The sequence below is a fragment of the Variovorax multivorans genome, from assembly GCF_051216835.1.
In the GTDB taxonomy this organism is placed as follows: Bacteria; Pseudomonadota; Gammaproteobacteria; order Burkholderiales; family Burkholderiaceae_C; genus Variovorax.
The window spans coordinates 389292-443560 of the sequence record NZ_JBPJZL010000005.1 but is presented as its reverse complement, the minus strand read 5'-3'; the positions used below and the strand labels follow the sequence as shown (position 1 = coordinate 443560).

57 protein-coding genes, 7 tRNA genes and 1 pseudogene (2 of these 65 cut by a window edge) are annotated in these 54269 nt (G+C 65.4%); 42 read left to right on the top strand and 23 right to left on the bottom strand.

The genetic code is table 11. The features are described from left to right. The 6 genes from ACSFCA_RS15455 to ACSFCA_RS15430 form a co-directional block, all read left to right on the top strand. Positions 1–370: the final stretch of a 4Fe-4S dicluster domain-containing protein gene (locus ACSFCA_RS15455; RefSeq protein WP_435460072.1), read on the top strand. 470 nt of this gene lie to the left of the window's left edge; only the last 370 of its 840 coding nucleotides appear in the window; the start codon falls outside the window, past its left edge; it ends in the stop codon at positions 368–370. 4 nt (positions 371–374) lie between these two features. Next, a complete protein-coding gene (locus ACSFCA_RS15450; protein WP_435460071.1) occupies positions 375–1307 on the top strand; it encodes a dimethyl sulfoxide reductase anchor subunit family protein in 933 nt (310 codons plus the stop codon). Between the two features lie 70 nt (positions 1308–1377). Continuing rightward, the gene (locus ACSFCA_RS15445; protein WP_435460070.1) at positions 1378–2283 is read left to right on the top strand and encodes a LysR family transcriptional regulator; all 906 of its coding nucleotides are present in this window, start codon (positions 1378–1380) and stop codon (positions 2281–2283) included. A gap of 67 nt (positions 2284–2350) precedes the next feature. Next, on the top strand, positions 2351–2998 hold the full coding sequence (locus ACSFCA_RS15440) for a 4-carboxy-4-hydroxy-2-oxoadipate aldolase/oxaloacetate decarboxylase (RefSeq protein WP_258353741.1): 648 nt from the start codon (positions 2351–2353) through the stop codon (positions 2996–2998). Between the two features lie 52 nt (positions 2999–3050). Next, positions 3051–4034 (top strand): Bug family tripartite tricarboxylate transporter substrate binding protein, encoded by a 984-nt coding sequence (locus ACSFCA_RS15435; protein WP_435460069.1) that lies wholly within the window; start codon positions 3051–3053, stop codon positions 4032–4034. Then, entirely contained in the window at positions 4034–4432 is a 399-nt protein-coding gene (locus ACSFCA_RS15430) for a hypothetical protein (RefSeq protein WP_435460068.1), read from the top strand. The genes ACSFCA_RS15435 and ACSFCA_RS15430 overlap by 1 nt, the downstream gene beginning before the upstream one ends. A gap of 66 nt (positions 4433–4498) precedes the next feature. Here the strand turns inward: ACSFCA_RS15430 and ACSFCA_RS15425 are convergent, their stop codons facing one another. Together ACSFCA_RS15425 and ACSFCA_RS15420 are read right to left on the bottom strand one after the other, a co-directional pair. Continuing rightward, on the bottom strand, positions 4499–5947 hold the full coding sequence (locus ACSFCA_RS15425) for a DUF2314 domain-containing protein (protein WP_435460067.1): 1449 nt from the start codon (positions 5945–5947) through the stop codon (positions 4499–4501). Positions 5948–6000: 53 nt separating this feature from the next. Continuing rightward, complete coding sequence (locus ACSFCA_RS15420; RefSeq protein WP_093059524.1) at positions 6001–6531, bottom strand: Lrp/AsnC family transcriptional regulator; 531 nt, start codon at positions 6529–6531, stop codon at positions 6001–6003. Positions 6532–6623: 92 nt separating this feature from the next. Between ACSFCA_RS15420 and ACSFCA_RS15415 the strand changes: the two genes are divergently transcribed. Then, positions 6624–10232 (top strand): indolepyruvate ferredoxin oxidoreductase family protein, encoded by a 3609-nt coding sequence (locus ACSFCA_RS15415; protein ID WP_435460066.1) that lies wholly within the window; start codon positions 6624–6626, stop codon positions 10230–10232. 10 nt (positions 10233–10242) lie between these two features. Here the strand turns inward: ACSFCA_RS15415 and ACSFCA_RS15410 are convergent, their stop codons facing one another. Further along, positions 10243–11196: a phosphate acetyltransferase gene (locus tag ACSFCA_RS15410; RefSeq protein WP_435460065.1), complete on the bottom strand. Its 954-nt coding sequence runs from the start codon at positions 11194–11196 to the stop codon at positions 10243–10245. 135 nt (positions 11197–11331) lie between these two features. Between ACSFCA_RS15410 and ACSFCA_RS15405 the strand changes: the two genes are divergently transcribed. The 19 genes from ACSFCA_RS15405 to ACSFCA_RS15315 all read left to right on the top strand — a co-directional run bounded on the left by ACSFCA_RS15405 (position 11332) and on the right by ACSFCA_RS15315 (position 25278). Continuing rightward, the gene (locus ACSFCA_RS15405) at positions 11332–11541 is read left to right on the top strand and encodes a hypothetical protein (protein WP_258353747.1); all 210 of its coding nucleotides are present in this window, start codon (positions 11332–11334) and stop codon (positions 11539–11541) included. A 208-nt stretch (positions 11542–11749) separates the two neighbouring features. Then, positions 11750–11826, top strand: a tRNA-Leu gene (locus ACSFCA_RS15400). Positions 11827–11845: 19 nt separating this feature from the next. Then, positions 11846–11923: transfer RNA gene (locus ACSFCA_RS15395), tRNA-Pro, on the top strand. Between the two features lie 26 nt (positions 11924–11949). Continuing rightward, a tRNA-Trp gene (locus tag ACSFCA_RS15390) sits at positions 11950–12025 on the top strand. 96 nt (positions 12026–12121) lie between these two features. Continuing rightward, positions 12122–12197, top strand: a tRNA-Asp gene (locus tag ACSFCA_RS15385). An 8-nt stretch (positions 12198–12205) separates the two neighbouring features. Further along, positions 12206–12279: transfer RNA gene (locus ACSFCA_RS15380), tRNA-Cys, on the top strand. A 25-nt stretch (positions 12280–12304) separates the two neighbouring features. After that, a tRNA-Asn gene (locus tag ACSFCA_RS15375) sits at positions 12305–12381 on the top strand. Between the two features lie 73 nt (positions 12382–12454). Further along, entirely contained in the window at positions 12455–13171 is a 717-nt protein-coding gene (locus tag ACSFCA_RS15370; protein WP_435460064.1) for an SIR2 family NAD-dependent protein deacylase, read from the top strand. A 580-nt stretch (positions 13172–13751) separates the two neighbouring features. Further along, a complete protein-coding gene (locus tag ACSFCA_RS15365; RefSeq protein WP_258353749.1) occupies positions 13752–14234 on the top strand; it encodes an Hcp family type VI secretion system effector in 483 nt (160 codons plus the stop codon). A 74-nt stretch (positions 14235–14308) separates the two neighbouring features. Beyond that, positions 14309–17482, top strand: coding sequence for a type VI secretion system Vgr family protein (locus ACSFCA_RS15360; protein WP_435460063.1), 3174 nt, complete (start codon positions 14309–14311; stop codon positions 17480–17482). A 4-nt stretch (positions 17483–17486) separates the two neighbouring features. Then, positions 17487–17930 (top strand): hypothetical protein, encoded by a 444-nt coding sequence (locus tag ACSFCA_RS15355; RefSeq protein WP_435460062.1) that lies wholly within the window; start codon positions 17487–17489, stop codon positions 17928–17930. 25 nt (positions 17931–17955) lie between these two features. Beyond that, positions 17956–18399 (top strand): DcrB-related protein, encoded by a 444-nt coding sequence (locus ACSFCA_RS15350; RefSeq protein WP_435460061.1) that lies wholly within the window; start codon positions 17956–17958, stop codon positions 18397–18399. A gap of 23 nt (positions 18400–18422) precedes the next feature. Then, entirely contained in the window at positions 18423–22937 is a 4515-nt protein-coding gene (locus ACSFCA_RS15345) for an RHS repeat-associated core domain-containing protein (protein ID WP_435460060.1), read from the top strand. A gap of 8 nt (positions 22938–22945) precedes the next feature. Further along, a complete protein-coding gene (locus ACSFCA_RS15340) occupies positions 22946–23275 on the top strand; it encodes a hypothetical protein (RefSeq protein WP_435460059.1) in 330 nt (109 codons plus the stop codon). 48 nt (positions 23276–23323) lie between these two features. Then, positions 23324–23611 (top strand): hypothetical protein, encoded by a 288-nt coding sequence (locus ACSFCA_RS15335; protein WP_435460058.1) that lies wholly within the window; start codon positions 23324–23326, stop codon positions 23609–23611. Positions 23612–23628: 17 nt separating this feature from the next. Then, positions 23629–24093: a hypothetical protein gene (locus tag ACSFCA_RS15330; RefSeq protein WP_435460057.1), complete on the top strand. Its 465-nt coding sequence runs from the start codon at positions 23629–23631 to the stop codon at positions 24091–24093. Next, positions 24090–24581, top strand: a complete 492-nt coding sequence (locus tag ACSFCA_RS15325) for a hypothetical protein (RefSeq protein ID WP_435460056.1) — start codon at positions 24090–24092, stop codon at positions 24579–24581. Before ACSFCA_RS15330 ends, ACSFCA_RS15325 begins: the two co-directional genes overlap by 4 nt. An 18-nt stretch (positions 24582–24599) precedes the next feature. Further along, positions 24600–25046, top strand: coding sequence for a hypothetical protein (locus ACSFCA_RS15320; RefSeq protein WP_435460055.1), 447 nt, complete (start codon positions 24600–24602; stop codon positions 25044–25046). 4 nt (positions 25047–25050) lie between these two features. Then, positions 25051–25278, top strand: coding sequence for a hypothetical protein (locus tag ACSFCA_RS15315; RefSeq protein ID WP_435460054.1), 228 nt, complete (start codon positions 25051–25053; stop codon positions 25276–25278). Positions 25279–25308: 30 nt separating this feature from the next. On the opposite strand, the gene ACSFCA_RS15310 is transcribed toward ACSFCA_RS15315, so the two are convergent. Further along, complete coding sequence (locus ACSFCA_RS15310; protein ID WP_258353757.1) at positions 25309–25707, bottom strand: DUF4431 domain-containing protein; 399 nt, start codon at positions 25705–25707, stop codon at positions 25309–25311. Between the two features lie 96 nt (positions 25708–25803). On the opposite strand from ACSFCA_RS15310, the gene ACSFCA_RS15305 reads away from it, so the two are divergent. Together ACSFCA_RS15305 and ACSFCA_RS15300 are read left to right on the top strand one after the other, a co-directional pair. Next, positions 25804–26112, top strand: a complete 309-nt coding sequence (locus ACSFCA_RS15305; protein ID WP_435460053.1) for a type II toxin-antitoxin system RelE/ParE family toxin — start codon at positions 25804–25806, stop codon at positions 26110–26112. Beyond that, positions 26087–26452, top strand: a complete 366-nt coding sequence (locus ACSFCA_RS15300) for a helix-turn-helix domain-containing protein (RefSeq protein ID WP_309148866.1) — start codon at positions 26087–26089, stop codon at positions 26450–26452. The genes ACSFCA_RS15305 and ACSFCA_RS15300 overlap by 26 nt, the downstream gene beginning before the upstream one ends. Positions 26453–26655: 203 nt before the next feature. Here the strand turns inward: ACSFCA_RS15300 and ACSFCA_RS15295 are convergent. From ACSFCA_RS15295 to ACSFCA_RS15260, 8 genes and pseudogenes are all read right to left on the bottom strand, one after another. Next, positions 26656–26925: pseudogene (locus ACSFCA_RS15295) on the bottom strand (helix-turn-helix domain-containing protein); the annotation flags it as partial. 66 nt (positions 26926–26991) lie between these two features. Further along, a complete protein-coding gene (locus tag ACSFCA_RS15290) occupies positions 26992–27420 on the bottom strand; it encodes a hypothetical protein (protein WP_435460052.1) in 429 nt (142 codons plus the stop codon). A gap of 125 nt (positions 27421–27545) precedes the next feature. Next, a tRNA-Thr gene (locus ACSFCA_RS15285) sits at positions 27546–27621 on the bottom strand. Between the two features lie 25 nt (positions 27622–27646). Then, a complete protein-coding gene (locus ACSFCA_RS15280; RefSeq protein WP_093051765.1) occupies positions 27647–28660 on the bottom strand; it encodes a class 1 fructose-bisphosphatase in 1014 nt (337 codons plus the stop codon). A gap of 23 nt (positions 28661–28683) precedes the next feature. Then, positions 28684–31377 carry an aminopeptidase N gene (gene pepN, locus ACSFCA_RS15275; protein ID WP_435460051.1) on the bottom strand — a complete coding sequence of 898 codons (2694 nt, stop codon included), beginning with the start codon at positions 31375–31377 and terminating at the stop codon, positions 28684–28686. Continuing rightward, positions 31364–32062, bottom strand: coding sequence for an HAD family hydrolase (locus ACSFCA_RS15270; protein WP_258353764.1), 699 nt, complete (start codon positions 32060–32062; stop codon positions 31364–31366). Before ACSFCA_RS15270 ends, pepN begins: the two co-directional genes overlap by 14 nt. Before the next feature lie 5 nt (positions 32063–32067). Next, positions 32068–33172 (bottom strand): peptide chain release factor 2 gene (prfB, locus tag ACSFCA_RS15265; RefSeq protein ID WP_108137465.1). Its coding sequence is split into 2 segments (ribosomal slippage): positions 32068–33090 and positions 33092–33172, totalling 1104 coding nucleotides; the frame shifts between segments, so codons are not numbered across the junction. Between the two features lie 207 nt (positions 33173–33379). Continuing rightward, positions 33380–34192: a MetQ/NlpA family ABC transporter substrate-binding protein gene (locus ACSFCA_RS15260; RefSeq protein WP_258353765.1), complete on the bottom strand. Its 813-nt coding sequence runs from the start codon at positions 34190–34192 to the stop codon at positions 33380–33382. A gap of 237 nt (positions 34193–34429) precedes the next feature. On the opposite strand from ACSFCA_RS15260, the gene ACSFCA_RS15255 reads away from it, so the two are divergent. From ACSFCA_RS15255 to ACSFCA_RS15240, 4 genes are read left to right on the top strand one after another with little or no spacing between them, the layout of a single operon-like run. After that, positions 34430–35296, top strand: coding sequence for a methionine ABC transporter ATP-binding protein (locus ACSFCA_RS15255; protein ID WP_097200746.1), 867 nt, complete (start codon positions 34430–34432; stop codon positions 35294–35296). Beyond that, on the top strand, positions 35289–35951 hold the full coding sequence (locus tag ACSFCA_RS15250) for a methionine ABC transporter permease (protein WP_007835547.1): 663 nt from the start codon (positions 35289–35291) through the stop codon (positions 35949–35951). Before ACSFCA_RS15255 ends, ACSFCA_RS15250 begins: the two co-directional genes overlap by 8 nt. A 34-nt stretch (positions 35952–35985) precedes the next feature. Then, a complete protein-coding gene (locus ACSFCA_RS15245) occupies positions 35986–36813 on the top strand; it encodes a MetQ/NlpA family ABC transporter substrate-binding protein (protein ID WP_258353767.1) in 828 nt (275 codons plus the stop codon). A gap of 24 nt (positions 36814–36837) precedes the next feature. Beyond that, positions 36838–37188: a cupin domain-containing protein gene (locus tag ACSFCA_RS15240; protein ID WP_093176862.1), complete on the top strand. Its 351-nt coding sequence runs from the start codon at positions 36838–36840 to the stop codon at positions 37186–37188. A gap of 15 nt (positions 37189–37203) precedes the next feature. Here ACSFCA_RS15240 and ACSFCA_RS15235 read toward each other — a convergent pair whose 3' ends face one another. The 3 genes from ACSFCA_RS15235 to ACSFCA_RS15225 form a co-directional block, all read right to left on the bottom strand. Then, the gene (locus ACSFCA_RS15235; RefSeq protein WP_435460050.1) at positions 37204–38559 is read right to left on the bottom strand and encodes an LLM class flavin-dependent oxidoreductase; all 1356 of its coding nucleotides are present in this window, start codon (positions 38557–38559) and stop codon (positions 37204–37206) included. Next, positions 38556–39389, bottom strand: coding sequence for a MetQ/NlpA family ABC transporter substrate-binding protein (locus ACSFCA_RS15230; protein ID WP_435460049.1), 834 nt, complete (start codon positions 39387–39389; stop codon positions 38556–38558). Before ACSFCA_RS15230 ends, ACSFCA_RS15235 begins: the two co-directional genes overlap by 4 nt. A gap of 110 nt (positions 39390–39499) precedes the next feature. Continuing rightward, entirely contained in the window at positions 39500–40402 is a 903-nt protein-coding gene (locus tag ACSFCA_RS15225; RefSeq protein WP_258353770.1) for a LysR family transcriptional regulator, read from the bottom strand. A 136-nt stretch (positions 40403–40538) separates the two neighbouring features. Between ACSFCA_RS15225 and ACSFCA_RS15220 the strand changes: the two genes are divergently transcribed. Then, the gene (locus ACSFCA_RS15220; RefSeq protein ID WP_435460048.1) at positions 40539–41558 is read left to right on the top strand and encodes an aldo/keto reductase; all 1020 of its coding nucleotides are present in this window, start codon (positions 40539–40541) and stop codon (positions 41556–41558) included. A gap of 6 nt (positions 41559–41564) precedes the next feature. Here the strand turns inward: ACSFCA_RS15220 and ACSFCA_RS15215 are convergent, their stop codons facing one another. Next, positions 41565–42494 (bottom strand): alpha/beta fold hydrolase, encoded by a 930-nt coding sequence (locus ACSFCA_RS15215; RefSeq protein WP_435460047.1) that lies wholly within the window; start codon positions 42492–42494, stop codon positions 41565–41567. A 126-nt stretch (positions 42495–42620) separates the two neighbouring features. Here ACSFCA_RS15215 and ACSFCA_RS15210 point away from each other — a divergent pair, with 126 nt between their 5' ends. Beyond that, positions 42621–43682 (top strand): aldo/keto reductase, encoded by a 1062-nt coding sequence (locus ACSFCA_RS15210; RefSeq protein WP_435460046.1) that lies wholly within the window; start codon positions 42621–42623, stop codon positions 43680–43682. 1 nt (position 43683) lies between these two features. Here the strand turns inward: ACSFCA_RS15210 and ACSFCA_RS15205 are convergent, their stop codons facing one another. Next, the gene (locus ACSFCA_RS15205; RefSeq protein WP_435460045.1) at positions 43684–44403 is read right to left on the bottom strand and encodes a hypothetical protein; all 720 of its coding nucleotides are present in this window, start codon (positions 44401–44403) and stop codon (positions 43684–43686) included. On the opposite strand from ACSFCA_RS15205, the gene ACSFCA_RS15200 reads away from it, so the two are divergent. Genes ACSFCA_RS15200 through ACSFCA_RS15185 form a run of 4 tightly spaced genes read left to right on the top strand, consistent with a single transcriptional unit; the run spans position 44396 to position 46743 of the window. After that, positions 44396–44890: an aminoacyl-tRNA deacylase gene (locus ACSFCA_RS15200; protein WP_435460044.1), complete on the top strand. Its 495-nt coding sequence runs from the start codon at positions 44396–44398 to the stop codon at positions 44888–44890. The genes ACSFCA_RS15205 and ACSFCA_RS15200 overlap by 8 nt on opposite strands. A gap of 8 nt (positions 44891–44898) precedes the next feature. Next, the gene (locus tag ACSFCA_RS15195) at positions 44899–45708 is read left to right on the top strand and encodes a DUF6348 family protein (protein WP_435460043.1); all 810 of its coding nucleotides are present in this window, start codon (positions 44899–44901) and stop codon (positions 45706–45708) included. A 30-nt stretch (positions 45709–45738) separates the two neighbouring features. After that, positions 45739–46377, top strand: a complete 639-nt coding sequence (gene plsY, locus ACSFCA_RS15190; protein WP_435460042.1) for a glycerol-3-phosphate 1-O-acyltransferase PlsY — start codon at positions 45739–45741, stop codon at positions 46375–46377. Positions 46378–46389: 12 nt separating this feature from the next. Next, on the top strand, positions 46390–46743 hold the full coding sequence (locus tag ACSFCA_RS15185; protein ID WP_435460041.1) for a RidA family protein: 354 nt from the start codon (positions 46390–46392) through the stop codon (positions 46741–46743). Positions 46744–46756: 13 nt separating this feature from the next. On the opposite strand, the gene ACSFCA_RS15180 is transcribed toward ACSFCA_RS15185, so the two are convergent. After that, complete coding sequence (locus ACSFCA_RS15180; protein ID WP_435460040.1) at positions 46757–47401, bottom strand: retropepsin-like aspartic protease family protein; 645 nt, start codon at positions 47399–47401, stop codon at positions 46757–46759. A gap of 12 nt (positions 47402–47413) precedes the next feature. Continuing rightward, positions 47414–47899, bottom strand: coding sequence for a YajQ family cyclic di-GMP-binding protein (locus tag ACSFCA_RS15175; RefSeq protein WP_093051716.1), 486 nt, complete (start codon positions 47897–47899; stop codon positions 47414–47416). A 45-nt stretch (positions 47900–47944) separates the two neighbouring features. Here ACSFCA_RS15175 and murB point away from each other — a divergent pair, with 45 nt between their 5' ends. Together murB and ACSFCA_RS15165 are read left to right on the top strand one after the other, a co-directional pair. After that, positions 47945–48997, top strand: a complete 1053-nt coding sequence (gene murB / locus ACSFCA_RS15170) for a UDP-N-acetylmuramate dehydrogenase (protein ID WP_258353778.1) — start codon at positions 47945–47947, stop codon at positions 48995–48997. Between the two features lie 4 nt (positions 48998–49001). Continuing rightward, on the top strand, positions 49002–49844 hold the full coding sequence (locus ACSFCA_RS15165) for a glycine-rich domain-containing protein (RefSeq protein ID WP_435460039.1): 843 nt from the start codon (positions 49002–49004) through the stop codon (positions 49842–49844). An 82-nt stretch (positions 49845–49926) separates the two neighbouring features. Here the strand turns inward: ACSFCA_RS15165 and argG are convergent, their stop codons facing one another. The 4 genes from argG to ACSFCA_RS15145 all read right to left on the bottom strand — a co-directional run bounded on the left by argG (position 49927) and on the right by ACSFCA_RS15145 (position 52739). Next, the gene (gene argG, locus ACSFCA_RS15160) at positions 49927–51267 is read right to left on the bottom strand and encodes an argininosuccinate synthase (protein ID WP_435460038.1); all 1341 of its coding nucleotides are present in this window, start codon (positions 51265–51267) and stop codon (positions 49927–49929) included. A 23-nt stretch (positions 51268–51290) separates the two neighbouring features. Continuing rightward, positions 51291–51617 (bottom strand): pyrimidine/purine nucleoside phosphorylase, encoded by a 327-nt coding sequence (ppnP, locus tag ACSFCA_RS15155; protein WP_432726527.1) that lies wholly within the window; start codon positions 51615–51617, stop codon positions 51291–51293. 125 nt (positions 51618–51742) lie between these two features. After that, complete coding sequence (locus ACSFCA_RS15150; protein ID WP_435460037.1) at positions 51743–52327, bottom strand: hypothetical protein; 585 nt, start codon at positions 52325–52327, stop codon at positions 51743–51745. A gap of 58 nt (positions 52328–52385) precedes the next feature. Continuing rightward, positions 52386–52739 carry an ArsC family reductase gene (locus ACSFCA_RS15145; protein ID WP_097198633.1) on the bottom strand — a complete coding sequence of 118 codons (354 nt, stop codon included), beginning with the start codon at positions 52737–52739 and terminating at the stop codon, positions 52386–52388. A gap of 36 nt (positions 52740–52775) precedes the next feature. Here ACSFCA_RS15145 and folC point away from each other — a divergent pair, with 36 nt between their 5' ends. Both folC and ACSFCA_RS15135 read left to right on the top strand, forming a co-directional pair. Next, a complete protein-coding gene (gene folC, locus ACSFCA_RS15140) occupies positions 52776–54083 on the top strand; it encodes a bifunctional tetrahydrofolate synthase/dihydrofolate synthase (RefSeq protein WP_435460036.1) in 1308 nt (435 codons plus the stop codon). 61 nt (positions 54084–54144) lie between these two features. Next, positions 54145–54269, top strand: the start of a protein-coding gene (locus tag ACSFCA_RS15135) for an SPOR domain-containing protein (RefSeq protein WP_435460035.1). Its footprint extends 727 nt past the window's final position; the window shows 125 of its 852 coding nt (coding positions 1–125); the start codon lies at positions 54145–54147; the stop codon falls past the right edge of the window.

Sequence of the window (54269 nt, the reverse complement as noted above, 5' to 3'; positions counted from 1 at the left end):
CTACAAGCGCAAGGAAGACGGCATCGTGCTGGTCGACTACGACAAATGCATCGGCTGCAAGTACTGCGCATGGGCCTGCCCCTACGGCGCGCGCGAGCTCGACGAAGAGCGCCAGGTCATGACCAAGTGCACGCTGTGCGTGGACCGCATCTACGACGAGCAACTGCCGAAAGAAGACCGCAAGCCGGCCTGCGTGAAGGCTTGCCCCACGGGTGCGCGGATCTTCGGCGATGTGAAGGACCCGGACTCCGAAGTGTCGAAGGCCATTCGCGAGCGCGGTGGCTACCAGTTGATGCCTGAGTGGGAAACCAGCCCGGCTAATCAATACCTGCCGCGGCACATCACGCAGGCAACGGACGCGCGGGAGTAGCCGGATGCACCCCGCGTTCTCCATTCTTTTCTTCACCACGCTGGCCGGCGCGGCTCAGGGGCTGGTCTTCACGCTCGCACTTGCAGCGCTGTTCGGCCTTGCATTGGCACCCGGCTTCCTGACACTGGCGCTTGGCGGTGCCGAAGTGCTGCTCGCGGCCGGGCTTGCCGCATCGTTCATGCACCTGGGCCGCAAGACCCGAGCGTGGCGCGCGGTGCTGATGTGGCGCACCTCGTGGATGTCGCGCGAGGTGATCGTCCTGCCTGCGTTCATCGCGCTGGTGGGGCTGTGGTGGCTGTCGCTGTGGCTGGGTATCGGCGCGCCGTGGTCATGGCTGCTGCCCGTGTTGGTGCTGTGCGGTGCGGTCGCGCTCTGGTACTGCACCGCGATGATCTATGCCTGCCTGCGCTTCATCGAGGAATGGGCGCATCCACTGACTATCGTCAACTTCACGCTGATCGGGTTGTCGTCGGGGCTGGTGCTGGCCTGTGCGATGGCGGCGCTGGCTGGTGAGGCGCGCTTCGTGCAGGTCTTCGGGCCGTGTGCATTGGTTGCCACGCTGGCAGCGTGGGCCGCGCGCGTGCAGGCGCTACGGCGCAACGCGGGCATCCGCCACAAGTCGACGCTGCAGTCGGCCACCGGTATCCGCACGCAGAAGCTGGTTCAGAAGTCGATGGGCATGTCGGCCGGGTCGTTCAACACGCGCGAGTTCTTTCATGGTGCATCGCTGGCCGCGCTGAAGAACATGAAGCTTGGGTTTCTGCTGCTGGCCTTCGTGTTGCCGGCGTTGCTTTTGGTTTGGGGCCTTGCGAGTGCCGCGGTGTTGCCGTGGTTGCTCGCCGTACTGGTGCAGGCACCGGGCCTGCTGGCCGAGCGCTGGTTCTTCTTCGCGCAGGCGAAGCACCCGCAGAACCTGTACTACCAGGTGGTGTCTTAGCCTTTGAGGTCCGTCGGCAAGGGTTTGCGTCCATCCCCGGGGCCGCGCGCCCGTGGCACGATCCGCGGCCATGAACTTCCGTCAATTGCGCTACTTCTGCGAGGTGGCCGACAGCGGCACCCTCGCGCGTGCCGCCGAGCGCCTGTTCGTTGCGCCCACCGCCATCAGCATGCAGATCGCGCAGCTCGAGGAAGGGCTGGGAGGGATGCTGTTCGATCGAACCGCCAGGCCCATGAAGCTCACCCCGCTGGGGCTGTTCTTCCTGCCGCGGGCGCGCGAGTTGCTGGCAAACGGCCAGCGGTTGGAAGAAGAGACCCGCGACGTGGCCAGCGGAAAGAGCGGCTGGCTCGGCATCGGCTTCGTACGCTCGCTGCTCAACTCCGTTCTGACGGATGCGGTGCGCGCCTTCCGGCAGAGGCACCCCGATGTAAAGCTCGACTTGGTCGAACTGCTGTCCGAACATCAGCCGGCGCAGTTGCGCAGCGGGCGCATCCACATCGGGCTGTCGCGCTTCGCAGGTCCGCAGGAGCCGCCTGCGGACCTGCGGCATGAACTGCTCTTCGAAGACCCGTTCGTCATCGCGCTTCCTGCAGAGCATCGTGCGGCGAAGCGAGGCAAGGTCTCACTGGCCGAACTCTCGGGACTGCCGCTCATCAGCTATCCGAAGGATCCGCAGAGTTCCTTTGCACAGCACGTCATCGGGCAGCTTCGTGCGTTGGGCATGCAACCGCGCGTGGGGCACGAGGCCATCGAGATCCACACCGCGCTAGGGCTCGTTGCGGCGGGGCTGGGCTATGCGGTCGTCGGCGCCTCGGTGGCGCAGCGCGCGCAGAGCGACGTGGCCTTCGTCAGGCTGTCCGCGCTCAAGGCGCTCACCACGGTTGTGGCCGTGACACGCGTCGACGAAGAAGGCCCGCTGGTCGCCTCCATGCTCACGACGCTGGCGACCGTACGGCAGGCCGCGAAGAAGCTCTGAAAATCTGAAGTTATCTCCAGAAATCGGCACTGTCGTTCAGGAGTTCATCGGGTGATCATCCGCACCCATGAGACAACAACTGCAGAACGAAGCGCTTGAAAGCCTGCGCCAACTGGGCGCCGCCACCGTGTACGAAGCGCAGGGCGCTTGCGGCGCGCTCGACAGCGGCCTGAAGCCGCTCGACCCGGCCAGCCGCCTCGTGGGGCCGGCGCTCACCGTGGACATGCGGCCCGCGGACAACCTCATGCTGCACTACGCGCTGCTCAAGGCGAAGCCGGGCGACGTGCTGGTGGTCGATGCCAAGGGCTTCATGGAGGCCGGCCCCTGGGGCGACGTGCTGACCGAAGCAGCTATGGCACGGGGCGTGGCGGGGCTCGTGCTCCACGGCGCGGTGCGCGATGCCGAGGCCATCGTGCGGATGGGCTTTCCGGTGTTCTGTCGCGGACTGTCGATCAAGGGTACCGGCAAGCACCAGCCCGGGCGCCTCAACGTGCCCGTGTGCATCGGTGACGCGGTGGTCCGGCCGGGAGACATCGTGGTCGGCGACCGCGACGGCCTGGTGATGGTCGAGAGCGATGCCGTTGACCGCGTGCTGGCGAGCGCGCTGGCTCGCGAGGAAAAGGAAGCGGGCTTTCGCCGCGCGATTGCGAACGGAAGCTCCACCGTGGAACTGCTCGGCCTCGGCGAGACGCTGCATCGGCTCGGCCTGCATTGAGTGCGGCCGCGTCGCGGCCTGAACAACAAACATCCAAGAAGAGACAAGACCCATGAACAAGCACAAGCGAATCTTCCTCGGGCTCTGCGCATCCGCCGTCGCGCTGGCCACCACCTTGTCGGCGCCCGCAGCCTTTGCGCAGGCCTACCCGCAGAAGCCAATCCGCCTCATCGTGCCGTGGCCCGCGGGCGGTGCGAGCGACTCCGTGGGGCGCGCGGTGGCCGAGGCACTGCGCGTGCAACTGGGACAATCCGTCATCGTCGACAACATCGCGGGCGCGGGCGGCAACATCGGCACGCAGCAGTTCATTCGCCAGCCGCACGATGGCTACACGCTGCTGCTGGCCACGAGCTCGACCAACTCCGCCAATCCCTACCTCTACAAGCGCACCGGCTTCGACCCGATCAAGGACTTCACGCCGGTCGCGTCGCTGGCCGTCATTCCGAGCGTGATGGTGGTGGCGGCCGCTTCGCCCTACAAGACGCCCGCCGACATCGTGAGCGCTGCCAGGGCCAAGCCGGGCTCGCTTTCGTACGGTTCGGGCGGCGTGGGCAATTCGGCGCATCTGGCGGGCGAGCTCTTCAAGTCGGTGGCTCGCATCGACGCGATTCACGTGCCCTACAAGGGCAGTTCGCCGGCACTGACCGATGTGATGGCGGGGCAACTCGACTACATGCTCGACACCGGCGCGTACGGGCAGATCAAGGGCGGAAAGATCCGCGCCATCGCCGTGGCTTCTGACAAGCGCCATTCCATGCTGCCGGGCGTGCCGACCTTCGACGAACTCGGGATCAAGGGCATGCACATGAATGCCTGGTACGGCCTGGCCGCACCCGCAGGCACGCCGAGCGCGGTGGTCGACCGGCTGAACGCCGCAGTGCAGACGGCTTTCAGGACGGGTGACCTGGGCAAGCGGCTTGCCGACATCGGCGCCGAGGTGCGACCCGGCGATGCCGCAAGCTTTGCCGCGTTCTGGAAATCCGAACTCGACCGCTACGCTGGCCTCGTGAAGCTCACGGGTGCATCATTGGACTGATGACCACAACCATTGCATCGCTCGACGCCGAAGACATCAGGAGAATTGCCGCCGCCTACGAGGCTACGCCCATGTGCGCGCACTGCGCCATACTGGTCTGCCCGGGTTGGGAGGCGTTTCCGGGTATCGCGGACGAATCGATGCTCCAGCGGCTGGGCAAGGTCAAGCCGCTCGGCGACGGGAGCGACGCGACGCTGGACGAGCATCATCCGTCGGGTACAAGCTACTGGTCGCCGGATGCGCCCATTGCATTGGGTTTTCATCCGTACAACCGCTGCGAGATCTGGGCGTGCAAGGCGTGCGCCAGGCCCTTCCTGCGGTACACCGAATATGGCGGTTACTACGAGGAGCGGCGCATCCGGGAGCTCCGGCATGCGTTGTTGTCGGCCGCGGTCTGAGGAAGACTCCAGCTTGCGTCAGTTCGTACTCGCACGTCGTCGGTCAGGCGGCGTGTTTCATGCCGCTCACTTCTTCGGGCCCTGCATGCGCGCGATGATCTTGGAGGTCTCGTTGCCTTCCTCGCGGCCGTCCGCGTAGCGGCGCATGTAGTCGAACACCTTGGCTTGCGAAACCTTCACCATCTGGCCCGCGTGCAGGTTCGGCACCTCGACCGGTTCGTTCTTCAGCAGGCCTTCGATGGCGTCACCGTTCCAGCGCGCGACTTCGACCCACATCCATTCGTTGCTGCCGCTGCGCGTGGTGAAGGGCGCCTTCACGAGAATGTATTCACCGGGCTGCAGGCCCTTGGTGAAGGCGTCGCGCAGCTTGGGCAACTGCGCGTTGGCGGCCTTGCTGGCGGCGAGCAGTTCGTCGTTGTGCTTGAGCCGTGTGACGCTGTCTTCGTCGGCACCGAAGACCGAGACCAGCATGGCGGTCTGCTGTGCATAGCGGTCGGGGCCCTTGTAGCGATCGAAGCGGATCTCGTACAGCCGGTTCTGCGGATCGCCGCTTTCCCAGGTGCCGTTGACCAGCGAGAGTCTGGCCACCGCTGCGGCATTGGGCTTCAGGTGCGTGAGCTGTGGGTCGCGCGCGGCGGCGTGCTTGAGTGCGCGCAGGTCCAGGTCGTACTGGCCGGGCTGCGCCAGCGTGGCGCCTTCGACCATCGCCTGCGAGAACATGTTGACGAGGTTGCCCATCGGCCGGTTGCTCGACCACGAGAAATCGCTCACGACCACGTCGGGCAACCCGAACTTCGACATACCGAGCGTGATGGCCCGCACGAGGTCGCCGCTGCGGTAGGCATGAATGGTCGTGTGCTGCGACATGTCGGGCACGCCGCCGGCCCAGGTGTCGATGCGGCGCTTCTGCCATTCATCGGGCGAAAAGACCTCGCGCGTTTCTTCGTCCCACAGCAGGCCGTTGGTATCGCGCGCCACCTGCAGTGTGAGCTGCAAGGCTTTCTGCATCGCGGCCGAAGACTGCTGCGCCGGGTGCGCGAAATCGATGATGAGTGCCTTGTCCGCGGTCTGCAGGGCTTCGGCCTGCTCGCGCGAGATGCCGCGGCCGAAGCGCTGCAGCATCTCCATGCTCGGCGCGCGGTACTCCTTGAGCACCGTGGTGGTGTTCCAGTTCGCGAAGACCACGGGCTCGGTGGCCGTCGCTGGCGTGGGTGCCGCCTTCAACAGCTTGGGGCCGCCACTGAGCTTGGCGAGCCGGCTGCGCAACGCGGCCATCGGGTCGGTGGCCGGGGTCTTGGCGTAGTAGATGGCGAACTGGAAGTGGACCGGGCTGGTCTGCAGCGGCGAGCCTGCGGGCACCGGGGCGCCCGGTACGGCCTTGGCTGCGCTCTGCGCAGTCGCTGGCGCCGCGGTCGCGGTCGGCGTGGCCGCGAAAGCGACGGCACCGGCAGAAGAAAGAATCAGCGCGGCGAGCGCGAGGCGGGGGAAGAAGGCGGTCGTCTTTGGTGAGGGCATGGTCAGGACGTCTTCGTTGCTGCGGATGCCGGCATTCTCCACACGGCCCGGCCTTAGCTTCGCCGGCCCCCCGTCGCGCGAGGCTTGCCCGGCGTGCCGGGCAGCAGGTGGTCGAGCGGCAGCGCCGTTTCCGACTTGATCTCGCGCAGCACGATGCTCGAGCGCACGTGCGTCACGCCGGGCAGGCTGAACAGCACCTCATGAAGGAAGCGCTCGTAATGCTTCATGTCCGGCACGGTCACGTTGAGGATGTAGTCGGCGGGCCCGGTGGCCGACACGCAGCGAATGATCTGCGGGCTCGCGGCCACGGCCTCTTCGAAGCGCTGCACCATCGCCTCGCTGTGCCGGTCGAGGTTCACCTCGGCCACGGCAGACACGTGCAGGCCCACCAGTTCGGGGTCGACCAACGCCGTGTAGCCGCGGATGACGCCGGCTGTTTCCATGTCTTTGATGCGCTTCCAGCAGGGCGTGGGCGACAGGCCGATGGTGTCTGAAATCTGCTGCACCGTCTGGCGGCCATCATGCTGCAGTGCAGAAAGAATCTTGAGGCAATGCTCGTCAAGGGAAAGAGAATCGACGTTCATGGCAAATTCCGAGAAGATTATTCTTCAAACAAGGGTCTGCGCCAGTGTATTGAAGAAGCACTTCCCTGGTGTGTCGCAGAACAATTCCGGGCATGAACGCCCCACACGACACAGCCGCACTCAGACGGCCCGGCTACCAACTCTCCGACAACCTCTGGGCTCCTTCGGGCTCGGTCTTCATCACCGGCACGCAGGCGCTGATCCGCGTACTGGTGATGCAGGGCCGGCGCGACGCGCAACGCGGCCTGCACACGCAGGGCTTCGTCAGCGGCTATCGCGGCTCGCCGCTGGGCATGGTCGACCAGGCGATCTGGAAGGCCGGTGAGCGCTTCAAGGAAACGGGCATCCGCTTTGTGCCAGCCGTCAATGAAGAACTGGCGGCCACGCAGGTGCTGGGCACGCAGCGCGTCGAGTCGGACCCGGAGCGCACCGTCGAAGGCGTGTTCGCCATGTGGTACGGCAAGGGGCCGGGTGTAGACCGCGCGGGCGATGCGCTCAAGCACGGCAATGCGTATGGCTCGTCGCCGCACGGCGGCGTGCTGGTGGTGGCGGGCGACGACCACGGCTGCGTGTCGTCGTCGATGCCTCACCAGAGCGACCACGCCTTCATGGCCTGGCGCATGCCGGTGATGCAGCCTTCGTGCGTTGCCGAGTACCTGGAGTTCGGGCTGTATGGCTACGAGCTGTCGCGCTACTCGGGCGCCTGGGTCGGCATGGCGGCGCTGTCTGAAGTGGTCGAAAGCGCCGGCACGGTGGACTTGGACGTGATCAACGAGCGCGTCCAGGCCTGGGAAGACGCCGACACCGTGAGCGCCGTCACCGGCCACCGCGCGCCGCCGGACGGCTTGCACTACCGCTGGCCCGATCTGCCGTCGCTGCGCATCGAATCGCGGCTCGAAGACAAGCTCGCGGCCGTGGCTGCCTTCACCAAGCGCAACAGCATCGATCGCGACGTGATCGTGAGCCCGCACGCGAAGGTGGGCATCGTCACCTGCGGCAAGGCGCATCACGACTTGATGGAAGTGCTGCGCCGGCTCGAACTCTCTCCGGAGCAACTGGCCCGCGCCGGTGTGCGGCTCTACAAGATCGGCCTGAGCTTTCCTGTCGAGCAGACGCGCATCAAGGCCTTTGTACAGGGGCTCGAAGAGATTCTCATCGTCGAGGAGAAGGGCGCAGTAGTCGAGACGCAGCTGCGCGACATCTTCTACAACGCGCCAGCAGATGCACGGCCCGTGCTCGTGGGCAAGCACGACCGCGACGGCCAGCCGCTGGTGTCGGCGCTGGGCGAGCTGCGCCCTTCGCGGCTCATCGAGCTGGTCGCGCACTGGCTGGCCGTGCACTTTCCCGACAACCACGACCTGGGCGACCACCTGCAGCACGTGCGCGACTTCACGCCGCCCGAGCTGCTCGGCAACGCGAGCGATGCGGTCAAGCGCGTGCCGTATTTCTGCGCAGGCTGCCCGCACAACACCAGCACCAAGGTGCCCGAAGGCTCGACGGCGCGCGCCGGCATCGGCTGCCACTTCATGGCCAACTGGATGGACCGCAGCACGGCAGGGCTGATCCAGATGGGCGGGGAGGGCGTTGACTGGATCTCGCACGCGATGTTCACGAAGACGCCGCATGTGTTCCAGAACCTGGGCGACGGCACGTACTACCACTCGGGCTATCTCGCGATCCGGCAGGCCGTGGCGGCCAAGGCAACGCTCACCTACAAGATCCTGTTCAACGACGCGGTGGCGATGACGGGCGGGCAGCCGGTCGATGGCGTCATCAGCGTGGATGCCATCGCGCGGCAGGTCGAGTCCGAAGGAGTGCGGCAGGTCGTCGTCGTCAGTGACGAAATCGGCAAGTACGACGATATCAAGGACCGCTTTCCGAAAGGCACCGAGTTCCACGACCGCGCCGCGCTCGACGATGTGCAGCGCCGCCTGCGCGAGATGCCTGGCGTGACGGTGCTCATCTACGAACAGACCTGCGCGGCCGAGAAGCGCCGCCGCCGCAAGAAGGGCGAACTGGCCGACCCGCCCAAGCGCCTGTTCATCAACGAGGCGGTGTGCGAAGGCTGCGGCGACTGCACCGTGCAAAGCAACTGCGTGGCCGTGCTGCCGCACGAAACGTCGATGGGCCGCAAGCGCAAGATCGATCAGACCAGCTGCAACAAGGATTATTCCTGCGCCAAGGGCTTCTGCCCCAGCTTCGTGGGCGTGACGGGCGGCAAACTGCGCCGCAAGAGCGGCGCGCTGGCGGCCGGGCGCGATGCCTTCCTGCATCGGGTGGCCGCATTGCCGCATCCGGCGGAGCATGTGTGGACCGGCCCCTACGACCTGCTCGTGACCGGCGTGGGCGGCACCGGCGTGGTAACGGTCGGCGCGGTGATCGCGATGGCGGCGCACCTGGAAGCCAAGGCCGCGAGCGTGCTCGACTTCATGGGCTTCGCGCAGAAGGGCGGCTCGGTGCTGAGCTTCGTGCGGCTGGCCGATTCGCGCGAGCGGCTCCATCAGGTGCGCATCGACACGCAACAGGCCGATGCGATCCTGGCTTGCGATGTGGTTGTGGGTGCGTCGGCCGATGCGCTGCAGACCGTGCGGCACGGACGCACGCGCGTGCTGGCGAACATCCACGAGATTCCGGTGGCCGAGTCGTTGCGCAATCCGGATGCGGATCTGCATGTGGACTTGCTGCTGGAGAAGATGCGCTTCGTTGCCGGCGAAGAGCGGGTCGAGACTTTCGATGCGCAAAGCCTGGCGGAAGAATTCCTGGGCGACACGCTGGCGGCGAACATCGTCGCGACCGGCTACGCATGGCAGCGCGGGCTGGTGCCGCTGAGCCTGGAGGCGCTGATGCATGCGATCGAGCTGAACGGCGTGGCGGTGGCGGCCAATCAGTCGGCGTTCTCGCTGGGGCGGCTTGCTGCGGGTGACCCTGCGGCGCTGGATCAATTGCGCGCTGCGCCTGTCGATGCGCATGCATCAACTGCCGACGAGCGCCCGCTCGAGACGCTGCTCGCCGATGCACGCCGCCATCTGACCGGCTATCAGAACGCCGCATGGGCGGCACGCTTCGAGACACGCATCCGCAGCCTGCAGGCACACGAGGCGGCACTGCCTGGCGGCGATGCGAGCCTGCCATTCACGCGCAATGCTGCGCGCAGCCTGCTCAAGCTCATGAGCTACAAGGACGAGTATGAGGTGGCGCGCCTGTACACAGACGGCGCATTCATGCAGAAGCTGAAGGAGCAGTTCGAAGGCGATCTGAAGCTCGAATTCCACATGGCGCCGCCGCTGGTTTCTCGTGCGGCACACGGGCAGGCACCAGCCAAGATCCGTATCGGCGGCTGGATGCTGTCAGCGATGCGCTGGTTGGCGCTTGGCAAGCGGCTGCGCGGCACGGCTTTCGATCCGTTCGGGCGCACTGGCGAGCGGCGCGCAGAGCGTGAGCTGATCGCGCATTTCGATGGCCTGCTCGAAGCCATGGCTGGTGAGCTGTCGGTCGACAACCAGGCAACGGCTGCGCGCATTGCTGCGTTGCCGCTGTCGATTCGCGGCTTTGGCCACGTCAAGCTTGCGAACCTCGAAGCCGCGAAGCTGCGGGAGGCTGAGTTGCTGCACCGGTTTGCACCGGCGCACTATCCGAAGCCGGAGCGTGCAGTGGAGGCGGGGCAGATCCGGGGGATTGCGATCGTGGCCGGCGCGCGCTGACCCTGGTCGATCAGCCGACTGCCTTGATGAGCTTGTCGCGTCCTGCCTTCGCCAGCATGGACGCGACGGCGCACGAGGCGAGTCGTGCGGGCTCGGAATCGGCGCGGCTCGTGAGGATCACTGGCACCTTCGTGCCCAGAACGATGCCTGCTGCATAGGCGCCACCGAGAAAGGTGAGGCTCTTGGCGAGCATGTTGCCCGCGTCCAGGTCGGGCACGATGAGCACGTTGGCGCGGCCCGCAACCGGCGAGGTGATGCCCTTGATGCGCGCGGCTTCGGCGTCGATGGCGTTGTCCATCGCAAGCGGACCGTCGAGCACCGCGCCGGTGATCTGGCCGCGATCGGCCATCTTGCACAGCACTGCGGCATCGAGCGTTGACGGCACTTTCGGGTTGACGGTTTCCGTTGCCGAGAGCACGGCCACGCGCACCGCCGGCATCTGCAGCGCATGCGCGAGGTCGATGGCGTTCTGCACGATGTCGACCTTCTCTTCGAGCGTGGGCGCGATGTTGATGGCCGCATCCGAAATGATCAGCGGCTGTGCGTGGCCGGGTATGTCCATCACGAAGCAATGACTGATGCGGCGCGAGGTGCGCAGGCCGCCTTCGCGGCGCACGACTGCGCCCATCAGTTCGTCGGTGTGGAGGCTGCCCTTCATCAATGCATCGACCTCGCCGCGCAGTGCCATCGCGACGGCGGCATCGGCTGCGGCATGGCTGTGTGGTGCGTCGACGATGGTGACGTTCGAGATGTCGGCTCCTATCTCGCGCGCCGCGGCTTCGATCTTTGCGCGAGGGCCGACCAGCGTAGGCGCAATGAGGCCCAGTGCCGCTGAGGAGAGTGCTGCTTCGAGCGACACAGCGTTGGCGGGGTGGACCACTGCAACGCGCAACGGAGGCAGGTTGCGCGCGGCTGCGATCAGGCGGTCGTAGTGCGGATGGGCTGCGAGGGTCGAAGACGCCATGCGGGCTCCTGAAGGTGAAGGGGAGGGAGTGTGTTGCCGCAACGGTACTTGAAAAAAAAGTTGATCGAGGCAGTTGACGATTGTGTAAAGACTATTTACAGTCCAAACCCAGTCAATGCCAACAGGACACACATCGTGAAAGCCGCACAGATCCGCATCTACAGCACCTGCCCCGCATCGGGCAATGTGTTCGTGCGTATCGCATCGCATGCCGGCCTCAGCTTTGGTCTGCTGCCGTCGTCGCAACAGCTCGATCAGTCCCCGTATTCCATGCAGAAGCCGCAGACCAATCTGTGGTCGTGCGATTACGAGGATCAGGTGCAACCGGGTGGAGGAAGCGCATAGGCGCAGACCTCCCAAGCTCTCTCGAAAAGAGGCCCGGACACCGCAAGGTTCCGGGCCTCTTTGTTTTTCGCGTCACTCATCTTCTCAAGCAGCGATCGTGCTGCATGACACCGGGCTCCGGCCTCGTGAACGCTCTTTAAAAATTCGCAAGCACCGAGGCGAGACCGGCCACTGGAACGGATCGTCGCCTCACACCATCTTTCATTCAGCCCTGGTGACGCAATTGGTAGACGTGTCCGCCTTAGAAGCGGAATCCTGGGAGTTCGAGTCTCCCCTGGGGCACCAATTTTTCTTCTCTTTTTCTCTGGGTGTAGTGTCAATCTGGTAGACGGCCTGCCTTGGAAGCAGGAGGCTGCAGGTTCAAATCCTGCCACTCAGACCATCTTTTTTCTTCGTCTTTTTTTCCACGCGTGTGTAGCTCAACTGGCAGAGCACTGGACTCCAAACCCAACGGTTGAAGGTTCGACTCCTTCCGCGCGCGCCAATCTTTTCTGGCCCTTCGCCTAGTGGCCCAAGGCACCGGGTTTTGATCCCGGCATCCAAGGTTCGAATCCTTGAGGGTCTGCCAGTTTTCTCTTTCGTTCCGCTAACTCAGTGGCCAGAGTGCCTCCCTGTCCAGGAGGAAGCCAGGGGTTCGACTCCCCTGCGGAACGCCATATATTCCGGCGCGATAGCAAAGTGGCTATGCAACGGATTGCAAATCCGTCCACCCCGGTTCGACTCCGGGTCGCGCCTCCATTCATCCATCGATCCATCCACTTTTTCCCCGATAGCTCAGTTGGTAGTAGCAGCGCACTGTTAATGCGCGTGTCACACGTTCGATCCGTGTTCGGGGAGCCAAAAAATCTGTCCATCTTTCGCATGGGCGCCAGCACCATACTCGAACGCAAAAATCCCAAAGGAGCAACGAAGCATGAAACCCGAAGTCCAACCGAACAAGATCGTCGTGTTCTCTGGCTCCGGTGTGAGTGCCGAAAGCGGCCTGCCCACGTTCCGCGATGCCAAGGGCTTGTGGAACACCTACTCGTGGCAGGAACTCGCAAGCCCTGAAGGCTGGCGAAAGTATCCTGAAGCGGTGCTGTCCTTCTACAACGAGCGACGCGCGAAGGCGTGGCAGGCGCAGCCGAACGCCGCACACCTCGCCATTGCATCGCTCGAGTCGGCGTACGAAGTTGTGATCGTCACGCAGAACGTCGATGCGCTGCACGAGCGTGCGGGTTCGCGCAACGTGTTGCACGTGCACGGGCAACTCGCGTATGCGCGCGGCACGTCGGAGCCTGAACCCAGGCGCTACCGCATCGACGGCGAACCCATTGCCATGGGCCAGTTGTGCGAGGACGGCACGCAACTGCGGCCCGACATCGTGTGGTTCGGCGAAGCGGTGCAGCACTTCGACGAAGCTGAGTTGCATGTGGCCACCGCGGCACGCGTGCTGGTGGTGGGTACGTCGCTCACTGTCAACCCGGCGGCATCGCTGGTGCGATACGCGGATCGCTCTGCGCAGAAGGTGCTGGTTGCGCTCGACATGGAAGACGTGCCGCACGGATTCACCTTCCTGCAAGGCAAGGCCACTGACGTGGTGCCGGCCTTGGTGGCAAGGTGGCTTCACGAGGCGAGAGCCGGCACGTGATTGCCCTGCAGCGCTGCTTCAACCCAAGCCCGTCATCGTGTCGATGACGGGCTTTTTTATTGATCTTTCTTGTTCGAATCGATCAGCGCATCGTGCAGGCAGTGTCTGTAGTTCTTTCTCCGCATGCCGTTTGGCACTGGTCGTGCGCAGGTGCCTCGCTTAAGGTACGGGCCTTGCGAACCCGATGTGGCGCGGACCGCCAACACCTCGCAGACCCTTTGGCTCATTGTGTCTTCGCGAGATGAGGCGGCTTAAAACTTATTGTTTTGTTTCGGACGTCTTCTGAAGAAATAGACAAAAAAGATCCGTGCAACAGATCGATAAAGCAGGAAAAGTTTGTTAAAAATCGGGCCTTCCGTTGCGTACTTGTTTCGATTTGATCGAATGGAAAGTGGGCACGAATGGATTCGAAGGCGCGATGTAATGCGAAAGCGTTGCGCCTGAAAAATGGGGCGACCCCCGCTGTGTCACCAGCGCTGGCGCCATCCGGTTGCGATTCGCTGCCGTCCTCCTGCAAGGGGAGGGCGGCTGGTTCCACGGTGTCCTCAATGGGCACGCAATTTCTGAGGGAGTTGATCTCATGGCAGTAGACATGTTCATGCGCGTTGAAGGCGCAAACGGCGAATCGAAGGACTCGAACCACAAGGAGTGGACGGACATCAAGTCGTTTGCGTGGGGAGCAACGCAGCCTGGAAACATGGTCAGCGGCGGCGGCGGCGGGGTTGGCAAGGCCAGCTTCAACGACCTGCAGGTGCTGGCACGCATCGACAAGGCGGCGCCTTCGGTGCTCAAGAACTGCGCCAGCGGCAAGCACCTGGCGAAGATCGAAGTGTCAGTCTGCAAGGCCGGCGGTTCGCAGATCGAATACACCCGCGTCACGCTCGAAGAAGTACTGGTCACCTCGGTGCAGTACACGGCCGAGCAGGGTTCGGACGCCGTGTTCGTGCAGTACGCCTTCCAGGCTGCGAAGGTGAAGCAGCAGTACTGGGAGCAGACCGACAAGGGCGGCAAGGGCGCCGAGACGGTGCTGGGCTGGAACATCAAGGAAAACAAGGAAGCATGAGTTCCCTTTGCCGGGCGCGTTGCTCGCTTCTGCGGCACGCGCCGGGCTCGCATTGACCAGGGAGCCTTCCAGGAATGACCCGCAGCTTCATCGCCCACAGCGTGTTGGGCGAGCGCCTGAAGTTCCGCTCGATGACGGGACAGGAGCGCATCTCCGCACTGTTCGAGCATCGCGTTCGACTCATCAGCGACATGCCCAACATCCAGCCCAAGCGCATGCTGGGGGAGGACATGAGCATCGAGGTGAACCTCGCCACGGAACTCGGCGGCGCCGGCAAGCGCTTCCTGAGCGGACAGGTCACGCGCTTTGCTTACGTGGGCAAGGACGACGGCGATATGTGCGTGTACGAGGCCACGCTGCGCCCCTGGCTGTGGTACGCCACGCGGCGCTCCGACTTCAAGATCTTCCAGTTCAAGACGGCACCGCAGATCCTGCAGGAGGTGCTCGCGCCCTACGGCTATGCCATCGATGCGCGCCTGAGCGGCAACTACCGCACCTGGGACTACTGCGTGCAGTACTCGGAGAGTGACTTCAACTTCGTCAGCCGGCTCATGGAGCAGGAGGGCATCTACTACTTCTTCTCGCACGCGCAGGGCAGCCATCAGCTGGTGCTGTGCGACGGGGCGGATTCGCACACCCCCCTGCCCAGCGGTCCGGTGAAGGTGCCGTACCACGCGGGCGTGCTGGCGGCGCAGATCCTCGAGCAGGACTTCATCGACAGCTGGAGCCATTCGGAGGACATCGCTTCGGGCAACTTCGCGGCTGACGACTACGACTTCAAGAAGCCCAACGCCGAGATCGACACAGTGCGCCAGCAGCCGGCCGGCCACAGCCGCGATGACTTCGAGATATACGACTGGCCCGGCGGCTACACCGAGCTGGGTGACGGCGAGAACTATGCACGCCTGCGGCTGGAGCAACTCGCCGGGCGCCGCGAACTGGTGAGCGCCGAAGGCAACCTGCGCCACATGGCACCGGGCTACCTGTTCGAGCTGGCGCGCCATCCGAACGCCGAGGACAACCGCCGTTACCTGATCGAGGCCGTGACCTACGACTTCCAGGAGAACGCGCTGCGCGTGGTGGGCGCGGCGGACGCGGCCTACAGCGAATCGACCAGCAGCACCAGCTACCGCCAGACCTTCGAGGTGCTGCCCGACAGCGCACCCTATCGCCCCGCGCGCGTCACGCCCAGGCCTCGCACCACCGGACCGCAGACCGCGGTGGTGGTGGGCCCTGCGGGCGAAGAGATTCACACCGATGAGTACGGCCGCATCAAGGTGCAGTTTCATTGGGACCGCTATGGCCGGCGCGACGAGAACTCGTCGTGCTGGATTCGCGTGTCGCAGACCTGGGCTGGCAGCAACTACGGCGCCATGCATATCCCGCGTATCGGACAGGAGGTGATCGTCGACTTTCTCAACGGCGACCCTGACTATCCGATCGTCACCGGCTGTGTCTACAACGCCGCGCAGATGCCGCCGTGGGAGTTGCCGCGCCACAAGACGCAGACCGGCTTCCAGACGAACTGGAGCAAGGGCGGCGGTGGCAAGCACATGCTGCGCTTCGAGGACAGCCGCGGCACCGAGCACATCGAGCTGTCGACCGACCACGGCAACACCCACCTGCACATGGGCTACCTGATGAACCAGGGCTCGGGCGTGCAGCGCAGCTATGGCTTCGAGCTGCGCACCAACGAGTGGGGCTCCATCCGCGCGGACAAGGGCCTGCTGTTGACCACCTACACGCAAGACTACGCGCAACGCGTCTCGCGCGACAACCCCGACGGCCACGAACACATGGGCGCCACGCTGGCGCAGAGCAATGCGCTGATGCAGGCGTCGGGCCAGGCCATTGCGGCCACCAAGGCGCTGGTCGGGTCGATGGCGCAGGGCAAGAACCAGACGCTGATGGGGCTGGTGCAGGGCGTGCAGGCTGCGGGCGGTGTTTCGCAGGCCGTGGCAGCACTGGCCGTGGGCGGCACGCCGGAAGCGGGCGTTTCCGACAACCCCGACCCGGCCATGGCCGACGCGCAGCAGATGCTCGACCTCTCGCGCAAGATCGACAAGCCCGTGGTCTCCATCGTCAGCCCCGAGGGGCAGACCATGATCAGTCCCAAGCCTATCGTGGTGAGTTCGGGGCAGAGCATGTCGATGCGCGCCACTTCGGCCATGACGCTGACCACCGGCGCGCAGCTCACGCAGCTCGTTACCGGCGGCATGCTCACGCAGGTGAGCGAGGGCGGGCAGGTCAACGTGGTGTCGGGCGGCGACATCGTCTCGCACGCCAGCGCGGGCGCCGTCAACCTGGTGTCGAAGACCGATGCCTCCATGACCTCCACCGAGAGCAACGCCAACATCACCGGCCGCAAGTCGGTCGTGATCCAGGCGGCCGACCAGGACGTGTTCGTCACCGGCAAGACCAGCATCTCGCTGATCTGCGGCAAGTCGTCCATCGTGCTGCTGGCCGACGGCACGGTGAACATCAACGGCGTGAAGGGCCTCGTCAACTTCACGGGCGAGCTCGACCAGCGCGGCAGCAAGATCTTCTTGAACTGCGATGCGCCCATCGGCAGCCAGAGCGAGGAAGCCGTGGTGGAAGACGGCGTGCCCCTGACGCCTGCGGCCGCTGCCACGTCGGCAGAGGCATCGGAGCGTGCTGCGCCCGCAGCCGCGCCGCCGGGCTACGTCACCACCGGCCTCGGCAAAGGCGTCGACGCCATCGCGGCGAGGTCGCCCACGTTGCAGAGGCAGATCAAGTTTCTGCAGGGCGAGAAATGGAATGTCAGCTATGGCCCTGCGGGCGGGGGCTCGTATGCCAACACCAATCCGGGTGTCAGGAAGATCGTGATCGACGGCGACTACGCGAGCGACCCGTACAAGACCGCCGCCTCGCTGTCGCACGAGGTCGGGCACGCGGTCTATTCATACCGCTTCAAGCCCGACATTTCCTCGAAGACCGCGTTCGTCAACAGCATGCTCAGCACCGAGGGCGAGGCTGCGCTGAACCAGATCCAGGTGCAGCGTGAAGTCTGGCGTGCGGCCAAGGTCGACATCCTCCAGGGCGCGAACCCCGCGAACGTGGAGGCCTTCAACGAGGCCTACAACGGCATGGTGAAGGGTGGTACCCGGGAGGCCGCAAGGGCCGCGGCCGGCAAGTACTACGGCACGCTCACCACATCGACCACCGGCGAGCAGTACACGCAGTACTACGGCAACTCCTACGACAAGAAATATGCCGGCAAACACTGAACCCATGAACCTGCAAGCCACGACCATGACGCTCTGGCAGGCCATCGATGCGCTGGCGGCGCAGTTGCCGTTCTCCACGCAGAAGGTCGGCCGCACGCTGTCGACCACCTTGAGCGACACGCATGCAGCGGGCGGCAACGTGTTCCGGTTCTTCGAAGGTACGCCGGTGCGCCTAGCGGATGGCACCGAGCTTGCGCGCATCGACCTGCGCATCAAGCGCGAAGACGCGAGCCAGGGCTTTCTGGTGCTGGAGCTGAAGGGGCGCTGCGTGCCGATGGCCGAAGTGCGCCAGCACTACGCCGCACTGGAACTCATCGACGTGCCGCGCGGCCGTTCGCTCGACGAAGCGAGCACCTTCACGGCCACGCTCGGCTGGGGCCGGCTGTCGTTCGGCTTCACCGAGCGCAACCCCGACTGCCTGGCCTTCGCGGCTTTCGACCCCGCATAGAACAAAACCGGAAGAAAGCAGCCTGATGAAGTACCACATCCAGGAAGGCCAGTTCGACGTGCCGGACGATGGGCGCATCGATCGCTCGATGAACGTGCTGGCCATGCCCGATGGCTCCGGCACCACGCTCATCGTGAGCCGCGACGCGCTGCGCGCGCAGGAGAGCCTGGCGCAGTTCGTCACGCGGCAGATGAACGACCTGACGCGCCAGGTGAGCCAGCTGAAGGAGGTGTCGCGCACCGACATCGCCGTGGGGCCCGCCATTGCGAGCCTGCGCGCCATCGAGCTCGCCACGCAGTTCAAGCAGAACGGACAGGCGCTGCACCAGCGCCAGGCCGTGTTTCTCTTGCCGCAGGACGCCACCGGCAAGGCCGTGCTCATTCTCACGGCCAGTAGCCCCGTGCCGTTCGACACAGAGGCGCTCGCGCTGTGGCAGCGCACGCTCGAGAGCTTTCAGCCCGGGGCCTGACACCTTGAAGGCCACGACGACCCATGGCCGGTAAACCCGCTGCCCGGCTGCACGACCCCATTGCCCACACCAACGCGCACGCGCGCTTCTGGGCCAAGTTCGCGGGCGGGCTGATCGGCGGCATCGCCGTCGGCTTCGCGGTGGGCGTGGCCGCTGCCGCCGTGGTCGGCACCGGGGGGCTTGCGGGGCCGCTGGTGGCGGGCGCTGTGGTGGTGGGCGCGCGCATGGTCGGCGGGTATGTCGGCGCGAGCCTGGGCGAGTCGATTGCCGATGCGCTGGTGCCCGAGACCCTCACCGTGACCGGCATGATCACCAGCGGCTCGTCGGACGTGTTCATCGACAGCAAGGCCATAGGCGCGGCGCGCGCCTCGCCCGAGATGCCAATGGACACTGTGAGCTGCAAGAAAGACTCGCCGCAGATCCTTCTTGCCGAAGGCGCGGAGACCGTGTTCGTCAACATGGGCGTGGCCTCGCGCAAGGACGACCACACCGAGTGCGGCGCCAAGGTGAGCGAAGGCTCGCCTACCGTCTTCATCGGTGGGCCGACCGCACGCGTGCGCGAGGTGGCCGACGAGGTGCCGCTCATCTCGAAGGTGCTGGTGACCATCTTCAACGTGGTCATGATCTACCGCGGCCTGCGCTGCCTGCCCAAGCTCGCGCGCCAGGGCAAGAACGCGCTGCCTTGCCTGATCGAAGGCGCGGTGGGGCTGGGCATGGGCATCCACGGCCTGGTCAGCTCCTTCGGCAACCCGGTGCATGCGGCCACGGGCGGAAAGTTTCTGGGTGGCGAGAGCGAGCTCGACTTCAGCTTGCCCGGCCCGCTGCCCATTGCGTGGCAGCGCTTCTACAGCAGCCATGACCTGCGCCGCGACGGCGCGCTGGGGCAGGGCTGGAGCCTGCCCTATGCGATGGAGCTGCGGCTGGGCAACGACGCCGCCGGACAGCCCACCGTGACGCTCATCGATGAGCAGGGCCGGCCGATGGTGCTGCCAGACATCGAGCCCGGTACTCGGCAATACAGCCTGCGCGACGGACTGGACCTGTGCCGCTCCGAAGGCGGCCACTACTTCATTCACGTGCCGGGCGGGCTGTTCTTCATGTTCGAGCCACCGGCCGAAGGCGAGCCGCCCGCGCAGACGCTGAAGCTCGCGCGGCTCGAGGACCGCAACGGCAACTTCATCGACCTGCGCCACGATGCGTTGGGCCGGCTGAGCGAGGTGACCGACAGCACCGGGCGCCTGCTGGCACTCGACTACGCGGGCGAGAGCCGCCGGCTGGGGGCAGTGCGCCTGGCCGCCGGTGCATCCGGCGAGCTGCCGGGCCTGCTGGTGGCGTACAGGCACGACGCCGAAGGCCGCCTGCTCGACGTGACCGACCGCAACGGCGTAGTGGTGCGCCGCTTCGGCTACGACGCCGAGGGCCTCATGAGCTTCCACGCCGACGCGGCGGGGCTGGAGTGCCACTACGAGTGGCGCGGCCCGGCCGGCGACGCGCACGTGGCCCGCCACTGGACAAACGACGGCGAGAGCTACACCGTGCGCCGCATGACGCCCCCCGCGGACGATGCGCTGGCGCTGGGCGAGACCCTGGTCATCGACCAACTCGGCCGCGAATTCGCCTGGCACTGGAACGCCGACCACCAGGTCACCGACTACATCGACGCGGCGGGCCGCCAATGGCATGCGCAGTACAACGAGCTGCGTCAGCTCGTCGCCATCACCGAGCCGGGCGGCGCCACCACGCGCTGCGCCTACGACCCCATGGGGCTCATGAGCAGCCGCACCGATGCGCTCGGCCGCACGCAGAGCACCGGCTGGACCGAGTTCGGCGAGCGCTGGCGCGAGACCCTGGCAGACGGCAGCACCTGGACCTACGCCTACAGCGACCAGGGCAACCTGGTGCGCGAGACCGACCCGCTGGGCCACACCACCGAGTACGCCTACGACAGGCGGGGCCTGCCCATCGTCGTTACCGACGGCAAGGGCGGCACCAACCGCATGGCCTGGAACGAGTGCGCGCAACTGGTCTCCCTGACCGACTGCTCCGGCAAGACCACGCGCTACGCCTACGACGGCTGGGGCCACCTGCAGGCCGTGACCGACGCCGCGGGCCAACGCACGAGATTGACACACGACGCCATGGGGCGGCTGCTGTCGGTGTCGCAGCCTGACCAGAGCCACCAGTCGTTCCGCCGCGACGCGGCCGGCCGCATCGTGGCCGCCACCGATGCGCTGAGCCGCAGCACGCAATTCGCACTCGGCCTGCGCGGCCAACCGCTGACGCGGCAGGACGCCGAGGGGCGCCGCATCGCATGGCACTACGACAGCGCCCAGCGCCTGCAGTCGCTCGTCAACGAGAACGGGCTGCACTTCGAGTTCGTGCGCGACGCTGCCGATCGCGTGGTGGAAGAGCGCCGCGTGGGCGGCACACGCGTGCAGGTGGAATACGACGCCAACGGCTGGCCGGTGTGCGTCACCCATGTGCCGGGCATCGGCGACGAAGACCTCGCGCTGCACGACGGCACCGCGCCACGGCCCGCCGCGAGCCGCCCCTTGCGCACCGAGCTGCTGCGTGACGCCGTGGGTCGCCTCGTCGAGAAGCGCACCCAGAGCCACCACTACCGCTACAGCTACGACCAGCTAGACCGGCTGACCGAAGCGATCAAGCAGGAGGCGCCGCAACCCGGCACGGGTGACGAACCACGCGCGCTGCACCGCACCGTGTTCGCTTACGACAAGCTCGGCCGGCTGATCGAAGAGACCGCCATCGACGAGCTAACCGGCGAAACGCACACCCTGCACCACGCGCACGACGAACTCGGCAACCGCACGCAGACGTTGCTGCCCGCGCTCGCTGAGCACACGGGCCAGCAAGGCGTGCAGCGCGCGCTGAACTACCTTTACTACGGCTCCGGCCACCTGCACCAGGTCAACCTGTCGCAGCAGCGCGGCGATGCGCCTGCGGTGCACCAGCTCATCAGCGACATCGAGCGCGACGACCTGCACCGCGAGGTGGGGCGCAGCCAGGGCGCGCTGCACACCCGCTTCGCGCTCGACCCGCTGGGCCGGCGCGCCGCATCGTGGTGCCGGGCCGGCGGGCTGGACACAGCCTTCACTACGCAAGACCCGAGCTGGCGCCAGGCCATCGACAGCGCCGGCATGCCCGGGGCGCGCCTGCTCGACGGGCTGATGAAGGAATACAGCTACGACCCAGTGGGCGAGCTGCGGCAGAGCCGGCATTCGCTGCAAGGCACGACAGGGCACCGGTACGACGCTACCGGGCGCATCGAGGAGACCTTGCGCAGCGCGGCTGCCAACAGCGAACGCTTCGCCTACGACCCCGCGGGCAACCTGCTCGATGCATCATCGACCGCGCCCGGCTATGTGCGCGACAACCTCGTGCGTGTGTTCGAGGACAAGCGCTACAGCTACGACGGCCACGGCCGGCTGGTGCGCAAGCTGTCGGGCAGGCACACCGCGCAACGCTTCGAGTGGGACGACGAGAGCCGGCTGGTGGCCGTGCACACCACGCGGCGCCCGAACACGCCCGAGGCCACCACGCAGGTCACGCGCTTCGACTACGACGCCATGGGGCGGCGGGTGGCCAAGCACGATGCGTTCGGCAGCACGCGGTTTGTTTGGGAGGGGATGCGGCTCATCGAGGAGCGCCGGGGCGCGCAGGTGGTGAGCTATGTGTACGAGGCCGGCGGGCACTTGCCGGTGGCCCGGCTCGATGCCAGGGCCGAGCCCGCGCACGACGACGCTGCGGTCGCTCAGGTCTTTCACTTTCACAACGGCCCTGCGGGCCTGCCCGAAGAGCTGAGCAGCAACGACGGCAACCTGTGCTGGCGCGCGAGCTACCGCACCTGGGGAGCGACCGTTGCCGAGCAATGGGAAGTCACATCGCTGAACGGCCGGCCTGTCAGTGCCGCCGAGAAAGCAACCGATGCTCTCGCGCAAAACCTGCGCTTCCAGGGGCAGTACCTCGACCGGGACACGGGGCTGCACTACAACACCTTCCGGTTTTATGACCCGGACATCGGGCGGTTCATCAGTCCTGACCCGATCGGATTGGCGGGCGGCATTAATCTCCAGGCGTATGCGTCGAATCCAATCTCATGGATCGACCCTTGGGGGCTGAGTTGCAGCTTCGACAGCAAGAGCAGCAGGTGGAGAAACAACGAGACAGGGCGCTTCACTTCACGGCCCACCAGTCCGTCTGATCTGGTGCGAAACGGCAAGGTCGACTATGGCGACCTGCAGGCTTGGGCCAATCAGAACAGGCTGCCGAACAACTGGACCCCGAATACGACCAAGTTTCCGTCGGGCGGCTTCAAGTACGAGTCTCCTCCTTACTCGGCACACGGACACGGGCCAAACCCGACGGCAGTCAGCAACTGGCCGACATCCAACGCCGCATTGGGCCCAACTGTCAGCATCAAGGGGCCGGGGGGGAACTTTCGAACGGACGGAACTTGGGGTACGTTCGGGTCCAACCCAAACGCGGCGCATATTCCGCTCATCAACTCGCCCTTCTAGTGCCCCCCATGACCCCCAAAGAATTGCTGAATGCCGCGGAAAAGCAGCCTACCGTCGGCTCATTGGACGAAGAGCTACAACTCATCCGCAACATTCGGGCGCTGACACTGGGCGACATCGAACAAGACCTGCCATCGTTCATTGCGCTCGTCGAGGTCGTGCAGACCTGGCATGCGGACAACGGGATCTTCGAGATGGGCGAGGCTGAAGAAGCCCACACCGTCGGCTTCTTCAATTGGCTGCGGTCCCTGGAGCAGACGCTCAACATGCCGTTGACGAAGCATGCCGATGGGTTGGAACTGACCCGCGCCGAAATGGCGAAGAAGATGTCTCCCTAGCGGCGGTGAATGCTCGACATCTACTTCGTCCCACCTTCATGCAGGGCCATGCCCAGGGATCCGCGCGGGTTGGTGCACGCGGGTTCCATCGATTTCGATGCGCATCGCTCCTTGGCCGCTGTGTTCGACCAATGCAGGCAAGCGGGCGCCAACCTCACGTACTTCGACGACTCGCTGCTGCGCCCCGAGCAGGTCGTGACGATGCAGCGTGTGTTCGACGCGAACACCGGCGCGCTTGGCGCGCATCGCGGGCAGATCGCGGCCTTCAAGGCGATCCGCAGGATTCTTGACCGCGCCGCAGAACAGGGCATGGGGCTTGCGGCGTTCTGCGACTGAGGCCGGAGAAGAGCGCCTTGAAGATCGTCCAGTTTTCCGAGACCGCAGACGGTTACGCGATGGACAGCTCGGGCTACCCCGCCTACGTGGCGCAGGTCAGGCACCGGGTGCCGGCGGATGCCCTGTCGTTCATGAGCGCGCCGTGGCACTACGCGCACAGGGACGAGCGATGCCCGCACGACGCGCGCCTGCAGAAGCTGGTTGTGCTGGAGTTCGAAGAAGGGGAGCTTCGAGCGAGCCGCATGGAGATTCACCTCGCTGGCGCGTACGGCAACAGGCTCTTGCTGAGCTACAGCGACGTGCAGTCGTATTCGGTGGAGAAGACGAAGAGCGAATGGCCCGCAGGCGACCGGTCGCATGGCGATTGGCTGGTCGACGAGATGCTGGTTCTGGACGACGAATTTCTGAGCCATGAGATCGTCTTCACGCACGCCGTGATTCGCATCAAGCACCGGGACTTGAAGTACGCGGTGAGCCCGTGACGTCGGTGCTTCCACCGTTCATCCTGGATGCGACAGCGCAGCCCACCGGCTGCGTGCATGACCACGCCGGCCTGGGCGCTGCGCTGTCGAACGCTTTGGGCGTGGCGTTCGTTCTGGACGACGACATGAACTACAACCCCGCGCAGTCGCTGACGTGCAAGCTGTCGGGGCGGGACGCGATGTTGAAGAAGCGCTTCGAATTCGATGTTCGCTTCTACATCTCGTCGAAGGCGCCGCTGTTTGCCGTCTACTGCTTCGACAGGAAGTGGGGCATGGTCGACCGAGGCGATGTCAATCACCCGATCGATCCAGCGAGGTTGCCCGAAGCGGTGAGGGCTTCGATAGACAAGGGCCGGGCCGTGCTTGCGGCGCAGGGTCTGCAGGAAGTGGCGCACGCGTATTTCTTTTTGCCTGCACCGGGCTGCACCACGCAGCTCGACGGCTTGCCGGCGACCGTGTTCGAAAGCCTGTTCGCCGAGATCGTTTGACCGGCCCCTGCACTTGCCATGACGCAGACCATTCAGAAACTCCAAGCCTTCGCTGCGGCAAGAGACTTCGAGCCGCTGCCCGATACGCCTGCTCACGAACTCGACGAAGTACTCCACGCCTTCAGTGCAGCCAAGGCACACGCTACAGGCCACGGCCCCGCCAACGATCGGTACTCGCACCTGATCGATTGCGAGTTCAGCAAGGAAATGCAGGCCCGCTTCCATGTACGCTTCGACTTGCGCGTTTTCGTGGTCTTGCCGTACGTCATGAGCGACGGTGTGAGGCAGCTTGCCGTCGACCACGCGGAGCTTGCCGAGCGGTGCGCACCATTCGTGAAGATGCTGCAGGACCGGAAGTTCGACCAGATTTCCTTCGATGATGCCGCGCGGTCTCTTTCGGACGAAATGTTCGACAAGGGATTCGCCGACGACACAGTGCTGGCCTACTTCTTCGAGAGCCTGTAGGCCCATGACCGCGATGACCCCCGGCAAGCTGTTGGCATATTGGGCAACGCGGCCGACCGTGATGCCGATGCAGGAAGAGCTGAGCCTGATCCGCGATATGCGCGCACTGGACACTGCCGACATTGCGAAAGATCTGGCGTCGTTCATCTCGCTCAGCCGACCCAGTCGATCAACCTGTCGTACAAGAAGCCGCAAAAATTTCCAAACCGTGAGCCGGGCCGAACCGCGCTGACCGCCCTGTGAATCGGCGGGCCTTTTCGGGCTACTTGATGGGCGAGATCGACACCGGAAAGATCAGCACGTTCGTCTGATGGTTGCCATTGTCCGAATGGAAGAGTCGGCCGGTGACCTCGACCGTCTTGCCCTTGAGGCGCTTGAACGCAGCCATGTTCTTTTCGTCGAGCGCCATGTGCAGTAGCACCACGTTTTTCTCGGCAGGCCAATCACGCGGCTCGTCTTCCGGCACGGAGATGGGCTCGGTGAGCCGTATCGCCGGGAACTTGAGCTTCTCTCCCTCGGGCTTCATCCCGTCAGCGGAGAGCAGCGTGCCTTGGAGCGTGACGACGGCTGGCTCATAGGGGAGGGGCTTGGCGGTCGCGAGCGAAGCACAGAGCGCGAAGGCTAACGAACACAGGATTGAAGCGAAGGGCGTGTTTTGCATGGCGAATTTCTGATGCCGGATTCGTGACAGGCCTCACGATCGTGCAAGCGTAGACTGTACGTCAGTGGCGTACGACTTGGCGCATGCTAACCGTCGTTGGAACACCAACTTTTCCAGAAGCTATGGCCGAATTATTGGACAGAGGACGAGCGCGGTGAATTCGCAGCCTACATCTCTGAGAACCCTGACGCTGGCGATCTCATCCAGAAGTCCGGCGGGGTCCGCAAGGTGCGTTGGAGCCGCGCCGGATCGGGCAAGAGCGGCGGCGTACGGGTCGTGTACTTCAACCGCGGCAGGTTCGACGAAGTCGTCTTGATATTGATCTATGCCAAAGCGAACCTCGATTCGATCTCTGGCGAAACCTTGAAGGAGTTGCGCGATGCCGCAGAAAAAGCCAATGGGTGATGCCGAACTGGCCGCCTTCGAAGCGAGCCAGGACTTCGAGGCCTTGCTTATTCAGTCTGCACGCGAGATGGGCGCGGGCAAGACGCGCAAGGTCTACACGCCGGTCGTTGCCGCGCGTGAGAACGCGGGCTTGTCGCAAGCCGGGTTTGCGCAACTGCTGGGCGTCTCGGTTCGTACCTTGCAGCAATGGGAGCAGGGGCGTCGCGAGCCGACGGGCGCCGCGAAGACGCTGATTGCCATTGCAGAGAAGATGCCTGAGGCACTAAGGGCGGTTGATCCCGAGTACAAGGCGCCGCGACGTGCGCTCGGTCGTGCGAAGAGCAGGCAGATCAAGACTTAAGCTTCCGCATCGTCGAGCGCAGCAGCGATCACGGTGATGCGCTCAAAGTCGACGCGATCCCCAATTTGTTCACCGCATGGAGGCGTCCGCCAGCGCGCTTCTCCCATACATTTGAAGGTCCGCCGCGCCTCACGGCGGGACATCGATGCACACCGCAGCGATGTCGATGTGAGGCACAAAAGGCGACGGCCAAGGTGCGCTAACACCATGGCTGTGTGGATCTGCCGCAGATTGCGCCGCTGTTTCCGCGATTTGGTGGCCTCGATCGCGAGCCAGGTCGCGAGCTTCTCGGCATAGGGATCGAGCTTGCTCGAGCCCGTCCGCTTGGCGTAGCGCGGCATTTCTTCGCCGCCTCGCAGGTACTTCTTTACGGTGTTGCGAGACAGGCCTGTACGCCTGGCTATCTCGCGGATGGACATCTGCTCGCGCAGGGCCCAACGTCTGATGACACTCAATGTCGCCACGTCTATCACTCCTAGGATCCCCTGCTTTAAAAAACAGCAGGGTAGGGTTTTACGTGGGTCAGTCTTAGACGGAAATTACTGCGCTAGCTGGGTCAATTTTCGACGGTAAACAACAGCCCAGTAGTGGTAAGTCGACAAGGCAACGTCGGAAAGCGCCAGATAAAACCGATGACGCCAGAACTCTTCGAAGTCTTCAACAATCCGAGCTTGTGGCTGCACCGTGATCAGCTTTTTGAGGTCTTGGTACGCAAGGATGTGACGCGCTGCTGTTAGCCAGTTCAGCCGATTCGCTTCCGCCACCTCACGTGTAGGGTCGGGCATCAATGCGTTGTATGCCCACTCAAGAGTTCGTTTGCACTGCTCCAGCAACTCCTGCTGCTTGCGCGCGTCTTCGTCTCGGCGGTTCTTTATGACGGTAACTACGAGTGCTCCGAGGGCCACTAGCGTGCCAATGGCGGTCAGAGTGTCGAGCACTGGCTTCAGGTACGTATCGAACCAAGGCATCCGCAGCTCCAAAGAAAAAGCCTCCCACAGGGGAGGCCTTCGAAACCAGAAAAATCACTCTCTGGTGATTTTGCTGGTACCTTGATCAAGGTAAGTGGGTACTCTCGCGAATACGCCTATAAAAATGGTGCCGGAGAGATGAATCGAACACCCGACCTTCTCATTACGAATGAGCTGCTCTACCGACTGAGCTACACCGGCGAAGCCTCAGATTATAGCCAAGAAATCACGCCTTCTCGGCGTGGTACTGGGTCAGCCGCTCAACTTCGTTACGCGAACCCAACATCACGCTCACCCGCTCGTGCAGTTTGGTGGGCTGCAGGTCGAGGATGCGTTGCTTGCCATTGGTGGCCGCGCCGCCGGCCTGTTCGACCAGCCAGCTCATGGGGTTGGCCTCATACATCAGGCGCAGCTTGCCGGCCTTTTCGGGCTCGCGCTTGTCCCACGGGTACATGAAGACGCCGCCGCGCATCAGGATGCGGTGCACGTCGGCCACCATGCTGGCAATCCAGCGCATGTTGAAGTCCTTGCCGCGCGGGCCTTCCTTGCCGGCCAGGCATTCGTCGATGTAGCGCTTCATGGGCTCGTCCCAGTGGCGCATGTTGCTCATGTTGATGGCAAATTCCTTCGTGTCGGCCGGAATCTGGATGTCTTCCTGCGTCAGCACGAAGCTGCCTTGCTCGCGGTCCAGCGTGAACATGGCCACGCCGTTGCCCACGGTCAGCACCAGGGTGGTCTGCGGGCCGTAGATGCAGTAGCCGGCGGCCACTTGTTGGGTGCCGGCCTGCAGAAAGTCGCCTTCCTGCACGCCGGGGTGGTCGTCGGGCTTCTTCAGCACGCTGAAGATGGTGCCGATGCTGACGTTCACGTCGATGTTGCTGCTGCCGTCGAGCGGGTCGAACATGAGCAGGTATTCGCCCTGCGGGTAGCGGTTGGGCACCACGTAGATGCTGTCCATTTCCTCGCTGGCCATGGCCGCGAGGTGGCCGCCCCATTCGTTGGCCTCGATCAGCACTTCGTTGGCGATGATGTCCAGCTTCTTCTGGATCTCGCCCTGCACGTTCTCGCTCTCGGCCGTGCCGAGCACGCCGCCCAGCGCGCCCTTGTTGACGGCCTGGCTGATGCTCTTGCAGGCGCGCGCGACCACTTCGAGCAGCAGGCGCAGCTGGCCGGGAATGAGGCCGTCGGCACGCTGCTGTTCGACGAGGTAGCGGGTGAGGGAAATCTTTTGTTGAGCCATGTGTCTTGTGGGGTTCGGTTGCTTCAGTTTCCGGCCAGGGCGCGAGTGACGACCTCGTGGGTGTCCTTGCTCAGGTCGGGCTTGGCGGCCACGCGGGCGATGGCTTCGCGCGCGGCGCTGCGGTATGGCTCGGCCAGCTTGCTCCAGCGGTCGAGTGAGCGGGCGAGGCGGGCAGCCACTTGCGGGTTGATGGCGTCGAGCTCAATCACGCGCTCGCTCCAGAACACGTAGCCGGCCGCGTCGGGGCGGTGAAAGGCGCCGGGGTTGCCGCTGCAATAGGCAAAGATCACGCTGCGCGCCCGGTTCGGGTTCTTCAGCGAGAAGTCGGGGTGTTTCATCAACTGCTTGACCAGCGGCAGGATGTCGCCGCCGCGGTCGCTGGCGCCGGCCTGCAGCGAGAACCACTTGTCGATGACCAGTGCCTCGTCCTTGAAGATGGCGTGGAAGCGGGCCAGCGCCTGCGCCGCCAGGGTGTTGCCCGACGACACCAGCGCGTTGAGCGCGTTGAAGCGGTCGGTCATGTTGCCCGCATCTTTGAAGCGCTGCAGCGTCTTGCCCGGCCACACGACGTCGCCCGAGGCGCGCGCCGCCAGGCACAGAAAGTTGAGTGCCATGCCGGCCAGCGCGCGGCGGCCCGACGAGGTCGGGTCGGGGCTGTAGGCGCCGGTGTCGTGGTTCTCTTCGTAAACCCACTGCCAGTCGGCAAAGAGGGCGGTGGCCAACTGGGCGCGCATGGCTTCGCGCACCAGGTGCACGCGCTGCGGGTCGACCACGTCGAGCTGTTCGGCAATGTAGGTTTCCGACGGCAGCGTGAGCACCAGTTCCTTGAAGGCGGCGTCGAGCTGCGGGTTGCGCAGCACGCTGCGCATGGCGTCGATGTACGCGTCGTTCAGCACCGGCGTGGTGTCGGTGGCCAGTGCGGCAATGCCTTGCAGCGCGGCGCGCAGGCCCAGTCGCTGGCCGGCTTCCCAGCGGTTGAACGGGTCGGGGTCGTTGGCCAGCAACGTCAGCAGTTGGGCGTCGGTGTACTCGAAGTCGAGGATCACCGGTGCGCTGAAGCCGCGCAAGATGGAAGGCACGGGCTCGGCGTCGAGGCCCACGAAGGTGATCTGCTCGCCTGCGCGCGACAGCACCAGGGTGCGGGTGCCGCGGGTCACGTCGTTTTCGCCTTCGAGCTGCAGCGGCAGTTCGCGGCCGTTGGCGTCGAGCAGGCCAATGTTCAGCGGAATGACGAAGGGCTCCTTCGTCGGCTGGCCCGGCGTGGGCGGGCAGCTTTGCACCACGCTCAGGGTGTAGCTGCGGTTCTGCGCGTCGTACACGCCGTGGGCTGCAAGGCGGGGCGTGCCGGCCTGGCTGTACCAGCGCTTGAACTGGGGCAGCAGGCGGGCGAGTTCCGATTCAGGGTTGGCGTCGGCAATGGCCTGAGCGAAGTCGTCGCAGGTCACGGCCTGGCCGTCGTGGCGTTCGAAGTAGAGCGTGATGCCCTTTTCAAAGCCCTTGCGGCCGACCAGCGTCTGCATCATGCGGACCACCTCGGCACCCTTTTCGTAGATGGTGACGGTGTAGAAGTTGCTGATCTCGATGTAGCTGTCGGGCCGCACCGGGTGGGCCATGGGGCCCGCGTCTTCGGGGAACTGGGCGGTGCGCAGCACGCGCACGTCTTCGATGCGCTTCACGGCGCGGGCCGAGGCGTCGGCGCACAAATCCTGGCTGAACTCCTGGTCGCGGAAGACGGTGAGGCCTTCCTTCAGCGACAGCTGGAACCAGTCGCGGCAGGTCACGCGGTCGCCGCTCCAGTTGTGGAAGTACTCGTGGCCGACCACGCTTTCGATGTTGCTGTAGTCGGCGTCGGTGGCGGTGGCCTGGTTGGCCAGAACGTACTTCGTGTTGAAGATGTTCAGGCCCTTGTTCTCCATGGCGCCCATGTTGAAGTCGCTGGTGGCAACGATCATGAAGCGGTCGAGGTCGAGCGGCAGGCCGAAGCGGGTTTCGTCCCACAGCACCGAGTGGATGAGCGAGTTCATCGCGTGCTCGGTCTTGTCGAGGTCGCCGGCGCGCACGTACACCTGCAGCAAATGCTCTTTGCCGTTGCGTGCCTTGATGCGCTGCTCGCGCGCCACCAGCTTGCCCGCCACCAGTGCGAACAGGTAGCTGGGCTTCTTGAAGGGGTCGACCCACTTGGCGAAGTGGCGGCCTTCGGGCAGTTCGCCTTGTTCGACGAGGTTGCCGTTAGAGAGCAGTACCGGGTAGGCGGCCTTGGCGGCGCGCAGCGTAACGGTGTACATCGCCATCACGTCCGGACGGTCGAGGAAGTAGGTGATGCGGCGGAAGCCCTCGGCCTCGCACTGCGTGAAGAAGGTGTCTTCGCTCACGAACAGGCCCATCAGCTTGGTGTTCTTGATGGGGCAGCAGGTGGTGAAGATCTCGAGCTCGAAAGCGTCGGGCAGGCCGTCGATGACGAGCTGTTCGCCCTCCATGCGGAACGACGCGCCCTGGCCGTTGACCAGCACGCGGGCCAGGTTCAGCTCGTCGCCGTCCAGGCGCAGCGGCTGCACCGGCACCTCGGGGTTGCGGCGCATCTGCATGCGGTTGAGCACGCGGGTCTTGGCGGGGTCGAGGTCGAAGGTGAGGTCGACGGTGTCGATCCAGTACGCCGGGGCGGCATAGTCTTCGCGGCGGATGGCAATGGGTTGCCCTTGAGCGTCACGTAGCAGCATCGAGTGTCTCCAGAAAATTCGAATGGGCGAGTTCGTTGTAGTCGCGAACCGCGGCAATCACATGGGGGCCGGCAAGCTCGGCGGCGGTATGGGTGCTGCACACGGCCACGGCACGCATGCCGCCGCGGCGGGCGGCTTCTATGCCGAAGGGTGCGTCTTCAAAGACGATGCAGCGTTCGGGCGCAATGCCGATGCGGCGCGCGGCTTCGAGAAAAATGGCAGGCGTGGGCTTGCCCGAGAAGCCTTCGTCGCCGCCCACGATGGCCAGCGGCAGCGGGTCCATCTTCAGGCGCGACATGGCGAACTCGATGTTGCCCTTGTCGCCGGCCGTGCCCACCGCCACCTTCAGGCCGCGTGCAACGGCTGCCTTGGCAAAGGCCGTGAAGCCCGCGACTTCGGTGAAGTTGTCGCTGAACATGGCGCGGTAGATCTCTTCCTTCTCGTGCACCAGCGCCTGGCACTCCTCGTCGGAGAGCTCGCGCTCGAACAGCTCGCGCATGCACTCGGTGCCGGTGCGGCCCGTGGTGCGCGCGAGGATGTCGCTCACGTCGAGCTTCAGGCCGTGGCGCGCCACGAACTCCACCCACGAGCGCGCATGCCAGGGCATGGAGTCGATCATGGTGCCGTCCATGTCGAAGATGAAGGCTTCGACCTTGCCACCATCCTTCAGGCTTTTCAGGCTCATCGGTTTTACACGCCTTGCTTGAGAGAGGCTTCGATGAACACGTCGAGGTCGCCGTCCAGCACCTTCTGCGTGGCCGAAACTTCCACGTTGGTGCGCAGGTCCTTGATGCGGCTGTTGTCCAGCACGTAGCTGCGGATCTGGTGGCCCCAGCCCACGTCGGTCTTGCTGTCTTCGAGCTTTTGCTGCTCTTCCTGGCGCTTGCGCATCTCGTGGTCGTACAGGCGCGAGCGCAGGCGCTTCCACGCCACGTCGCGGTTGCTGTGCTGGCTGCGGCCGTCCTGGCACTGCACCACGATGCCGGTCGGGATGTGCGTCAGGCGCACGGCCGAGTCGGTCTTGTTGATGTGCTGGCCGCCCGCGCCGCTGGCGCGGAAGGTGTCGGTGCGCACGTCGGACGGGTTGATCTCGATCTCGATGGAGTCGTCGATTTCCGGGTACACGAAGATGCTGGCAAAGCTGGTGTGGCGGCCGCCCGACGAGTCGAACGGCGACTTGCGCACCAGGCGATGCACGCCGGTTTCGGTGCGCAGCAGGCCGAAGGCGTAGTCGCCCTCGACCTTGATGGTCGCGCCCTTGATGCCCGCGGTGTCGCCGGGCGTTTCGTCTTCGATCTGCGTCTTGAAGCCCTTGCGCTCGGCGTACTTCAGGTACTGGCGCAGCAGCATGCTGGCCCAGTCGCAAGCCTCGGTGCCGCCAGCGCCAGCCTGGATGTCGACGAAGGCGTTCAGCGGATCGGCCGGGTTGTTGAACATCCGGCGGAATTCGAGCTGCTTGATGTCGGCTTCGAGCGTGGCGGCGTCATCGGCAATGGCCTGCAGGCCGTCCATGTCGCCGTCTTCCTTCGACATTTCGAAGAGTTCGGTGTTGTCCGAGAGCCCGTTGGTGAGCCGGTCGAGCGTGACGACCACGTCGTCGAGCGACTTCTTTTCCTTGCCCAGTTCCTGGGCCTTCTTCGGGTCGTTCCAGACGTTCGGGTCTTCGAGCGATGCGTTGACTGTCCTCAGTCGTTCAGCTTTTGCATCGTAGTCAAAGATACCTCCGTAAATCGACCGTACGGACGCTCAGGTCCGCGAGCATTGCGCCGATTTGGTTGATCTGTTCTGCGTCCATGGGGTGTCCTGACTGTGTTCGGGGAAACCGGGCATTTTCTCACGGTCCGCCGAGCTGCCAAGGAGCGCCCTTGTATTGCTCCTTCCCCCTCTGGGGGAAGGCTGGGATGGGGGCGGGCAGGGCGCTTGTGGTGCCCGTTGCTCCCAGCGCGAGCGCCGCTTGCCCCACCCCGGCCCTCCCCCAGCGGGGGAGGGAGAAAGACCGAAATCAGAACGCCGGCACGAGCGAGCCCTTGAACTGGGTTTCGATGAAGCTCTTTACCTCCGGCGACTGGTAGGCCGCCACGAGGCGCTTGGCCCAGGGCTTGTCCTTGTCGGCGCGGCGCACGGCGATCAGGTTGGCGTAGGGGCTCTTCGGCGATTCCTTGATCACGGCGTCCTTGTTCAGCGACAGGCCGGCCTTCTCGGCGTAGTCGTTGTTGATGGAGGCAATGGTCAGGTCGTCGAGCGAGCGGGGCAGCTGGGCCGCGTCGAGCGCGACCAGCTTCAGCTTCTTGGGGTTCGTCACCACGTCCAGCGGCGTGGCCGTGTTGTTCTTCACCGCCTCGGGCTTCAGCGTGATCAGGCCGGCCTGCTGCAGCAGCAACAGCGCGCGGTTGCCGTTCGACGGGTCGTTCTGGATGCCGACCGAGGCGCCATCGGGCAGCTGGTCGATCGACTTGATCTTGCGCGAGTAGAAGCCCAGCGGCGCGGTGATGGTCAGGCCCACGGGCACGATGTCGAAGCCGCGCGCCTTGTTCTGGTTGTCGAGAAAGGGCTGGTGCTGGAAGGCGTTGGCGTCGAGGTCGCCCGAGGCCAGCGCTGCATTGGGCAGTTGGTAGTCGTTGAACACCACGACCTGGATGTTCAGGCCGTCCTTGGCGGCGACCTTCTTGACCACCTCGAAGATCTGCTCGCCGTTGCCGACGGAGACGCCGACCTTGAGCGTGTTCTTGTCCTGCGCGAAGGCGGTGCTGCCGGCGAAGAGGGCGGCGGCCAGCGTGGCAAGGGCGAGGGTGCGGCGGCGGAAAGAGGTATGCATGTCGTTGCGCGAAATCAAAAAAAGAAGGCGCGAATGTGGCATTGCCGCCAGCGTTTGGGAACGAACCAATGCGCATATCGATATGGCGTGTCTTGCCCGCTACAGGATTTCTTTATGCGCATATGCGTATAAACAGCATCCTTTTTGTTCGTTCCCTTTCGCTGCGTTTCTTTTCATACTCGGCACCTTTTTGCGAACCTCCGCGACCTGCCTTTGCGCGGGCTGCGCTTCTTTTCCATGACCCACCCTACGCCTGACACGGGCCGCGGCCACGCGGCGCCAGTCATCCGTCTTCAATCGGTGCAGAAGTCTTTCGCCTTGCCCAACGGCGAGGTGTTCGACGCCGTGCAGTCGCTGTCGCTCGACATCCAGCAGGGCGACGTGTTCGGCCTGATCGGCAAGAGCGGCGCCGGCAAATCGACGCTGCTGCGCCTCATCAACCTGCTGGAGCGGCCCGATTCGGGCCAGGTCTTCGTCGGCGGGCGCGACCTCACCACGCTCTCGCGCCGCGAGCTGCGCGACACGCGCCAGAACATCGGCATGATCTTCCAGCAGTTCAACCTGCTGCAGAACGCCACGGTGTTCGACAACGTGGCCTTTCCGCTGAAGATCCACGGTCGCCACTCGAAGGCCGAAATCAACGCACGTGTGCGCGAATGCCTGGCGCTCGTGGGCCTGGCCGAGAAGATCGACACCTACCCGGCCCAGCTCTCCGGCGGCCAGAAGCAGCGCGTGGCCATTGCCCGTGCGCTCGCGCCGCGCCCGCAGGTGCTGCTGTGCGACGAGCCCACCTCGGCGCTCGACTCCGAAACCACGCGCTCGCTGCTGGAAACGCTGCGCGAAATCAACCAGAAGATCGGCGTGACCATCGTGATCGTCACGCACGAGCTGTCGGTGGTCGAGGTGCTGTGCCGCAACGTGGCCATTCTCGAAAAGGGCCGGCTGGTGGAGCAGTTCGCGGTCGATGCACCGAGCGTCGAGCGCAAGACCGCGCTGGGCCGCGAAATCGACGAACTGGTGCGCCGCCGCGAACGCGAGGCGCGCGAACCCTACTCGCCGCGCCCGCCGTCGCAGCTCGGCGCACAGGAGCTGGCCTATGTTTGAGAACATCGCCCCCATCCTCCCCGAGCTGTGGGTCGCCACCGGCCAGACCTTCATGATGCTAGCCATCGGCCTGTCGGCCGCCGTGCTCATCGGCGGGCCGCTGGGCATCCTGCTGTTCCTGCTGGGCCCCGGCCAGTCGCTGGAGAACAAGCCTGCGTTCCTGGTGCTCAACTGGCTGGTGAACACGGTGCGTTCGTTCCCTTTCATCATCCTGCTGGTGGCCCTGGTGCCGTTCACGCGGGTGATCGCGGGCACGTCGATCGGGCCGCTGGCGGCCGCGGTGCCGCTGTCGTTCGCGGCCATTCCGTACTTGGCCCGGCTGGTCGACCAGTGCCTGCGCGAAGTGCCGCGCGGCGTGATCGAGGCGGCGCACGCCATGGGCGCGACCGAGCTGCAGATTGTCTGGCGCGTGCTGCTGGTCGAGGCCCGCTCGGGGCTGGTGCTGGCGCTGACCGTGCTGGCCGTGAGCTTTCTCTCGTACTCGGCCGTGGCCGGCGTGGTGGGCGGCGGCGGCATCGGCGACCTGGCCATCCGCTACGGCTACTACCGTTTCCAGACCGACGTGATGGTGCTCACCGTGGCGCTGCTCGTGGTGCTGGTACAGATCCTGCAATTCGTGGGCAACACCACGGCAAGCAGGCTCGACAAGCGTTGATTCCTTCTCTTTTCTTCCCTGCTTTCCCAATCTCATGAAAACCGCATTCCTGCGCCGCTCCGTTCTCGCCCTGTCCCTGGCTGCCGTCTCGCTGGGCGGCCTCTCGCTGCAGGCCCACGCGCAAGACCCCGCCAAGAAGAACCTGGTGATCGGCGGCACAGCCGGCTCCAACGCCGACCAGCTCAAGGCCGGCATCGTGCCCATCCTCGAAAAGAAGGGCTACAAGGTGAAGCTGGTCGAGTTCAACGACTACGTGCAGCCCAACCTGGCGCTGGCCCAGGGCTCGCTCGACGCCAATTTCTTCCAGCATCAGGTCTACCTGAAGAAGTTCGCGGCCGACCAGAAGCTCGACCTCGCCGAACTGGTACAGGGCCCGATCGCGCCTATGGGCGTGTACTCGACCAAGCGCAAGACGCTGGCCGACGTGAAGGAAGGCGACCGCGTGACGCTGCCGAACGACCCGAGCAACCTGGCCCGCGCATTGGTGCTGCTGGAGCAGAACAAGCTGATCACGATCAAGACCGGCATCGACCCGCTGCGCGCGTCTGAAAAAGACGTGGCCGAGAACCCGAAGAAGCTGAAGTTCATTCCGCTCGAAGCCGCGCAGCTGCCGCGCTCGCTGGGCGACACCGAGTACGCCATCGTCAACGGCAACTTCGCGATCTCGTCGGGCCTGAAGCTCACCGACGCCGTGGTGCTCGAGAAGACGCCCGACTACTACCTGAATGTGGTCGCCGTGAAGACCGCCGACAAGAACACCCAGTGGGCCAAGGACATCGCCGATGCCTATCGCTCGAAGGAGTTCAAGGCCGTGGTCGACAGCAAGTTCCAGGGCTACGCCAAGCCCAGCTTCCTGCAATAACCCTCCTTCAAGAAAAGGACTCCCATGCCCGTTCTGGCCGTATTCGATGCTCAGGGAAGCTGGCGCGACACGCATGTGTGCGACGGCTGGATCACCGAACACCTGGCCGGGCAGGGCGTGAGTTGGGGGCGTGGCAAGAAGAAGGGGCAGCGTGTGCTCGACAGCGCGGGGCTGTTCTATGTGCCGACTGCCGACGGCTACCTGGGGCTGTTGCTGGAGGCTGGCGAGTGGGCTGCCATGCCGGCCGGCAAACCGCATTTCTTCGATGCAGGCGAGGCCGAGTCGCTCGACGGCCTGCCTGCCGCGCTGCCGCTGTTCGAGGCTTTCGTCGAAGAAGTGCTGTCCCTCACGGGTAACGACGCCGACGAGGAGTGAAGGGCGGGGCCGGTTTCAGGCCGCCAGCCGCTGTTGCGCCGCTCGACCGGCAGGCCGCGCCAGCCCCAGATGGTCGCGCAGCGTGCGGCCTTCGTACTCAGTGCGGAAGATCCCGCGCTTCTGCAGGATCGGCACCACGCCGTCGACAAAATCCTGCAGCCCATGCGGCAGCGCGTCGGGCATCAGATTGAACCCATCGGCCGCACCGGCCTTGAACCAGCGCTCGATGTCGTCCGCAATCTGCTCCGGCGTGCCGACGATCACGCGGTGCCCGCCGCCGCCCGCCAGTTCGCGGATCAGCTGCCGCACCGTGTAGCCGTGGGTGCGGCCTGCCGCGACCACCGCGTTGAAGAAGGTGTGGTTGCCGTTGCCATTGCCGGGCAGTGGGAGGTCGTCGGGCAGGCGCTCGTCGAGCTTCAGACGGTCGGGCGTGATGCCCAGCGTGCCGGCGATGCGCGTCAGGCTGTAGTCCCACGGAATCAGGTCGACCAGTTCGTCGCGCCGACGGCGGGCTTCGGCCTCGGTGCTGCCGACGATGGTGGTCAGGCCTGCGAGCACCTTCACTGCGTCGGGGCCGCGGCCCAATTCGGCGGCGCGTGTCTTCAGCGCGCGCGCGTAGGCCAGCGATTCCTCGAACGACTGAGAGGCCGAGAACACCGCCTCCGCATGGCGCGACGCCAGCTCGCGCCCGTCGGCAGATGCTCCGGCCTGCACCAGCACCGGGTGGCCCTGCGGCGGACGCGGCAGGTTCAGCGGCCCCTGCACCGCGAAGTGCTCGCCGCGATGCACAACGGCGTGCACCTTGGCCGTGTCGATGAAACTGCCAGTGGCCTTGTCGCCGATGAAGGCGTCGTCCTCCCAGCTGTCCCACAGCGCTTTCACGATGTCGGTGAACTCCGAGGCGCGTGCGTAGCGCTTCGCATGGTCGGGCGTGGCGTCGAGGCCGAAGTTGCGCGCCGATGGCAGGTCGGCCGTGGTTACCACGTTCCAGCCCGCGCGGCCGCCGCTCACATGGTCGAGCGTGGCGAAACGGCGGGCGATGTTGTAGGGCTCGTTGTAGCTGGTCGAGGCCGTGGCGATCAGGCCGATGTGCGTGGTGGCCGCGGCCACGCAGGCCAGCAGCACCGTGGGTTCCAGCGCGGTGATCGGGCGGAAGTTGATCTGGTCGACGATGGCCGCGTTGTCCGCGAGGAACACCGCATCGAGCTTGGCCGACTCGGCGATTTGTGCGGTGCGAATGTAGTGCCGGACGTCGGCAAAGGCCCACGGATCACTCTCCGGCAGGCGCCATGCCGAGGGCACGAAGCCCGAATGCAGGATGTTGACGTTGAGGTGCAGTTGCCGGGGCTTGGGGCTATTCGAAAGGCTCATTGGGAGAAGTAGTCGGGCAGCCGGTAGCCGGCCCATGTCGGGTTGGCCCTGAAGAAGCGCTGGAACTCGGCCGACTGGTAGGCGGCTGCGATGTCTTTCGCGAACTGGGCTTGCTCGTTGCTGCGCTTGACGGCCACCACGTTCACGTAGGGCAGCGTCATGTTCTCGAGCTTGAGCGCATCGGTGAGCTTCAGGCCCGAGGCCACCGCGAAGTTGCCCTGCACGGCGGCGATGTCCGCATCGGCCAGCGAGCGCGGGGCCTGCGCGGCTTCGAGCGGCACCAGCTTCAGGCGCTTCGGGTTGTTCACGATGTCGCGCTCAGACACGGCGAGCGGGCTCACGCCCGGCTTGAGCGTGACCCAGCCGACGGTCGCGAGGATGTTGAGCGCGCGCGCCGCGTTCACCGGGTCCGAAGGCAGCGTGACCGTGGCACCGTCAGGCACCGTGTCGAGCGACTTGTGGCGCTGCGAGTACAGACCCATTGGCGGTGTCGGCACGTGCACCACGGGCACGAGGTCGAAGCCCTGCTGCTTGTTGGTGGCGCTGAGGTACAGCGTGTGCTGGAAGATGTTGGCGTCGATCTGCCCGCGCTCCACTGCGTCGTTGGGCTGCACGCCCTGGCTGAACTCGACGTACTTGACGGTGTAGCCGAGCTTCTTCAGTTGGGGCTCGATGCCGTTCGTGAAGGCATCGCGGTACGGGCCGGGCATGAAGCCCACGCGCAGGTCGGCGGCGTGAGCGGAAACGTGGAGAAGCAGGCTCAGGGCAAGGCCGCCGAGCAGAGGAACGGACCAGCGCGCCAGCGAGGGCGCGCGCGAAGAAAAGCGCATGACGGGCAACTCCGGGGAGGCAAGGGGAGCTGCGCACTCTAGGTCGCGGTGCCTGCGGCGCGAACGAAGATTCGTGCGCTTCGATATCCGCTTGTCGAATATCAGGCGGATCAGGCGGGCTGGCCTTCGTTCTTCAGGAAGTCGACGAACGCGCGCAGCGGCGCAGGCATGTGCGTGCGGCTCGGGTAGTACAGGAACGGCCCCGAAAAACTCTGCCACCAGTCTTCGAGCACGGGCACCAGCGTGCCGCGGTCGATGGAGGGCCGCAGGTATTCGTCGAAGGTGTAGATCAGGCCCAGGCCCGACTCGGCGGCGTGCAGTTCGAGGTCGAGCATCGACGCGATCAGCGGCCCGCCCGGCGTGATCTTGACGGCCTTGCCCTTGCGCACGAAGCCCCAGGTGGCGAGCACGCCACTCGGAAAACGGTGGGCGATGCAGGCGTGCTGCAGCAGGTCGGTCGGGTGCCTGGGCGTTCCGTGCTTCGCCAGGTAGGCAGGCGAGGCCGCGGCCACGAAGCGCTGCGTGCGCGGGCCCAGCGGCACGGCGATCATGTCGCGCGCAATGCTCTCGTCGTAGCGGATGCCAGCGTCGAAGCCAGCGGCGAGTACGTCGATGAAGGTGTCGTTGGTCGTGATCTCCAGTGTGATGCCCGGGTGCTCCGCCAGGAATCGGCTGGCCAGCGGCGGCAGCACGCGCTGCGTCACGATCGTCGGCACGTTCAGCCGCAGCGTGCCGGTAGGGCTGTCGCGAAAGCTGTTGAGCGTGTCGAGCGCGCCCGCGATGTCGTCGAGCGCGGGCGAGATGCGGTCAAGCAGCCGCTGGCCGGCTTCGGTCGGCGTAACGCTGCGCGTCGTGCGGTTCAGCAGGCGCACGCCAAGCTGCGCTTCGAGCCGCCGCATGGCCTCGCTGAGCGAGGAGGGTGATACGCCGCGCAGCGTGGCGGCGCCGCGAAAGCCGCGTGCCCGGGTCACTGCCACGAAGGCGCCGAGATCGGAAAGATCGGGATCGGTCATGGCGGGATTGTGCGTTTTTCTGCACAACCCGTGCGCCGCTGGACGGATTATCGAACGGGCCGATTCCTTCCAGACTAGCGCCATGCCGTTCGCAACCGCGTCCGGCCACAGTCAAAAAGTCAGAAAGGACACTGCAATGAACACACTTCAACTCGGCACCAAGGCCATGAACGGCCCCAAGGTCTCCGCCTTCGGCCTCGGCTGCATGGGCATGTCGGGCATGTACGGCCCTTCGGATCGCGTGGAGAGCATCGCCACCATCCACGCCGCGATGGACGCGGGCATCACGTTGCTCGACACCGGCGACTTCTACGGCAGCGGCCACAACGAAATGCTGATCGGCGAAGCGCTCAAGGGCCTCAAGGGTTCGCAGCGCGACGCCGCACTGGTCAGCGTGAAGTTTGGCGCCATGCGCGACCCGGCCGGTGGCTGGGTTGGCTACGACGCTCGGCCCGCGGCGGTGAAGAACTTCGCTACCTACTCGCTGCAGCGCCTGGGCGTGGACCACATCGACATCTACCGCCCGGCGCGGCTCGACCCGAACGTGCCTATCGAAGACACCATCGGAGCCATCGCCGACCTGGTGAAGGCGGGCTACGTGCGCCACATCGGCCTGTCGGAAGTGGGCTCTCAGACCATCCGCAAGGCGGCGGCCGTGCACCCGATCTGCGACCTGCAGATCGAGTATTCGCTGATCTCGCGCGGCATCGAGGACGACATCCTCGCGACTTGCCGCGAGCTGGGCATCGGCATCACCGCATACGGCGTGCTTTCGCGCGGCCTGATCAGCGGGCACTGGAAGAAGGATGCGGCTGGCGAGAAGGATTTTCGGGCGCACAGCCCGCGCTTCCAGGGCGAGAACGTGGACCGCAACCTCGCGTTGGTCGATGCGCTACGCAAGATTGCCGAGGCCAAGGGCGTTACCGTCGCGCAGATCGCCATCGCATGGGTGGCGGCGCAGGGCGACGACATCGTGCCGCTGATCGGCGCGCGGCAGCGTACTCGGCTCGACGAGGCGCTGGGCGCGCTGAACGTGAAGCTGGCGGCCGACGATTTCGCGGCCATCGAGCGTGCGGTGCCGAAGGGCGCTGCCGCTGGCGACCGCTATGCCGCGGCGCAGATGGCGAGCCTCGACAGCGAACCGCGCCGCACCTGAGGCGGCTCAGTTCGCCAGGAATTCTTCGATCATCCGCGCCACGCGGAGCGGCTGGTCGTGGTGCAGCATATGGCCCGCGTCTTCGAGGCGCTCGATGCGCGTGTCGGCAACCGACTTCAGTCGCTCGTGGAATTCGTCGAGCGTGTAGCGGTTCTTCCACCAGCCTTTCAGGCTGTCGTCGGAGGCCTCGACCATCAGCAGCGGCGCGGTGATGCGCGCGTAGAGCGCCAGCGTTTCGTCCACGCGAAAGATGTGCGCGTTGACGATCTTGTGCGCCGCCTCGCCGAGGATCTGCCAGCGTTCGCTGCCGTCGGGCTGGGCGTGGTTCACCGACCAGTGGCTGGCGAGCCAGTTGGCCTTGTCGGGCGTGAGGCGCGGGTTGGTCTTCATGAGGCGGCGCGCGACGCCGTCCACGGCCGAATAGCCGGCCAGCGCCATCTCGCCGCGATGCAGGCGCTTGAGCTCGTCGATCCACTGGCCGTAGCGCGCGGGCGCCTCATCGGGCTTGCGCGCGGGCATGCCGAAGCCTTCGAGATTGACGAGGCGGCGGATGCGCTGGGGCCGCACGCCGGCGTAGTGCATGACGACGTTGCCGCCCATGCTGTGGCCGACCAGGTCAACCTGCCTTGCGCTGTCGCCTTCGCCTGCGTAGTGGTCGAGCAGCCATTCGAGGTCCGCCAGGTAGTCGGCGAGCCAGTAGTTGTCGACACCGCCACCGTCGGTCAGGCCGAAGCCGCGCCAGTCGGGGGCGATGATGAAGCGGTCTTCCTCCATCGCATCGACCACGAACTGCCACGACGCGGCCACGTCCATCCAGCCATGCACCAGCACCAGCGGCGGGCGCGTGTCGGAGGGCTGGCCCCAGAGGCGTACGTGGTAGCTGAGGTTGCGCACGGGCACGAATTCGCTGCGGGAGGGGCGGAGGGCTTGGTACATGGGCGTCGATGATAAGGAGGCCTTTGTGCTGACGCAGTCCGGCACAGGACAGCGGGCGGGCGCGGAATGCTCGGGTTTAGACGCGGCGGCCAGCGGGGCGCGAGGCGGGGCGGTAGCATCCCGCGCATGAAAAAGATCCAACTCGGTCAAAGCGACCTTCACGTCACCCCGATCTGCCTTGGCACGATGACCTTCGGCGAACAGGTCGACGAGCCCACCTCCCACGCCATCCTGAGCCGCTCGCTCGAGCGCGGCGTCGATTTCATCGACACCGCCGAGATGTACTCGGTGCCCACGCGCAAGGAAACCTACAGCGTCACCGAGACCATCATCGGCAACTGGTTCGCCGCCAACCCCGGCGCGCGCGAGAAGCTGGTGGTTGCGACCAAGGTGGCAGGCCCGTCGCGCGGCATGCCCTGGGTGCGCGAAGGCAGCGGCATGACGGCGGCCGACATCGAAGCCTCGTGCAACGCCAGCCTGAAGCGGCTGCGCACGGACGTCATCGACCTCTACCAGATTCACTGGCCGGAGCGCCACGTGCCTCTGTTCGGCAACATGTATTACGACCCGGCGAAGGAAACCTCGAAGACGCCGATCCACGAGCAGCTCGAGGCGTTGGGCAAGCTGGTGAAGGCGGGCAAGGTGCGCGCCATCGGCCTGTCGAACGAAACGCCTTACGGCGTGCACGAGTTCGTGCGGCTGGCCGAGCAGCACGGGCTGCCGCGCGTGGCGACGGTGCAGAACGTGTACAGCCTCATCAGCCGCGGCTACGAGAACGGGCTGGACGAGACGATGCACCGGCTGGGCGTGTCGCTGCTGGCGTATTCGCCGCTGGCCTTCGGCCTGCTGACGGGCAAGTACGACCAGAGCGGCATCGAAGGGCCGGATGCGCCCAAGGGCGCGCGGATTTCGAGCTACGAATCGGTGCGCAAGCAGCGTTGGGGCCGCCCCGATTCGCTGCGCGCGGCCAAGCGCTACAACCAACTGGCCCGCGACAACGGCCTGACGCCGACGCAGCTGGCGCTGGCCTTCTGCTACACGAAGTGGCAGGTGGCGAGCACGATCATCGGCGTGACTTCGGTGGCGCAACTGGAAGAGGATCTGGACGCGTACGGCACCACGCTGTCGCCAGAAATCCTGACCGAGATCGACAAGATCCGCTGGGATATCCGCGACCCCGCGGCGTAATTCAACGGGCGCATTCGCCCTGGGCGGCAGCCAGGGCGAGGGCCGGCAGGCTCAGCAGGCCCATGTTGCTGCCTTTGAACTGGCCTTTCATGCAGTCGCCGTGTGCAGAGCTTGCGACGCCTGCGCTCAACCTGGAATCGAATGCGGAGCGCGGGCTGCCGTTGAGGTCCTGGCTGGCACGGTCGGCGAAGGAGCGTTCGCGGCCGATGTCGCGCAGGGCGCGGCGGGTGCTTTCCGAATGAAGGATCAGTGGCGCGGGGCTCGTTGTGGCTTGCGGCGATTCTGTGGCTGGGGCAGCGGGGGCGGTGGTCGCCTTGCCGCGAGCAGTTCGGGGCATGCGCGTGGTTGTCGCGCGTGTGGCCGCAGCCGTGGTTCGCGGCGTCGTTTCCCGGCGCGCGGGAGGCTCGGTCTTCACAGGGGCTTCGACCTGCACCACCTCCATGACCATTCGCTTCACCGGAACGGTCTTGCGACCATGCGGCTGCGTGGCGACCAGCAGCAGCCAGAGCACAGCTGCGTGCATCGCCACCACGGCCAGCACGAGCGCAGTCAGGGCGGGGCGGCGCATCGATGCCCGAGGTAGAACGAAGCCGTGGCCACCGGGGCTGGCGTATGCTGCATGGTTGGACCGGAATTCAATGTAGTACGGCAGATTTTTTGCCGCGGAACACCAGGTTTTCTGAAGCGATCCTGAACCTGCAATTGCCACCGAGATGGCCAAGAAAAGCACCCACACCTCCGAGACGCCCGCCACCCAGCTGCTGCGCGCGCACAAGATCTCCTTCACCGAGCACCCCTACGAGTACGTCGAGCACGGTGGCGCGCAGCGCGGCGCCGAAATGCTCGGGCTCGACCCGTTCACCGTCATCAAGACGCTGGTCATGCAAGACCAGGACGCCAAGCCGCTGATCGTGCTGATGCACGGCAACCGCACGGTGTCGACCAAGAACCTCGCGCGGCAGATCGGCGCCAAGTCGGTCGAGCCCTGCAAGCCCGAGGTGGCGCAGCGGCACAGCGGCTACATGGTGGGCGGCACCTCGCCGTTCGGCACGCGGCGCGAGATGCCGGTGTACGTGGAGTCGACCGTCCTCGAGCTGCCGAGAATCGTGCTCAACGGCGGGCGCCGCGGCTACCTGATCGGCATCGATCCGCAGGTGTGCGTGGGGTTGCTGGGCGCGAAGCCCGTGCAGTGTGCGCTGGCAGAATAGCCGGCGCCATGGCGACATCCTCGTCTTCCGACTTCTTTCCCCTGCGAGCCGCTGGCAACCCGGGCCAGGGCACGACGTTCGCACTTGCCTTTCGCAACGACGAGCGCGAATGGACCGAATCGCTCGACCTGTCGGCGTTGCTGCGCGACGCACTGCTGGCGCGCGGCCAGGCCGCCGCGCTCGCACGCGATGGCTGGGTCACGCTGTCCGACGGACTCTGGCTGCTGCCGCAGATCCTGAGCTACTCGCGCGCCGAGGACGGCAGCGTGCGCACCTCCAGCACCATCGAGGTGGCCCATGCCGGACTCTTGCCGCAGGGCATCTTCGAGTACCAGCATTCGGGCGGCGAAACCACCGAGCAGGCCCTGACCCGCGGGTTCGACCTGTGGGCGCAGGTCGATCTGGTTGTGTTCCAGGATGCGCTGGGCGGTGAACTCGCCCACTGCACGTCGATGGACATGAGCTGGAAGGAAGGGCGGCAGCGGCGCGTGCTGTTCGGCCCCGTGGCGCACCGGGCGACGCTGCCGGCGGCCGAGGTTGAGGAAGAGCACCCGTTCTGCCCCTGCTGCCTGTTCACCAATACCTGGGACGCCTTCAAGCCGCAGATCGAATCGGACAGTCTCCACGCCGTGCGCCTCTATGCCGTGCGCGACGCCGAGGGCGAAGTGCAGGCCGACTGCCGCATCAACGGCGAGGACTGGCCCGCCGGCGCCGAGGCCCTGCGCGCCTATGTGACACAGTGGCCCGACCGCGGCTTCGAGTTTCGCAAGCAGTATGTTGTGATCCAATCGCCGCCCCAGGCGCTCGTCGCCGAATAGAACAACAACCATCCCCCGCGGAGTGCCGTCTTGAGTTTCAACTTGCCTTCCTTCATTACCATCGTGGCGTCGTACCTGATCGGCTCGCTGTCCTTCGCGGTCATCGTGAGCAAGGCGCTCGGCATGGCCGATCCGCGCAGCTACGGCAGCAAGAACCCCGGCGCCACCAATGTGCTGCGCTCGGGCAATAAAGGTGCGGCGCTGGCCACGCTGCTGCTCGACGCGGTCAAGGGCTGGGTGCCGGTGTTTCTGATTCACCGGTTCGGCGCGCAGTGGGGGCTGGGGGAGGGCGTTGCCGCCCTGGCCGGCCTGGCGGCGTTCCTCGGCCACCTGTATCCGGTGTTCTTCGGCTTCCAGGGCGGCAAGGGCGTGGCGACCGCGGCGGGCGTGCTGGTGGGCGTCGCGCCCTGGTTGGGGCTGGCCACCGGCGCCACCTGGCTGATCATTGCCGTCTTCTTCCGCTACTCGTCGCTGTCGTCGCTGGTGGCGGCCTTCTTCGCACCAGCCTACTATCTGATCGGTGGCGGCATCGCGTGGCCGCTCGACCGCACAGTGCTGATTGCGCTCATCGTCATGAGCCTGCTGCTGATCTGGCGGCACCGCGAAAACATCCGCCGGCTCGCGGCCGGCACGGAGTCGAAGCTCGGCTCAAAGAAGAAACCGGACTGAAGAAAGAACACCATGGCCTCCATCACCCGCTTCCACGTCGGCCCCCGTCTCTCGGAGACGGCCGTGCACAACGGCACCATCTACCTCGCGGGCCAGGTGCCCGACGACACCACCCAGGACATCCGCGGCCAGACCACGCAGGTGCTGGGCATGGTCGATCGCCTGCTGGCCGAGGCTGGCAGCGACAAGTCGCGCATTCTCATGACGCAGATTTTCCTGGCGGACATCACAGACATTACGGCGATGAACGAGGTGTGGGACGCCTGGATTCCGGCCGGCAATACGCCGCCGCGCGCCACCGTGCAGGCCAAGATGGCCAATGCGGCCTACAAGATCGAGATCGTGGTGACGGCCGCGCAGGCCTGAGCGGCTGCTGCGATCAATATCGCTTTTCGAGGACCATCTGGTCCGCGTCGCGCCGCATCGAGAAGCGATTGATGAAGCTGTTGCCCAGCAGCACGAAGGGCATGGCCTGCGGCGAGACGATGGCGTCGATGTCGTAGACCTCGACGTCGCCCACGCGCACTGACTGCAGGCGCAGCCGATAGCCTGAAGTCGTGCCGTTGGCAGTGCTCATCGTGACGCGCTGGCCCTTGCTGTAGTCGAGCCCGATGCGCTGGGCATCGTCGGCCGAGAGTGCGATGGACGTCGCACCCGTGTCGAGCATGAACGTGACTGGCCGGCCGTTGATGGCGCCTTGTGTCATGAAATGCCCGCGGCTGTCGGCCGACAGCACGACGCGGTTTCCGCCCCCGCCCGAGCCGCCCCCACCGCCGATGCTGACGGGGGTGTCCATGCGCAGGTTGACGCGCTTGCCGTCGAGTTCGACCACGGCCTGATCGGCCTGCAGCGAGAGCAGTTTCACGCCCTGGTAGCTCTCGCCGACCGCCACGGTCTTGGGCGGGTTGCCGTTCACGATCAGGATCGCGCGGCTGCCGATGCTGCCGGTCAGGGTGACCGAGCCGGCGGCATGCGCCACTGCAGCGGCAGCCAGCAGCTGCGCTGCGACGACGAGGGCTTTCATGAAGCGGGCCGCTCAGTCGCGGAAGTTGTTGAACGTGAGCGGCATGTCCGGCACGTCCTTCTTGATGAGTGCCATGGCGGCTTGCAGATCGTCGCGCTTGGCGCCGGTGATGCGCACTGCGTCGCCCTGGATGGCTGCCTGCACCTTGAGCTTGCTGTCCTTGACGATGCGGGTGATTTTCTTGGCCTGCTCGCTTTCAATGCCGCTCTTGACCTTGATGACCTGCTTGACCTTGTCGCCGCCCATCTTCTGGACGTCGCCCTTGTCGAGGAAGCGCACGTCGACGCTGCGCTTGGTGAGCTTGCTGCGCAGGATGTCTTCCACCTGCACGAGCTGGAACTCGGCGTCGCCGATCATGGTGATCTCCTTGTCCTTGAGCTCGACGGCGGCGGCCGTACCCTTGAAATCGAAGCGCGTTCCGATTTCCTTGGCGGTGTTCTCGACCGCGTTCTTCACCTCGGGCAGGTTGGGCTCGCAGACGGTATCGAAGGACGGCATGGACTCTCTCCTGAATTCACTGGTGCTGGATGCGACAATTCTCCCATGATCGTGGAGTCCAACGTCCCGCTGCAGCCCTACAACAGCTTCGGCATCGTCGCGCGTGCGCAGCATCTGGCGCGCATTGCCAGCGAGGCCGACCTGGTTGCGCTGCGCGCCGATCCGGCATGGCGCGACGCGCCCCGGTTCGTGCTGGGCGGCGGCAGCAACATCGTGCTCACGGGCGACGTCAAGCCGCTGGTGCTGAAGATCGAGATCAAGGGCCTGCGGCTGGTGGAAGAAACCCCGCGTGCCTGGATCGTCGAGGCCGGTGCCGGCGAGATCTGGCACGACGCCGTCGAGTGGATGGTGCGCAGCGGCTATCCAGGGCTTGAAAACCTGGCCCTGATTCCGGGCACGGTGGGGGGGGCGCCGGTGCAGAACATCGGCGCCTACGGGGTCGAGCTGCAAGACCGCTTCGATTCGCTCGACGCCTTCGACCTGGAAACCGGCCGCAGCTTCACGCTCGACGCCGCCCAATGCGCCTTCGGCTACCGCGACTCGGTGTTCAAGCACGTGCGCAGCGGCCCGAACGACTTCGGCCTGGCGGGCAGGGCGGTGATCACCCGGGTGCGCTTTCGCCTGCCCAAGCCGTGGAAGGCCGTGGTCGGCTATCTCGACCTCGAGCGCAAGATGGAAGAAACCGGCAACTTCACGCCGAGCGCACAAGACGTCTTCGACTGGATCTGCGCGATTCGCCGCGCCAAGCTGCCCGACTGGCGCGTGCTGGGCAATGCCGGCAGCTTCTTCAAGAACCCGACCGTCACGCCCGAGCAATGTGCCGACATCATCGCGCGCGACCCCAAGATCGTTCACTACCCGATGGACGACGGCAGCATCAAGCTGGCGGCCGGCTGGCTCATCGATGCCTGCGGCTGGAAGGGCAAGTCGGTGGGCAATGCCGGCGTGTACGAGCGGCAGGCGCTGGTGCTGGTCAACCGCGGCGGCCGCGAGAACCCGGTGACGGGCGGCGAGGTGATGACCCTGGCCAAGGCCATCCAGACCAGCGTGTACGAGCGTTTCGGCATCCGGCTGGAGCCGGAGCCGGTGGTCGTCTGACGGCATGGATCTCGACTTCCTTCACCTGAATTTCCGCCGCCGCATCGGCGCGCTGCTATGGGCTCGGCGGGCGGTGCCGCTCATTGCGCTGCTCGCGTTGTTCCTGGGCTCTCGCCGCTGGGGCTCGGTGGTGGCCGTGATTGTGGTTGCGCTGCTGTTTTCGGCGGTGCTCAAGTTCCTCGAAACCAGTTTGCGGCGCCAGTTCATTCGCGAAGCGCGGCTGCCGCCATTCCTTGTCGGCAAGCTGTGCGAGGCGCATCCGCAGCTCAGCCGGCGCGACGCCGAACTGGTGCTGCGCGGCCTGCGCCAGTTCTTCATGGCGCACCTGCGCAGCGAGCGCAAGTTCGTGGCGATGCCTTCGAAGGTGGTCGACACGGCCTGGCACGAGTTCATCCTGCATACGCAGGGCTACCAGAACTGGTGCAAGGCGGCCTTCGGCGGCATGCTGCATCACAGCCCGGCCGAGGTGCTGGGACGTGATCCCAAGCGCAACGACGGGCTGCGCCGCACCTGGTACTGGGCCTGCAAGGAAGAAAGCATCGATCCGCGCAAGCCGGCGCGCCTGCCGCTGCTGTTTGCGCTGGACGTCAAGTTCGCGATCGACGGCGGCTTTCACTATGTGCCCGACTGCCGGGCGGTCGAGCGATACATCGGCTCGGACGCCCAGTGTGGCACCAGCTTCGGGGAATCGTCTTCGTCGGATGGTGGCAGCGCAGGCGATGCCGGCGGGTTCGGCGGTAGCGAGTCGTCGAGCGGCAGCGGTGACGGCGGCTCCGGCGATGGTGGCGGCTCGTCCGACGGCGGTGGTGGGTGTGGCGGCGGTTGCGGTGGAGGCGGCGGGGACTGACCCTCGCAGCGCACCAATGAAAAACGGGCCCCGAGGGGCCCGTTGTCGTTTCTGCCTCGCTGAAGGAGGCAGAGAGCTGCGATCAGCTCGCGTCGCCGTCGTTGGCCAGCTTTGGCAGCGAAGCGCCTTCTCCCGACGACAGCAGGCCGACCCGGGTGTAGATCGCCAGCTTCTCGCGCGTGTCGACGATGTCGAGGTTGCGCATCGTCAGTTGGCCGATGCGGTCCAGCGGCGTGAACGCGCCCTCGACCTTTTCCATGCTCAGGCGCTCGGGCTTGTACGTGAGGTTGGCCGACTCGGTGTTCAGGATCGAGTAGTCGTTGCCGCGGCGCAGCTCGACAGTCACTTCGCCGGTGATGGCGCGCGCCACCCAGCGTTGCGCCGTCTCGCGCAGCATGATGGCTTGCGGGTCGAACCAGCGGCCCTGGTACAGCAGGCGGCCGAGGCGGCGGCCGTTGTCGCGGTACTGCTCGATGGTGTCTTCGTTGTGGATGCCGGTGACGAGGCGTTCATAGGCAATGAACAGCAGCGCAAGGCCCGGGGCCTCGTAGATGCCGCGGCTCTTGGCCTCGATGATGCGGTTTTCGATCTGGTCGCTCATGCCCAGGCCGTGGCGCCCGCCGATGCGGTTGGCTTCGAGGATCAGTTCGACCAGGTTGGCGTAGCGAACGCCGTTCAGCGCAACGGGCACGCCTTCTTCGAAGCGCACCGAGACGGTTTCGCGCTTGACTTCGACTTCGTCCTTCCAGAAGGCCACGCCCATGATGGGCTGCACGATCTGGATGCCGCTGTTCAGGTGCTCGAGGTCTTTGGCCTCGTGCGTGGCGCCGAGCATGTTCGAGTCGGTCGAGTAAGCCTTCTCGGCCGACATCTTGTAGGCGAAGCCGGCCTTCTGCATGAACGCCGACATTTCGGCGCGTCCGCCCAGCTCGTCGATGAAGACCTGGTCGAGCCAGGGCTTGTAGATCTTGAGGTTCGGGTTGGTCAGCAGGCCGTAGCGATAAAAGCGCTCGATGTCGTTGCCCTTGTAGGTGCTGCCGTCGCCCCAGATGTGGACGTCGTCTTCCTTCATGGCCGACACCAGCATCGTGCCGGTGACGGCGCGGCCCAGCGGCGTGGTGTTGAAGTAGGTAACGCCGGCGGTGGTCACGTGGAAGGCGCCGGCCTGCAGTGCGGCGATGCCTTCGTTGGCCAGTTGCACGCGGCAGTCGATCAGGCGGGCGTTCTCGGCGCCGTAGAGCATCGCCTTGCGCGGGATCTCGTCGTAGTCGGGCTCGTCGGGCTGGCCGAGGTTGGCGGTGTAGGCGTAGGGGATCGCGCCCTTGTTGCGCATCCAGTGGAGCGCCGCGCTGGTGTCCAGGCCGCCCGAGAAGGCAATGCCGACCTTCTGGCCGGCGGGAACGTTTTGGAGGATGGTCGACATGTCAGGTTTCCCGGGTTCGCGGTTCAGCCGAAGTGGCAGATGTAGCTGTAGGGCTCGCCGCTCACGCGGATCTGGAAGCTGGAGTTGCCCGGCACGCTGAACTTCTGCCCGGGGCCCGAGGCCACCCATTCGCTGGTGCCCGACAGCAGGTATTCGCAGCTGCCGGCGGTGCCTTCCATGATCTCGGGGGCGCCGGTGTTGAAGGTGAGGGTGGACGGCAGGATCACGCCGACCGATTTCTTCGTGCCGTCCGCGAGCGTGAGGCTGTGGCTCACGCATTTGCCGTCGAAGTACACATTGGCCTTGGTGGCCACTGCGGCGCTGTTCAGAGTGTCGGTAGTCGTCGTCATTGGGTGGCGCCGACGCGTGGGCGGTCGGCAAATCGAGGACGCACCGCACCGGCGGCGCACCCGTCAAGGGTTGGAAAAGTCCTCGATTTTAGGGGCTCGGGCGGCAAGGGCCGCCGGCCGGTGGCTCAGCGGTGCCAGCCGCGGTATCCGCCACCCCAGCCGCCACGGTAGCCGCCGCCCCAGCCGCGCGAATAGCCGAGGTTCAGCGAGATGCCGACCGGCGGGTAGACGTAAGGATAGGCATAGGGGTACGCATAGGCCGGCTGCACGTAGACCGGATCGGCATATACCGGCGCCGGCTGGTAGACCGGAGCGGGGGCGTTGGAGACGACGACACCCGGTTCGGGCACCACGTTGTCCCAGGGAGAGCCTCCGGACTGCGGGGCGTAGCCGCCGTTGTTGGCCTCGACCGGATAGGTCTGCACCTGCGCCTGCGGCGCCACCGGCGAGGTCGTCACGCCGTAGCCGCTGGCCTGGATCGGAATGGTCGCGCCGGGCCGGCTGTTCATGCGGGCGGTGTACTGGCGTCCGTTGTATTCGTAGGTGACGTTGTAGTTCACGTCGCTGCCGGTCGTTTCGCGGATCGGGGTGGCGGAAATCACCCGGGCCTGGACCACCTGGTTCTGCTGGGCGTGCACGACGCCAGTGCCTGCGGCCAGCGTGCCGGCCACGGAAATGCCGGCAAGGGTGCGAAAAACGAGTTTGTTCATGGTGTATCTCTCCTGCAGATCGCGGTTTGACGCCGGGCTGTAGGTCGGGTTCCGGGGTTTACACGGCGTTGACAGCCCAGGATTCGGCGTCGAACCCTGTCGTAACGGGCTTTTTCGGGCCCCAGTTGACCACCGGCCGTTTGATCAGGCTGGGGTTGGCCAGCAGCACCGCGCGGGCCGAACCGGCGTCGACCACGCCTTCGCGGGTGGCGTCGTCCAGCTTGCGCCAGGTGGTGCCCTTGCGGTTGACCAGGGCCTCCCAGCCGGGCTTCTTCAGCCACTGGTCGAGCTCGGCTTCGGGAACGCCCTGTTTCTTGAAGTCGTGGAAGGTGTAGGCCACGCCGTGTTCGTCGAGCCAGGCGCGGGCGCGCTTGACGGTGTCGCAGTTCGGAATGCCGTATAGGGTTGTCATGGCCGCGATGATGCCCCGAGCGGCGGGTCGGCGACAATGCCGGCCTCCATGGAAACCCTTAACGACTGGCTCGCGCGCGCCGAGCAACTCCATCCCAAGAACATCGAACTCGGGCTCGAGCGCGCCAAAGAAATGGCGCAGCGCCTCGGCCTGCGCTTCGGCTGCCCCGTCATCACGGTGGCGGGCACCAACGGCAAGGGCTCGACCTGCGCCATGCTCGAATCGATCCTCACGCACGCGGGCTACCGCACGGCGGTGTTCACCTCGCCGCACCTGGTGCGCTTCGAGGAACGGCTGCGACTCAAGGGCGAAGCTGTCGATGCTTCCAAACTGATAGCAAGCTTCGAAGTGGTGGAAAAGGCGCGCGGCGACATGTCCCTGACCTACTTCGAGTTCACCACGCTCGGCATCATGCATTGCATGATCGAGGAAAAGCCCGACGTAGCGATCCTCGAAGTCGGCCTGGGCGGGCGGCTCGACGCGGTCAACATCATCGACACCGATTGCGCGGTCATCACCAGCATCGACCTCGACCACATGGAATACCTCGGGCCCGACCGCGAAAGCATCGGCTTCGAGAAGGCCGGCATCCTGCGCCCGGGCAAGCCCGCCATCGTGAGCGACCCGATGCCCCCGCAGAGCGTGATCGACCATGCCAACGCCATCGGCGCCGACCTCTGGCGCTTCGGGACTGACTTCAACGTGTCGGGCGACAAGCAGCAGTGGGGTTGGTCGGGCCGCGGGCGGCGCTACAGCGGGCTGGCCTATCCGGCACTGCGCGGGGCCAACCAGCTCATCAATGCGGCCGGTGTGCTTGCGGCGCTCGAAGCGCTGCGCCCGCAACTGCCGATCACGGCGCAGGCCGTGCGCAACGGGCTCGCGATGGTCGAGTTGCCGGGGCGCTTCCAGATCGTGCCGGGCGAACCGGCGCTGGTGCTCGACGTGGCGCACAACGCCCATGCCGTGGCCGCGCTGGCCGAGAACCTCGATGCGATGGGCTTCTACCCCACTACGCATGGCGTGTTCGGCGTGATGGCCGACAAGGATCTCGCTCCGATCCTGGCGCGCATCGGGCCGCTGATCGACCGCTGGTACTTCACCGACCTGCCCACCCCGCGCGCCGCCAAGGCGGCCGAACTGCTGGCCAGCTGGCAGGCGCAGAACACGCGCACCGATGCCTCGGGCAGCGTGTACGCGGGCCCGATGGAAGCGTTGCGCGCAGCCATCGAGCAGGCGGGGCCCGCTGATAGAATCGTGGTCTTCGGATCGTTCTTCACCGTGGGTGGCGTGCTCGAAAACGGCACCCCCCGGCTGCAAGCCAAACACCTGCTGCCAGGCGGCTGATCGTCGGGCTGTCCACACCATCTGGCACCACCTCGCTGCACTCCTTCAGGGATCGAACTTCATGGCGTTTTTCAAGTTCCGCACGCGCGGCCCACAAGGCAACGAAGGACGCAGCGCCCCGGCCGCTGTCCCCGCGGAAAGTGTCGAAACCATGCGTCGGCGTGCGCGCCACCGGCTGCTCGGCGC

Bases quoted from the DNA above. Each gene is read 5' to 3' on its own strand.
- ACSFCA_RS15335 (WP_435460058.1), top strand. From the start codon at position 23,324: ATGCCCAGGGATCCGCGCGGGTTGGTGCACGCGGGTTCCATCGATTTC.
- ACSFCA_RS15150 (WP_435460037.1), bottom strand. From the start codon at position 52,327: ATGAACAAACTCGTTTTTCGCACCCTTGCCGGCATTTCCGTGGCCGGC.
- ACSFCA_RS15320 (WP_435460055.1), top strand. From the start codon at position 24,600: ATGACGCAGACCATTCAGAAACTCCAAGCCTTCGCTGCGGCAAGAGAC.
- ACSFCA_RS15175 (WP_093051716.1), bottom strand. From the start codon at position 47,899: ATGCCGTCCTTCGATACCGTCTGCGAGCCCAACCTGCCCGAGGTGAAG.
- ACSFCA_RS15255 (WP_097200746.1), top strand. From the start codon at position 34,430: ATGACCCACCCTACGCCTGACACGGGCCGCGGCCACGCGGCGCCAGTC.
- ACSFCA_RS15355 (WP_435460062.1), top strand. From the start codon at position 17,487: ATGAACCTGCAAGCCACGACCATGACGCTCTGGCAGGCCATCGATGCG.
- ACSFCA_RS15425 (WP_435460067.1), bottom strand. From the start codon at position 5,947: ATGCCCTCACCAAAGACGACCGCCTTCTTCCCCCGCCTCGCGCTCGCC.
- ACSFCA_RS15310 (WP_258353757.1), bottom strand. From the start codon at position 25,707: ATGCAAAACACGCCCTTCGCTTCAATCCTGTGTTCGTTAGCCTTCGCG.
- ACSFCA_RS15415 (WP_435460066.1), top strand. From the start codon at position 6,624: ATGAACGCCCCACACGACACAGCCGCACTCAGACGGCCCGGCTACCAA.
- ACSFCA_RS15260 (WP_258353765.1), bottom strand. From the start codon at position 34,192: ATGCATACCTCTTTCCGCCGCCGCACCCTCGCCCTTGCCACGCTGGCC.
- murB (WP_258353778.1), top strand. From the start codon at position 47,945: ATGATCGTGGAGTCCAACGTCCCGCTGCAGCCCTACAACAGCTTCGGC.
- ACSFCA_RS15370 (WP_435460064.1), top strand. From the start codon at position 12,455: ATGAAACCCGAAGTCCAACCGAACAAGATCGTCGTGTTCTCTGGCTCC.
- ACSFCA_RS15245 (WP_258353767.1), top strand. From the start codon at position 35,986: ATGAAAACCGCATTCCTGCGCCGCTCCGTTCTCGCCCTGTCCCTGGCT.
- ACSFCA_RS15430 (WP_435460068.1), top strand. From the start codon at position 4,034: ATGACCACAACCATTGCATCGCTCGACGCCGAAGACATCAGGAGAATT.
- folC (WP_435460036.1), top strand. From the start codon at position 52,776: ATGCCGGCCTCCATGGAAACCCTTAACGACTGGCTCGCGCGCGCCGAG.
- ACSFCA_RS15350 (WP_435460061.1), top strand. From the start codon at position 17,956: ATGAAGTACCACATCCAGGAAGGCCAGTTCGACGTGCCGGACGATGGG.
- ACSFCA_RS15290 (WP_435460052.1), bottom strand. From the start codon at position 27,420: ATGCCTTGGTTCGATACGTACCTGAAGCCAGTGCTCGACACTCTGACC.
- pepN (WP_435460051.1), bottom strand. From the start codon at position 31,377: ATGCTGCTACGTGACGCTCAAGGGCAACCCATTGCCATCCGCCGCGAA.
- ACSFCA_RS15235 (WP_435460050.1), bottom strand. From the start codon at position 38,559: ATGAGCCTTTCGAATAGCCCCAAGCCCCGGCAACTGCACCTCAACGTC.
- ACSFCA_RS15220 (WP_435460048.1), top strand. From the start codon at position 40,539: ATGAACACACTTCAACTCGGCACCAAGGCCATGAACGGCCCCAAGGTC.
- ACSFCA_RS15445 (WP_435460070.1), top strand. From the start codon at position 1,378: ATGAACTTCCGTCAATTGCGCTACTTCTGCGAGGTGGCCGACAGCGGC.
- ACSFCA_RS15345 (WP_435460060.1), top strand. From the start codon at position 18,423: ATGGCCGGTAAACCCGCTGCCCGGCTGCACGACCCCATTGCCCACACC.
- ppnP (WP_432726527.1), bottom strand. From the start codon at position 51,617: ATGACGACGACTACCGACACTCTGAACAGCGCCGCAGTGGCCACCAAG.
- ACSFCA_RS15225 (WP_258353770.1), bottom strand. From the start codon at position 40,402: ATGACCGATCCCGATCTTTCCGATCTCGGCGCCTTCGTGGCAGTGACC.
- ACSFCA_RS15270 (WP_258353764.1), bottom strand. From the start codon at position 32,062: ATGAGCCTGAAAAGCCTGAAGGATGGTGGCAAGGTCGAAGCCTTCATC.
- ACSFCA_RS15200 (WP_435460044.1), top strand. From the start codon at position 44,396: ATGGCCAAGAAAAGCACCCACACCTCCGAGACGCCCGCCACCCAGCTG.
- ACSFCA_RS15215 (WP_435460047.1), bottom strand. From the start codon at position 42,494: ATGTACCAAGCCCTCCGCCCCTCCCGCAGCGAATTCGTGCCCGTGCGC.
- ACSFCA_RS15410 (WP_435460065.1), bottom strand. From the start codon at position 11,196: ATGGCGTCTTCGACCCTCGCAGCCCATCCGCACTACGACCGCCTGATC.
- ACSFCA_RS15210 (WP_435460046.1), top strand. From the start codon at position 42,621: ATGAAAAAGATCCAACTCGGTCAAAGCGACCTTCACGTCACCCCGATC.
- ACSFCA_RS15240 (WP_093176862.1), top strand. From the start codon at position 36,838: ATGCCCGTTCTGGCCGTATTCGATGCTCAGGGAAGCTGGCGCGACACG.
- ACSFCA_RS15420 (WP_093059524.1), bottom strand. From the start codon at position 6,531: ATGAACGTCGATTCTCTTTCCCTTGACGAGCATTGCCTCAAGATTCTT.
- ACSFCA_RS15450 (WP_435460071.1), top strand. From the start codon at position 375: ATGCACCCCGCGTTCTCCATTCTTTTCTTCACCACGCTGGCCGGCGCG.
- ACSFCA_RS15250 (WP_007835547.1), top strand. From the start codon at position 35,289: ATGTTTGAGAACATCGCCCCCATCCTCCCCGAGCTGTGGGTCGCCACC.
- ACSFCA_RS15360 (WP_435460063.1), top strand. From the start codon at position 14,309: ATGACCCGCAGCTTCATCGCCCACAGCGTGTTGGGCGAGCGCCTGAAG.
- ACSFCA_RS15195 (WP_435460043.1), top strand. From the start codon at position 44,899: ATGGCGACATCCTCGTCTTCCGACTTCTTTCCCCTGCGAGCCGCTGGC.
- ACSFCA_RS15165 (WP_435460039.1), top strand. From the start codon at position 49,002: ATGGATCTCGACTTCCTTCACCTGAATTTCCGCCGCCGCATCGGCGCG.
- ACSFCA_RS15340 (WP_435460059.1), top strand. From the start codon at position 22,946: ATGACCCCCAAAGAATTGCTGAATGCCGCGGAAAAGCAGCCTACCGTC.
- ACSFCA_RS15280 (WP_093051765.1), bottom strand. From the start codon at position 28,660: ATGGCTCAACAAAAGATTTCCCTCACCCGCTACCTCGTCGAACAGCAG.
- ACSFCA_RS15145 (WP_097198633.1), bottom strand. From the start codon at position 52,739: ATGACAACCCTATACGGCATTCCGAACTGCGACACCGTCAAGCGCGCC.
- ACSFCA_RS15435 (WP_435460069.1), top strand. From the start codon at position 3,051: ATGAACAAGCACAAGCGAATCTTCCTCGGGCTCTGCGCATCCGCCGTC.
- ACSFCA_RS15180 (WP_435460040.1), bottom strand. From the start codon at position 47,401: ATGAAAGCCCTCGTCGTCGCAGCGCAGCTGCTGGCTGCCGCTGCAGTG.
- ACSFCA_RS15185 (WP_435460041.1), top strand. From the start codon at position 46,390: ATGGCCTCCATCACCCGCTTCCACGTCGGCCCCCGTCTCTCGGAGACG.
- ACSFCA_RS15300 (WP_309148866.1), top strand. From the start codon at position 26,087: ATGCCGCAGAAAAAGCCAATGGGTGATGCCGAACTGGCCGCCTTCGAA.
- ACSFCA_RS15315 (WP_435460054.1), top strand. From the start codon at position 25,051: ATGACCGCGATGACCCCCGGCAAGCTGTTGGCATATTGGGCAACGCGG.
- ACSFCA_RS15230 (WP_435460049.1), bottom strand. From the start codon at position 39,389: ATGCGCTTTTCTTCGCGCGCGCCCTCGCTGGCGCGCTGGTCCGTTCCT.
- ACSFCA_RS15365 (WP_258353749.1), top strand. From the start codon at position 13,752: ATGGCAGTAGACATGTTCATGCGCGTTGAAGGCGCAAACGGCGAATCG.
- ACSFCA_RS15440 (WP_258353741.1), top strand. From the start codon at position 2,351: ATGAGACAACAACTGCAGAACGAAGCGCTTGAAAGCCTGCGCCAACTG.
- argG (WP_435460038.1), bottom strand. From the start codon at position 51,267: ATGTCGACCATCCTCCAAAACGTTCCCGCCGGCCAGAAGGTCGGCATT.